Annotated in this window: 47 protein-coding genes, 1 tRNA gene, 2 rRNA genes and 1 riboswitch (1 of these 51 running past the window's edge); of the genes, 38 read left to right on the forward strand and 12 right to left on the reverse strand. The window is 39.9% G+C overall.

Going from position 1 to position 57,671, the window contains the following annotated elements; genetic code table 11:
- The 8 genes from AAGS61_RS17930 to tsaD all read left to right on the forward strand — a co-directional run.
- Nucleotides 1-104, forward strand: a 23S ribosomal RNA gene (locus tag AAGS61_RS17930); the annotation flags it as partial.
- A gap of 67 nt (nt 105-171) precedes the next feature.
- A 5S ribosomal RNA gene (gene rrf, locus AAGS61_RS17935) occupies nt 172-287 on the forward strand.
- Between the two features lie 256 nt (nt 288-543).
- Nucleotides 544-619 (forward strand) — tRNA-Asp (locus AAGS61_RS17940).
- A gap of 408 nt (nt 620-1,027) precedes the next feature.
- A complete protein-coding gene (locus AAGS61_RS17945; protein WP_391375077.1) occupies nt 1,028-1,363 on the forward strand; it encodes a hypothetical protein in 336 nt (111 codons plus the stop codon).
- Between the two features lie 127 nt (nt 1,364-1,490).
- The gene (gene tsaE / locus AAGS61_RS17950) at nt 1,491-1,943 is read left to right on the forward strand and encodes a tRNA (adenosine(37)-N6)-threonylcarbamoyltransferase complex ATPase subunit type 1 TsaE (RefSeq protein ID WP_391375080.1); all 453 of its coding nucleotides are present in this window, start codon (nt 1,491-1,493) and stop codon (nt 1,941-1,943) included.
- Nucleotides 1,940-2,644: a tRNA (adenosine(37)-N6)-threonylcarbamoyltransferase complex dimerization subunit type 1 TsaB gene (tsaB, locus tag AAGS61_RS17955; protein ID WP_391375082.1), complete on the forward strand. Its 705-nt coding sequence runs from the start codon at nt 1,940-1,942 to the stop codon at nt 2,642-2,644. The genes tsaE and tsaB overlap by 4 nt, the downstream gene beginning before the upstream one ends.
- Complete coding sequence (gene rimI / locus AAGS61_RS17960; RefSeq protein WP_391375085.1) at nt 2,641-3,087, forward strand: ribosomal protein S18-alanine N-acetyltransferase; 447 nt, start codon at nt 2,641-2,643, stop codon at nt 3,085-3,087. Before tsaB ends, rimI begins: the two co-directional genes overlap by 4 nt.
- A complete protein-coding gene (gene tsaD, locus AAGS61_RS17965) occupies nt 3,080-4,093 on the forward strand; it encodes a tRNA (adenosine(37)-N6)-threonylcarbamoyltransferase complex transferase subunit TsaD (protein WP_391375088.1) in 1,014 nt (337 codons plus the stop codon). Before rimI ends, tsaD begins: the two co-directional genes overlap by 8 nt.
- A gap of 582 nt (nt 4,094-4,675) precedes the next feature.
- Here tsaD and AAGS61_RS17970 read toward each other — a convergent pair.
- Nucleotides 4,676-6,619 (reverse strand): ABC-F family ATP-binding cassette domain-containing protein, encoded by a 1,944-nt coding sequence (locus AAGS61_RS17970; RefSeq protein ID WP_391375091.1) that lies wholly within the window; start codon nt 6,617-6,619, stop codon nt 4,676-4,678.
- 129 nt (nt 6,620-6,748) lie between these two features.
- Between AAGS61_RS17970 and AAGS61_RS17975 the strand changes: the two genes are divergently transcribed.
- The 8 genes from AAGS61_RS17975 (at nt 6,749) to AAGS61_RS18010 (ending at nt 14,042) form a co-directional block, all read left to right on the forward strand.
- The gene (locus AAGS61_RS17975) at nt 6,749-7,384 is read left to right on the forward strand and encodes a redox-sensing transcriptional repressor Rex (RefSeq protein WP_391375094.1); all 636 of its coding nucleotides are present in this window, start codon (nt 6,749-6,751) and stop codon (nt 7,382-7,384) included.
- Between the two features lie 82 nt (nt 7,385-7,466).
- Nucleotides 7,467-7,691: a twin-arginine translocase TatA/TatE family subunit gene (locus tag AAGS61_RS17980; protein ID WP_391375096.1), complete on the forward strand. Its 225-nt coding sequence runs from the start codon at nt 7,467-7,469 to the stop codon at nt 7,689-7,691.
- Nucleotides 7,692-7,709: 18 nt separating this feature from the next.
- Nucleotides 7,710-8,531 carry a twin-arginine translocase subunit TatC gene (tatC, locus tag AAGS61_RS17985; protein WP_391375098.1) on the forward strand — a complete coding sequence of 274 codons (822 nt, stop codon included), beginning with the start codon at nt 7,710-7,712 and terminating at the stop codon, nt 8,529-8,531.
- A gap of 85 nt (nt 8,532-8,616) precedes the next feature.
- Nucleotides 8,617-9,717 (forward strand): sugar diacid recognition domain-containing protein, encoded by a 1,101-nt coding sequence (locus tag AAGS61_RS17990; RefSeq protein WP_391375101.1) that lies wholly within the window; start codon nt 8,617-8,619, stop codon nt 9,715-9,717.
- Between the two features lie 202 nt (nt 9,718-9,919).
- Nucleotides 9,920-10,948 (forward strand): DctP family TRAP transporter solute-binding subunit, encoded by a 1,029-nt coding sequence (locus AAGS61_RS17995; protein WP_391375104.1) that lies wholly within the window; start codon nt 9,920-9,922, stop codon nt 10,946-10,948.
- Nucleotides 10,949-10,960: 12 nt separating this feature from the next.
- On the forward strand, nt 10,961-11,461 hold the full coding sequence (locus AAGS61_RS18000; protein WP_391375107.1) for a TRAP transporter small permease: 501 nt from the start codon (nt 10,961-10,963) through the stop codon (nt 11,459-11,461).
- A complete protein-coding gene (locus AAGS61_RS18005) occupies nt 11,458-12,783 on the forward strand; it encodes a TRAP transporter large permease (RefSeq protein WP_391375109.1) in 1,326 nt (441 codons plus the stop codon). The genes AAGS61_RS18000 and AAGS61_RS18005 overlap by 4 nt, the downstream gene beginning before the upstream one ends.
- Before the next feature lie 323 nt (nt 12,784-13,106).
- On the forward strand, nt 13,107-14,042 hold the full coding sequence (locus AAGS61_RS18010) for a DMT family transporter (protein ID WP_391375112.1): 936 nt from the start codon (nt 13,107-13,109) through the stop codon (nt 14,040-14,042).
- Nucleotides 14,043-14,225: 183 nt separating this feature from the next.
- Here AAGS61_RS18010 and AAGS61_RS18015 read toward each other — a convergent pair whose 3' ends face one another.
- Nucleotides 14,226-15,254, reverse strand: coding sequence for a class I adenylate-forming enzyme family protein (locus tag AAGS61_RS18015; RefSeq protein WP_391375114.1), 1,029 nt, complete (start codon nt 15,252-15,254; stop codon nt 14,226-14,228).
- Nucleotides 15,255-15,566: 312 nt separating this feature from the next.
- Nucleotides 15,567-16,313, reverse strand: a complete 747-nt coding sequence (locus AAGS61_RS18020) for a CPBP family intramembrane glutamic endopeptidase (protein WP_391375117.1) — start codon at nt 16,311-16,313, stop codon at nt 15,567-15,569.
- A 202-nt stretch (nt 16,314-16,515) separates the two neighbouring features.
- Between AAGS61_RS18020 and groES the strand changes: the two genes are divergently transcribed.
- Entirely contained in the window at nt 16,516-16,800 is a 285-nt protein-coding gene (groES, locus tag AAGS61_RS18025; protein WP_391375120.1) for a co-chaperone GroES, read from the forward strand.
- A gap of 109 nt (nt 16,801-16,909) precedes the next feature.
- Nucleotides 16,910-18,544 (forward strand): chaperonin GroEL, encoded by a 1,635-nt coding sequence (gene groL, locus AAGS61_RS18030; protein WP_391375122.1) that lies wholly within the window; start codon nt 16,910-16,912, stop codon nt 18,542-18,544.
- Nucleotides 18,545-18,899: 355 nt separating this feature from the next.
- On the opposite strand, the gene AAGS61_RS18035 is transcribed toward groL, so the two are convergent.
- The 3 genes from AAGS61_RS18035 to AAGS61_RS18045 form a co-directional block, all read right to left on the reverse strand.
- A complete protein-coding gene (locus tag AAGS61_RS18035) occupies nt 18,900-19,580 on the reverse strand; it encodes a 4'-phosphopantetheinyl transferase family protein (RefSeq protein WP_391375124.1) in 681 nt (226 codons plus the stop codon).
- Nucleotides 19,577-22,744, reverse strand: coding sequence for an amino acid adenylation domain-containing protein (locus AAGS61_RS18040; RefSeq protein WP_391375127.1), 3,168 nt, complete (start codon nt 22,742-22,744; stop codon nt 19,577-19,579). The genes AAGS61_RS18035 and AAGS61_RS18040 overlap by 4 nt, the downstream gene beginning before the upstream one ends.
- Nucleotides 22,745-22,998: 254 nt before the next feature.
- Nucleotides 22,999-24,747, reverse strand: a complete 1,749-nt coding sequence (locus tag AAGS61_RS18045) for a methyl-accepting chemotaxis protein (protein WP_391375130.1) — start codon at nt 24,745-24,747, stop codon at nt 22,999-23,001.
- Between the two features lie 828 nt (nt 24,748-25,575).
- Between AAGS61_RS18045 and AAGS61_RS18050 the strand changes: the two genes are divergently transcribed.
- From AAGS61_RS18050 to AAGS61_RS18085, 8 genes are all read left to right on the forward strand, one after another.
- Nucleotides 25,576-26,013 carry a YndM family protein gene (locus AAGS61_RS18050; protein ID WP_391375290.1) on the forward strand — a complete coding sequence of 146 codons (438 nt, stop codon included), beginning with the start codon at nt 25,576-25,578 and terminating at the stop codon, nt 26,011-26,013.
- 165 nt (nt 26,014-26,178) lie between these two features.
- Nucleotides 26,179-26,949 carry a DUF2935 domain-containing protein gene (locus AAGS61_RS18055; protein ID WP_391375293.1) on the forward strand — a complete coding sequence of 257 codons (771 nt, stop codon included), beginning with the start codon at nt 26,179-26,181 and terminating at the stop codon, nt 26,947-26,949.
- A 301-nt stretch (nt 26,950-27,250) separates the two neighbouring features.
- A complete protein-coding gene (locus tag AAGS61_RS18060; RefSeq protein ID WP_391375133.1) occupies nt 27,251-27,712 on the forward strand; it encodes a DUF2243 domain-containing protein in 462 nt (153 codons plus the stop codon).
- Entirely contained in the window at nt 27,709-28,515 is an 807-nt protein-coding gene (locus AAGS61_RS18065) for a cytochrome c oxidase assembly protein (RefSeq protein WP_391375135.1), read from the forward strand. The genes AAGS61_RS18060 and AAGS61_RS18065 overlap by 4 nt, the downstream gene beginning before the upstream one ends.
- 127 nt (nt 28,516-28,642) lie before the next feature.
- Nucleotides 28,643-29,983: an AAA family ATPase gene (locus tag AAGS61_RS18070; RefSeq protein ID WP_391375138.1), complete on the forward strand. Its 1,341-nt coding sequence runs from the start codon at nt 28,643-28,645 to the stop codon at nt 29,981-29,983.
- Nucleotides 29,980-30,717 carry a hypothetical protein gene (locus tag AAGS61_RS18075; RefSeq protein ID WP_391375141.1) on the forward strand — a complete coding sequence of 246 codons (738 nt, stop codon included), beginning with the start codon at nt 29,980-29,982 and terminating at the stop codon, nt 30,715-30,717. Before AAGS61_RS18070 ends, AAGS61_RS18075 begins: the two co-directional genes overlap by 4 nt.
- A gap of 87 nt (nt 30,718-30,804) precedes the next feature.
- On the forward strand, nt 30,805-32,094 hold the full coding sequence (locus tag AAGS61_RS18080) for a LysM peptidoglycan-binding domain-containing protein (RefSeq protein WP_391375144.1): 1,290 nt from the start codon (nt 30,805-30,807) through the stop codon (nt 32,092-32,094).
- 109 nt (nt 32,095-32,203) lie between these two features.
- Entirely contained in the window at nt 32,204-33,556 is a 1,353-nt protein-coding gene (locus tag AAGS61_RS18085) for an S-layer homology domain-containing protein (RefSeq protein ID WP_391375147.1), read from the forward strand.
- A gap of 115 nt (nt 33,557-33,671) precedes the next feature.
- Here the strand turns inward: AAGS61_RS18085 and AAGS61_RS18090 are convergent, their stop codons facing one another.
- A complete protein-coding gene (locus AAGS61_RS18090; protein WP_391375150.1) occupies nt 33,672-34,418 on the reverse strand; it encodes an alpha/beta hydrolase in 747 nt (248 codons plus the stop codon).
- A gap of 851 nt (nt 34,419-35,269) precedes the next feature.
- Between AAGS61_RS18090 and AAGS61_RS18095 the strand changes: the two genes are divergently transcribed.
- The 12 genes from AAGS61_RS18095 (at nt 35,270) to AAGS61_RS18150 (ending at nt 52,123) form a co-directional block, all read left to right on the forward strand.
- Nucleotides 35,270-36,157 (forward strand): LysR family transcriptional regulator, encoded by an 888-nt coding sequence (locus AAGS61_RS18095; protein ID WP_391375153.1) that lies wholly within the window; start codon nt 35,270-35,272, stop codon nt 36,155-36,157.
- The gene (locus tag AAGS61_RS18100; RefSeq protein ID WP_391375155.1) at nt 36,157-36,999 is read left to right on the forward strand and encodes a tetratricopeptide repeat protein; all 843 of its coding nucleotides are present in this window, start codon (nt 36,157-36,159) and stop codon (nt 36,997-36,999) included. The genes AAGS61_RS18095 and AAGS61_RS18100 overlap by 1 nt, the downstream gene beginning before the upstream one ends.
- 127 nt (nt 37,000-37,126) lie before the next feature.
- The gene (locus AAGS61_RS18105) at nt 37,127-37,609 is read left to right on the forward strand and encodes a hypothetical protein (protein ID WP_391375158.1); all 483 of its coding nucleotides are present in this window, start codon (nt 37,127-37,129) and stop codon (nt 37,607-37,609) included.
- A 269-nt stretch (nt 37,610-37,878) separates the two neighbouring features.
- A complete protein-coding gene (locus tag AAGS61_RS18110) occupies nt 37,879-39,171 on the forward strand; it encodes a protoglobin domain-containing protein (RefSeq protein WP_391375161.1) in 1,293 nt (430 codons plus the stop codon).
- Between the two features lie 119 nt (nt 39,172-39,290).
- The gene (gene hemG / locus AAGS61_RS18115) at nt 39,291-40,673 is read left to right on the forward strand and encodes a protoporphyrinogen oxidase (RefSeq protein WP_391375164.1); all 1,383 of its coding nucleotides are present in this window, start codon (nt 39,291-39,293) and stop codon (nt 40,671-40,673) included.
- A gap of 97 nt (nt 40,674-40,770) precedes the next feature.
- Nucleotides 40,771-40,869, forward strand: a riboswitch (SAM riboswitch).
- Nucleotides 40,870-40,972: 103 nt separating this feature from the next.
- On the forward strand, nt 40,973-42,817 hold the full coding sequence (locus AAGS61_RS18120; RefSeq protein WP_391375167.1) for a bifunctional homocysteine S-methyltransferase/methylenetetrahydrofolate reductase: 1,845 nt from the start codon (nt 40,973-40,975) through the stop codon (nt 42,815-42,817).
- Entirely contained in the window at nt 42,810-46,235 is a 3,426-nt protein-coding gene (gene metH / locus AAGS61_RS18125) for a methionine synthase (protein WP_391375170.1), read from the forward strand. Before AAGS61_RS18120 ends, metH begins: the two co-directional genes overlap by 8 nt.
- A 193-nt stretch (nt 46,236-46,428) precedes the next feature.
- Complete coding sequence (locus AAGS61_RS18130; RefSeq protein WP_391375296.1) at nt 46,429-46,914, forward strand: GNAT family N-acetyltransferase; 486 nt, start codon at nt 46,429-46,431, stop codon at nt 46,912-46,914.
- Nucleotides 46,915-47,001: 87 nt separating this feature from the next.
- Nucleotides 47,002-49,119: a putative bifunctional diguanylate cyclase/phosphodiesterase gene (locus AAGS61_RS18135; protein WP_391375173.1), complete on the forward strand. Its 2,118-nt coding sequence runs from the start codon at nt 47,002-47,004 to the stop codon at nt 49,117-49,119.
- Between the two features lie 139 nt (nt 49,120-49,258).
- The gene (locus AAGS61_RS18140; protein WP_391375176.1) at nt 49,259-50,302 is read left to right on the forward strand and encodes a fatty acid desaturase; all 1,044 of its coding nucleotides are present in this window, start codon (nt 49,259-49,261) and stop codon (nt 50,300-50,302) included.
- An 85-nt stretch (nt 50,303-50,387) separates the two neighbouring features.
- On the forward strand, nt 50,388-51,521 hold the full coding sequence (locus tag AAGS61_RS18145; protein WP_391375178.1) for a sensor histidine kinase: 1,134 nt from the start codon (nt 50,388-50,390) through the stop codon (nt 51,519-51,521).
- Nucleotides 51,518-52,123, forward strand: a complete 606-nt coding sequence (locus AAGS61_RS18150) for a response regulator (RefSeq protein ID WP_391375181.1) — start codon at nt 51,518-51,520, stop codon at nt 52,121-52,123. The genes AAGS61_RS18145 and AAGS61_RS18150 overlap by 4 nt, the downstream gene beginning before the upstream one ends.
- A gap of 239 nt (nt 52,124-52,362) precedes the next feature.
- Here AAGS61_RS18150 and AAGS61_RS18155 read toward each other — a convergent pair whose 3' ends face one another.
- From AAGS61_RS18155 to AAGS61_RS18175, 5 genes are all read right to left on the reverse strand, one after another.
- A complete protein-coding gene (locus tag AAGS61_RS18155; protein WP_391375184.1) occupies nt 52,363-53,808 on the reverse strand; it encodes a tryptophanase in 1,446 nt (481 codons plus the stop codon).
- 166 nt (nt 53,809-53,974) lie between these two features.
- Complete coding sequence (locus AAGS61_RS18160; protein ID WP_391375187.1) at nt 53,975-54,943, reverse strand: proline dehydrogenase family protein; 969 nt, start codon at nt 54,941-54,943, stop codon at nt 53,975-53,977.
- 55 nt (nt 54,944-54,998) lie between these two features.
- Nucleotides 54,999-55,757 carry an ABC transporter permease gene (locus AAGS61_RS18165; protein ID WP_391375190.1) on the reverse strand — a complete coding sequence of 253 codons (759 nt, stop codon included), beginning with the start codon at nt 55,755-55,757 and terminating at the stop codon, nt 54,999-55,001.
- Nucleotides 55,754-56,476: an ABC transporter ATP-binding protein gene (locus AAGS61_RS18170; protein ID WP_391375193.1), complete on the reverse strand. Its 723-nt coding sequence runs from the start codon at nt 56,474-56,476 to the stop codon at nt 55,754-55,756. Before AAGS61_RS18170 ends, AAGS61_RS18165 begins: the two co-directional genes overlap by 4 nt.
- A gap of 151 nt (nt 56,477-56,627) precedes the next feature.
- Nucleotides 56,628-57,671, reverse strand: partial view of an ammonium transporter gene (locus AAGS61_RS18175; protein ID WP_391375196.1) — the 3' portion only. Its footprint extends 255 nt past the window's final position; only the last 1,044 of its 1,299 coding nucleotides appear in the window; the start codon falls outside the window, past its right edge; it ends in the stop codon at nt 56,628-56,630.

Here is a 57,671-nt window from a genome sequence, read left to right on the forward strand (position 1 = left end):
CAAGTAAGTAAGACCCCTGAAAGACGATCAGGTAGATAGGTTCGAGGTGGAAGTGTGGCGACACATGGAGCTGACGAATACTAATCGGTCGAGGACTTAACCACATTTTGTTTGCACAATGTATCGTTTATCCAGTTTTGAAAGAATAATTTCTTTCAATTAAATAATCAGTCTAGTGATGATGGCAAAGAGGTCACACCCGTTCCCATACCGAACACGGAAGTTAAGCTCTTTAGCGCCGATGGTAGTTGGGGGCTTCCCCCTGTGAGAGTAGGACGTCGCTAGGCAAACAAAGACTCGATGATATCGGGTCTTTTTTATCGTTACCCGACAGAAGACGTCTACTTCAAGGAATGAGAAGGAGATAGCCCAATGAGTAAGTGGGGGATGATTGTTTTCTGTCAGATGTTAATATATACAAGATAAAAGTATGGATTGATTTTACAAAAGAAGATATTTTAATCGCTTTTTCAAAAAAGTATTGTTAATAGTATATTCTTTTGCTATAATAACAAAGTCGAAGAAAGATAAATAATAAAAAATGGTCCCGTGGTGTAGCGGTTAACATGCCTGCCTGTCACGCAGGAGATCGCCGGTTCGATCCCGGTCGGGACCGCCATTTTTGTTTTTATAAGAATTATTCTTATAAAGACTTTTTTTTTGCCTAAATTTAGCGTGTACTTCTGTTATGGTAAGTACACGCTTTTTTAAATTTTTAGAAAATCACTTACCTTCTATAGATATGAAAATCACATTTGATGATTCCTTTATCCCGAATAGGTTAGACATTGTCAATGAAGCCTATGAATCCATAATTATAGAGTATCCAAAGGCGATTGGACCGAATGAATATGAAATGACCTTTCAGCTAGTATCGGGGAAGATATTCCTCTAGGTAATGCCAATTTCAAAAATAGAAATAGAACCATCCGCCATTGTCACAATTCCGGTAAAGTAATTATGCTAAATGAGTACTCGTACCACAAGAAATGCATATCTTGAAAGTACATGTATTTTGGAGGTGCGGGTGATCTTATACAAGCCAGTCATACGAATCGTGTTATGGCCTATCATTATGATGAGCTTTGTTTCGTGTTCTTCCATTAAAATAAGTAGTGTGGAAGATTCAAATTCATTTATTTGGCAAAAATATATGAATGAAGACGAGTATAGGCAACTAGAGCCAGGTATGTCCTATATGGAAGCCGTAGAAATTGCACGTGGACGTGGGAAGCAACTAGATGACAATACGTACGTGTGGCCAGACGAACTGTTAATGACCCAAGCTTATGAAGTTTATTTTGAGGAAGATCAGTTAGTATCTAAACGGATTATTGAAAAAAGAGGGCATTCAATGAGATAAGAACTAGAGAAAAGACGTCTCGTTAAGGGATGTCTTTTCATTTTCAGCTATCCTTTTAGGTACAACCCTTTGAACATTTATCTGCCTTACAGTAAACTAGAAGTAATGGATTTTGGAGGAGAACGGCATGGAATTTGAAAAGCATATCTATACAATGGAAGAGACGCAAGCATTGGCACATCGTCTAGCAGAGTTACTGGAAGTACAGTATACCCTTACCCTTGAAGGGGATTTAGGGGCAGGTAAAACAACGTTTACACAGGCATTAGCTAAAGGGTTAGGCATTACACGTACAGTGAATAGTCCAACGTTCACGATTATGAAGCAGTATAATGGGCGTTTACCACTCAATCATTTAGACGTGTATCGTTTGGCAGATAGTGATGAGGATTTAGGATGGGATGAAATTTTTTATGGCGATGCGGTAACGGTTGTTGAATGGGCACACTTAATAGCAAGTGAGCTACCAGAAGAGCGATTAGCCATTGAAATTAAACGTATCAATGATACAGAACGTATATTTACATTTAAACCGATGGGCGAAAAGTACGTCCAGCTTTGTGAGGAGTTATTCAAATGATTTGGTTAGGGATTGATACTGCAAATGCACCGCTTTCTGTCGCTATCGTAGAGGATGGAAAAGTAGTAGCAGAAGTTGTCCAACATATAAAAAGAACACATTCTATCGGGGCCATGCCAGCTGTTGAAGAATTATTTACGAAGGCCAACATGAAGCCAGCACAAATTGATGCCATTGCTGTGTCAGAGGGACCTGGTTCGTATACAGGTGTCCGCATAGGTGTCACGATTGCCAAAACACTCGCATGGACGTTAAAGAAGCCACTTGTGGGTGTATCCAGTCTACAGGCACTCGCAGCGAATGCAAAGCTATTTAATGGTGTGATTTGTCCATTATTTGATGCGCGCCGTCACAATGTTTATGCGGCTGCTTATCGCGGGGAGACATTAGAAGCTGTTATTTCAGATTATCACGATCATATTGATGGTTTAATCGAAAAGCTACAAGCATTACAGGAGCCTGTCTTATTTATTGGTACGGACGTAGCTGTGTTTTGGGATCAATTAAAAGAAGCGCTTGGAGATGCAGCAATTCGTGCATCGTATACACTAGACTTACCACGTGCAGCGGAGCTTGTGACGCTTGCACAAACACGTGAATTACCTGCTGTTGAAGCAGTTCACCATTTTGTACCAGAGTATCGTCGGATTGCCGAAGCGGAGGCAAACTGGATATCGGAACAAAAGAAGGTGGAACGATGATTACGTATCGTCAAATGACACCAGCAGATGTTGAAGCGGTATACGCGATTGAACTCGCAACCTTTCCAGCCCCATGGACGCTTGATTCATTTCATTATGAAATGCGTGAAAATCAGTTCGCCCATTATCTTGTTGCAGAAGATGCATCTGGTATTATCGGCTTTTGTGGCATGTGGTTAGTGATTGATGCGGCACAAATTACAAATGTTGCTGTTGTGGAGCGGATGCGTGGTCAAAAAATTGGGGAAGCCCTTATGCGCGAGGCCATGCGTGTAGCACGGGAGGCCGATATGGATACGATGAGTTTAGAAGTACGCGTCACAAATGAAGTCGCACAAAACCTTTACCGAAAGCTTGGGTTTCAAGATGGAGGCATTCGGAAAGGCTATTATACAGATAACGGGGAAGATGCCCTAGTAATGTGGGTGAATTTAAATGAGTAAATATATATTAGCAATTGAGACAAGCTGTGATGAAACGGCTGCAAGCATTATTAAAGATGGAACAGAAATTGTGTCGAATGTGGTTTCATCACAAATTGACAGTCATAAACGCTTTGGTGGGGTTGTACCTGAAATTGCATCGCGTCATCATGTGGAACAAATGACGATTGTCATCGAGGAATGTTTAGCACAGGCAGGGATGGAACCAGTGGATTTAACAGCCGTTGCTGTGACGGAGGGACCTGGTCTTGTGGGTGCGCTACTGATTGGCATTAATGCAGCAAAAGCATTTGCCTTTGCGCATAGTTTACCACTGATCCCAGTCCATCATATTGCAGGTCATATTTATGCGAATAATTTAGTGCAGCCGATGGAGTTTCCATTGCTCGCACTCGTCGTATCAGGTGGACATACCGAGCTTGTGTATATGAAAGAACACGGTAGCTTTGAGTTAATTGGCGAGACACGTGACGATGCAGCAGGGGAAGCGTATGATAAAGTTGCGCGTGTGTTAAATTTACCTTATCCAGGTGGTCCACATATTGACCGTTTGGCGCATGAAGCAGCGGAGGCAGTACCATTTCCGCGTGTATGGCTAGAGGAAGGCTCGTATGATTTTAGTTTTAGTGGCTTAAAATCAGCGGTTATTAACTATAAGCATAATATGGATCAGCGCGGTGAAGAGATTATTCCGGCCCATGTCGCAAAAGGCTTCCAAGATAGCGTAGTGGAAGTATTAACGGCTAAAACGCTGCGTGCTGCACGTGAATATAATGTCAAGCAAGTCATCGCAGCAGGTGGTGTATCAGCGAATAAAGGATTACGTACGTCGCTTGAAGAGGCATTTGCGAAAGAAGGCATTCCATTTTATGTGCCACCATTAAAGCTTTGTACAGACAATGCAGCGATGATTGGGGCAGCTGCGCATTATATGTATGAAGCAGGTGTACGTGGCGATATGAAAATGAATGGTAAGCCAGGTATGGAATTAGACAGCTGGATATAATTACTATTAGATGTTACGCGTCTGTCGTAGCATCTTTTTATTTTTTAAAACGTCTAAATCTGTTGTTTTTTGCATAGATTAAACTTAGTTATACAACAATTTCTATAATGTTAAATTTTTCTGAAAATTATCCACAGGCTTAGTGGTATTTTGCGAAATGTCAACACGAACATTCGTACTTATGCACAAATTGTGGATAACTTGTGCATAACTTGTGATTTACTGTTGTATTTTGTTGATTTTTTATTTAAAATATGTGGAAAAATAAAATGTGGATTGTGGATAATGTGTATAACTTTGTTGATATGTTGATATAAGTGCATTCTTATTGTGAATAAAATTGTGGAAATTTTTTTTGCAATGTGAATAAATAATGTCGATAATTGGAGAGGTATGTAGGGTATTTGATATATTGAAATAATAGTAGTAAAATCCCCCTGTCGTTTATAAAACGAAGGGGGATTTCATCTTATTATACAATTTCACATTGTCCATCACGATTGATGGAAAAGGCATTTACGTCTAGCCAGCACACTTACTTGGATCCTGCAATGCGTGTGGGGGAGGAGCAGACGCTTTTGCTCATATAGTATCTAATTCTTCATTAAGCTCAAGCCATTCCATTTCAAGTGTTTCATGCGCTTCTTTTGCTGTATCTAGCTTCGTTTGAATATCGAGCGCTTTTTCATGGTTGGAGAAGATAGCGGAATCGCATAATGCTTCTTCCAAGCTGGTGATGTCACTATCGAGCGCACTCATCTTTGTTTCGATATCTTCAATCGCGCGGCGAATTTGACGCTCGCGTTTTTTCGCCTCTTTGTCAATCGTAGAAGTTGATGTTTTCGCAGGTGTCGCAACGACATTTGTTTTCGTCGCTTGTGCTGCGGCTTTCATGGCAGCTAGCTCTTCTAATTCTTGCTTTTTCTCTACGTAATAATCATAGTCACCTAAATATTCAAATGCACCATCACCTGATAATTCGACTACTTTCGTTGCGATGCGGTTAATAAAGTAACGGTCATGCGATACGAATAGTAACGTACCTGGATAATCAATGAGCGCGTTTTCCAATATTTCTTTGCTATCTAAGTCTAAATGGTTCGTCGGCTCATCTAGTACAAGGAAATTACATTTCTGCATCATGAGCTTCGCTAATGCAAGACGTGCCTTCTCCCCACCTGATAATGAATTGACAGGTTTTGTGACATCATCGCCGCTAAATAAGAAGTTGCCAAGCACTGTCCGAATATCTTTTTCATTCATCAGTGGCCATTCATCCCATAACTCAGCCAGTACAGTTTTCTTGCTATGTAGCTTTGCCTGTTCTTGATCGTAGTAGCCGATCTGGACATTTGTACCATAGCGAATATCGCCCGTAATCGTTTCTAAATCTTGGACAATCGTTTTGAGTAATGTTGATTTTCCGACACCATTTGGCCCAACGAGTGCGATGCGGTCTTCACGGAAAATACGCATAGTAATGCCAGATGATACGGGTTTTCCTGGATAGCCGACAGAAAGGTGATCGACAGATAGTACATCATTTCCACTTTGGCGTTCAATGTCGAAGCCGAAGCTTGCGCTTTTTTCATCGCTATCTGGAGAGTCCATCCATTCTGTTCGCTCTAACATTTTCCGACGTGACTGTGCCATTTTTGTTGTCGAAGCGCGGGCAATATTTTTTTGGATAAATGCCTCTAGCTTTGCTTTTTCATCTTGTTGGCGCTCATACATTTTCATGTCGCGTTCGTAATTTTTGGCTTTGTCCTCTAAGTAAGCACTATAGTTACCGACATATTTTGTAACACGTGTGCGTGATACTTCATATACAATCGATACGACTTGATCTAAAAAGTAACGGTCATGAGAAACAATTAAAATGGCGCCATCGTAGCCTTTTAAGTAATTTTCAAGCCATGATAATGTTTCGATATCTAAATGGTTTGTCGGCTCATCGAGAATAAGTAAAGTTGGTTTCGATAATAAGAGCTTCGCGAGTGCAAGGCGTGTACGCTGCCCACCAGATAATGAGCGAATGGGTTTCTCATAGTCCGCTGGGAAAAACTGCATACCGTGTAGCACTGCACGTGTATCGGCCTCATATTGATAACCACCTGCCTCTTTAAAATCATGCTGTAACTGGTCATATTCTGCCATCACACGCGCATACATTTCGCTATCTTCATACACAGTAGGGTCTGCCATTTTTTGCTCTAAACCGCGTAGCGTGCTCTCCATTTTACGCAGTTCCCCAAAGATTGTCATCATTTCGTCCCAAATAGAAAGGTCCGAATCAATCCCTGCATGTTGCTCTAAATACCCTACCTTCACATCTTTTGGAACAATAATTTCGCCGCTGTCATACGACATTTGGCCAGCAATTATTTTTAAGAGCGTTGATTTGCCAGCACCATTTCGACCGACGAGTGCGACGCGGTCACGGTATTGTACTTCAAGCTTTACTCCGCTTAACACCTCATCTGTTGCAAATGATTTATATAATTGATTTACTTGTAACACAATCATTTTTTACACCTCAGTTCATGTTTTAAGTTTAAATGATGGGGTAGTTGCATGCAATGATAGGTGCTTTACTAATAGGTAGTTGTTTAGTAAGATTATAACGATTTCCATTTGATTGTAGGAGGAACATGTGTGAACAAAGAGAATAAAATTCCACAGGCAACTACGAAAAGACTTCCTCTTTATTATCGTTTTATTCAAAACTTTGCGCAGGAAGGGAAGAAGCGTATTTCATCTCGAGAGCTGAGTGATGCAATGAAGATTGATTCAGCAACCATTCGCCGAGATTTTTCATATTTCGGTGCACTTGGGAAGAAGGGGTACGGTTATGATGTACAGCATTTATTGTCGTTTTTCCGAGAAACATTGGATCAAGACGAGGCAACAAATGTAGCATTAATCGGAGTTGGTAATTTAGGCAATGCATTTTTGAAATATAATTTCCAAAAAAATCATAATACGAGAATTGTTGTAGCATTCGATTCGAAAGCACCATATGAGGGAACGGAAATTAGTGACATTCCAGTTTTTCATCCAGATCGACTAGAAGAAATGTATGAAGAATATGAGGCGGAGTTAGCGATACTCACTGTATCATCACGCTCTGCACAAACGATGGCAGATCGGCTAGCGAAAATGAATGCAAAAGGCATTTTAAATTTTACGCCGGTTCGACTAACGGTACCAGAATCGATGAAACTAATGAATATCGATTTATCAGTAGAGTTGCAAGCGCTTATTTATTTAATTCGTAATAGTGACAATTGACGTAAATTTTTCACATTTAATCTATTAGCAAAAAGCGACTTATTACGGTAAAATGGTACATATACTAGAGGAGGTGGCTGTAGTGGTTGTGCATTTAAGTGCGATTACACCTGTAAGCCTAATTATCATCGGTGTTGTAGCTTTATTAATCTTCGGACCAAAAAAACTACCAGAGTTAGGACGAGCGATGGGTTCGACATTACGCGAATTCCGTCATGCAACAAAGGGGTTAACTGAAGACGATGATGATGTAAAAAAGACGGTTATTGAGCATAAAGATAACGATAAAGATAACGTAACTAAGTAATTTAAGGATGTCTGTTATATGAATCCGAAAGAACTCACTGTCGTAGAACATATGGAAGAACTGAGAAGTCGCCTCTTTGTTACAGCGATTTTCTTCGTACTTGCTTTATTTATTGGCTTTTTTACAGCTGAACCAATTATTAAATTTATTCAGTACAGTGAAGAAGCAGAAAATTTAACACTGAATGCTTTTAACGTAACCGATCCGTTAACGGTGTATTTACAAGTAACTGTTGCGGTGGCGGCTATATTAACGTCGCCTATTTTGCTGTATCAACTATGGTCTTTTATTACACCTGGTCTACATGAAACAGAGCGTAAAGCAACGTTAAAATATATTCCGTATTCGTTTTTCCTATTTATCGGTGGTATTGTATTCTCCTATTTTGTGTTATTACCATACATCATTAAATTTATGAATGGGTTATCACAAGATTTGGAGATTAAACAAACAATCGGTATTAACGCATACTTCTCGTTTTTATTTAAGCTACTCATTCCATTTGGATTCTTGTTCCAATTGCCTGTTGTCACAATGTTTTTATCGCGTATCGGTCTTGTAAGTCCGATATTAATGGTGAAATTCCGCAAGTATTCGTATTTCGTATTAATTGTGATTTCTGTTCTATTAGCACCACCGGACCTTGTGTCCAACGTAATTATTGCGATTCCATTATTTGTATTGTACGAAATTAGTATTTTGATTTCGCGTATCGGCTATAGAAAATACGAAATAGCGGAAGCAAAACGAATAAAAGAGCAAGAAGAACGCGAACGCGAGTTAAAAGTAGACGAGCTTTTAGCCGAGCAAAGAAGACAAATTGAAGAGATGCAAAAATAATAAGGATACCTACTTAGTTAGGTATTCCTTATTTTTTTTCAAATAATAATTGTTAGAAAATTGAAATTTTGAGCAGGTGAGATAGATGATAGATATTCAAATAATTGCCAATCGGCTACTAAAAGAGCTCAGTCCACTCATGGAGGCACCGCTGATCATTAGTGACCATAATGGATTTATTGTTGCAGCAACAGATGAAAGTAGAATGAATCAGTTTCATGAAGGGGTACTGACCGTCATTCGTGATCGTACGACACTGTATATTTCCAATACACAGGCCCATTCTTTCCAGGGGGCGCGGGGAGAAGTATTAACGCTTTTGTCGATCGATGAAATCCCGCTTGGTGTGCTTGGGATAGAAGGACCAATCGTACAAGTGGAACCTTATATTAAGATGGCAACAAAAGTGGCAGAAATGTTGATTGAACGGGCATTAATGAGTGAGGATTATGACCCTGAAGCACAGTTATTAGAGCTATTTCTAACAGAATTGCTCGGTGGACAGTTGACGAAGGAAGCCATACAGCAACAACTGAAAAAATTACATGTAGAAGCTATTTATGATCGCGTAGCCCTCATTGAATTAGATGTAAAGACAGAAGCGGTCGTCATTCGCCATTTAGTACATATTCAAATCATTCATCCTCAATTAATTATAGCACGGTGGAATGTGAATCAAATTGTATTGCTGATTCCAAAAGTATCCCGTGGCCCATTGCAAGATGCATTGCAATTGATCCATCAAAAGCTTGCGAAGTTAACACAATCTCATGTGAAAATGGGCATTGGAAATCGTCATCCATTTCATTTATTGGCGCTGTCATATCAAGAGGCGAATAGCGCATTGACGATTTGTACGAAGGAAAGAGCAATTGTATTTGAAGAAGATTTAAAGCTGGAGTTATTGTTGGTCGAAAGTACAAAAAAACACCGAGAAGAATATATAGAGCGTGTGTTGGGCCCCATCATGCATGAGCCAGAGCTAATGATGAACTTAGACATATGGATGAGTAATGATCAATCACTAAAAGAAGTGGCAGAACAACTACATATTCATAAAAACACTTTAAAGTATCGAATCAAGAAAATTGAACATTTACTTAACGTGAATTTGCGTAATACAGCAGACCAAGCTGCTTTATATATCGCGCTTTTACTTTATAAGCATCAATACATAACAAAGTAAATGGTTTGTCTAAAAGAACAAATAAATATGTATCTCCCCTAAAAAGTATGTCCTTTAAAACATATAATTTAATTTTTCTGAATAATAAAATAATCTTTGTTTGAAAGTCCAGTGTTATGGTACAGATGGAATAATATGACTTTCAACTTCAGAATTTAAAAAATTGTTTTATAACAGAAATGGGTTTAGGGGGATATAAACGATGAAACTTAAAAAGAGAAAATGGGCTTTAATTCCGACGTTAGCATTATCCGTATTACTAGCAGCTTGTGGAGGCGACGAAAAGGAAAAGAGCGCAACAGACACTGGTGAAGAAGAATATAACTTAAAGATGTCCGTAACAGTAGCCGATACAACAGCTTGGTTTGCTGGGGCGCAAAAATTAGCAGATGATATCGAAGCGGAAACAGATGGTCGTATTACAATCGATGTTTTTGCCAATGAACAATTATCAGGTGGGGATTCGGCAAAAGCGGTAGAAGGCTTAGCAAAAGGCTCGATTGACTTAACGTTTAATTCAACAATCATTTACTCTATTTTAGATGAGCGCTTTGGTGTAGTGAGTGCACCATTCTTATTTAATTCATTAGACGATGTAGATGCTGCATTTGCTGGAGACGGTGGAGAGTTACTATCTGATATTTTATTAGAGAAAAATGTTGTCGCTTTAGGTTTTGGGGAAAATGGATTCCGTCAAGTCACGAATAATAAAGGCCCAATTGCATCGCCAGCAGATTTTAAAGGCATGAAAATGCGTATTCCTGGTATTACGATGTATACAGATTTATTCCGTGGATATGGTGCGGATCCAGCCACAATGACTTGGTCTGAAGTATTTACAGCACTGCAACAAGGGACAATTGATGGACAAGAAAACCCAATCGATGTTATCTATTCATCAAAAATTGATGAAGTACAAGATTATTTAACATTATGGAACTATTCTTATGATCCACTTGTATTAGGGATTAACAAAGATTTATATGAGTCTATGAGTAAAGAAGACCAAGAATTATTTGATCGTTTAGGGAAAGAAGCAGCGGCTTACCAAGTACAACTGAATCGTGAGCGTTCAGCAGAACAACTGGAAGAGTTAAAAGAAAAAGGTATGGAAGTCAATGAATTAACAGACGAGCAATTACAAGCATTTAAGGATGCTTCGCAAGCAGTTTATGATAAATATACAGCTATTTGGGGTGAAGACTTACTTAAAGCGTTTCAAGCTGAGTAAGGAGTTAAAAATATGAAAGTGCTAGATTATTTTGAGGAAATTATTTTGTTTATTGCCTTTGCAGCGATGACAGTCATTACGTTCTTAAACGTCGTATCAAGAAATCTAGCAGGGATTTCCATTTCTTTTACAGAGGAAATTACGATTAACTTGCTAGTACTAATTACATTCCTTGGAGCAGCGGTTGGGGTGCGCAAATATGCGCACCTCGGCTTTACACTTTTGTTCGATAAAGGGAACAAAGCCATTCGCTTATTCATCGTCTTCTTTACAGGTATGATGGGCTTCATCTTATTTGGTATTCTTTTCTGGTACGGAGTGGAAATGGTTCAATTCCAAATCAAGATGAATCAAAAAACACCAGCACTTGGCATGCCACAATGGATTTTATCGTTAGCGCTACCGTTTGGGGCATTTATGTGTGTCGTGCGTACCGTACAAGTCGTAATGGAGGAAGCTAAAAACGTATCTCGTGGTGAAAAAACGGTAGAAGGAGATGACCAAACAGTATGACTGCTTTAATTTTGTTTGGAGTATTTATTCTCCTTGTAATGTTGCGTACACCGATAGCGATTGCGCTTGGTATCTCTTCCATGGTTATTCTTTTTATGAATAATGGCATGAGTAGCTTTGAGGTATTAACCGATTTAATGTACACGAGTGTTGCCAAATTCACGTTACTTGCGATCCCATTCTTCATTTTAGCTGGGGTAATTATGGAGCATATCGGGATTTCGAAACGTCTCATCGACTTTGCTCAAGCTTTAGTCGGGCATCGTAAAAGTGGAATTGCCTTAGTTACAGTCATCGTGGCTGTTTTCTTTGCTGCCATTTCAGGTTCAGGTCCTGCTACAGTTGCTGCAATTGGCGGTATTTTAATTCCGGCGATGGTGAAAAACGGTTACCGTAAAGAAACAGCAGGCGGTTTAGTCGCTTCTGCTGGTGCGATTGGGATTGTCATTCCGCCATCGATTGCCTTTATTATTTTTGCGTTAGTCGCGGGGAGTCAAATGCCCATTACGATTAACCGTCTGTTTATGGCAGGGATTATCCCAGGGATTTTAATAGGGGTTGCGCTGTATATCGCCGCAGTCTATGTACGTGCTCGCGATATGAAAAAGGGCTTATTTGTGCCTAGCGAAACAGAAGTTGTACATAAGCCTACAGGGAAAGAGCGTTGGCACGCATTTTTAAAAGCACTACCAGGTTTAATGATTCCGATCATTATTTTAGGTGGGATTTACGGTGGTATTTTTACACCAACAGAATCCGCCGTCGTCGCCGTTGTGTATAGTTTAATCGTTGGTTTATTTATTTCACCAAAGGGTTATGGCCAGCAGTTATTTATTATCTTTAAAGAAGCGTCCATTCAAACCGCGGTTGTAATGTTAATCGTCAGTGCGGCATCTGTTTTTGCGTATATTGTGACGACAGAGCAAATTGCCCAAACGCTATCAGATACATTACTAGGCTTTACAGATAATAAGATTATGATTTTACTATTAGTAAATGTTATCTTATTAATCGCGGGGGCATTTATTGATGCGATTTCCGCGTACTATATTTTCGTGCCGATTTTATTGCCGATTATGACGATGCTCGAAGTAGATCCAACTGTATTTGGTGTGTTTATGACGATCAACTTAGCGATTGGTTTATTTACACCACCAGTAGGATTAAACTTGTATGTCGCAGCGGGTTACTCTAAGTCGAATATAATCGAGATTTCGAAAGGGGTTATCCCATTTATCGTTGCGGCCATTTTCGTCCTTTTATTAGTAACGTATGTCCCAGTAATTTCGACATTCTTACCAGATTTACTCGGTGTGAAATAGTGTTATTGAATGAAAAAGTAGACAAGGTCTTTTAGGCTTTGTCTACTTTTTTAACGACATGTAAGCTGTCTGAAAAAGTAATCTATACTGTATATTTTTGGTGATTATCTACTATTGGTAGGTGTTCTGGCAACTCGCTTTCCGTGGGCTTGGCTTCAGTCTCCTCATCGCTTCGCTCTTGCGGGGCCTTCAGCTCAAGCTATTCCCACAGGAGTCTCGTCGCCGCCACACCTTTTTCATTTCTAAAAAATACAGACATAAAAATAGGAGTTATTTTACTTCTGGATAGCTCCTGTCTTTCTAACTAGGTGAGGAGAATGCTTTTGAGAAATATACAGGTGTATGCCATTTTATTATTCGTCATGATTTGGTGGGGATTAAATGTCACGATGTTAAAGGTGTTAACGACGCATTTGGATCCTTTAATTATGCAAAGTGTGCGTATTCTGCTAGCCGGCATGACGATCTTTGTGTTGTTGCTTTTATTTCGACAGAAGCTTTACGAGCGGATGATGCCATGGAAGTTTATTTTCATTGCGACTTTTTTTGGTGTAGTATGTCACCATTCGCTTTTAGCAATCGGTGTTGCGCAAACGACGGCCACAAAGACGACACTCATTTGTGGGTTAAGTCCTTTACTAACAGCATTGCTCGCTATTCTGTTTCGTGCCTCCACCTTTACGACATTGAAAACAGTCGGTTTTTTATTAGGTTTTACGGGAATCGGTATAGCGGTTGTAGAAGACCCGACTAATTTGACCTCGTTATCATGGGGGGACTTTTATGTATTCCTATCGATTTTTTTGCAGGCATTCAGCTTTTTTGCCATTCGAAAAGGCGCCCAAAGCATTTCACCTATTTTAATGACAGCTTATATGTTAGTCATTGGTGGTGTGGCTCTGATTGGCATGGGGGTTGTGTACGATGCAGGGGCTTACTTCGCCTTTTTACAAATCGATGCCACCGTATGGGCGATTTTTATTGCTTCTGCGGTGCTAGCAACAGCTGTCGGGCATAGCTTATATAATATGGCGATCAAGCATATTGGGGCAGCGGAAAGTGCCATCTTCACGAACTTTAATACGCTTTTTGCGCTAATTGGAGCTTATATTTTCTTAGGAGAGAAAATGCACCTACAACAGTATGTTGGCTGTGTATTCATTATTATGGCCGTAATTATTGGAACAGGCGGGTTAGATGCAAAATTAAAAGAATGGATTAAACGGAGAAGAGAGAAGGGGCCTTCAGAAGCATGTTGATATGACTGCCGCAGGAGCAATAGTTTTTCATGGATGATGATGAAAGAGTGAAGGGGTGTACTTGGAAGTTTTTACTTTCTGGACACCCTTACTTTTTTTAGTTAAAGAGTGACAGTCTTTCACCTTTCCCAAAGTGAGTGTAACTGTCGATAAAATGTAAAATACATTTTATCTAGTAGCTTGTCACTGCTGTTGTGTTTTTTGATAGATAGAAATTTTTTCTGTTGCATTGTGTGGTAATGCAGCAACTTGTTCGTAAAGTGTGGGGATTTTAAATCTTGTAAGCTGGGAGGATAAAAAGGTTTTGAATGCCTCAATATCAACTTTCTCAGAGCTTGCAAAAACGGATTTTACCGTTTCGCCCCATTCGATGTGTGAAGCACCTCCGTATAGCCACCATTGCATGGAAGAAAGGTCTACCTGTGCTATGCGTGGATGAGAGGCTGTTAATAAGTAGGCAATATGTGGCCCAAAGAAATGCGTCGTTTTTTCATTGACTACCGTATCGATCAGTGAATTAGGTGTAAATGTCGGTGTTAACACGCTTGTACCCCCGACAACAAATGCCACCATTAAAAATAGATGAAGCGGTGTAGAGTGGCTTAATGGCATCATAAGCAACAGACGACTTTCTGGCTTGATGTCCATTTCTGCTGCCATCAGATGTGCAACGGTTAAAATATGTCGATAAGTAAACAACACACCTTTTGGGTTACCAGTTGTACTAGAAGTGTAGAAAATCGTCGATAAATGATCTTCCTTTAAAAAGCATTCTATTTCAGTACTATCGCCATTACTTATCAAGTGCTCGAAGCTATCCCAGTCATGTATGGCTTCCCCCGTTTTAATTTTTATGTCGCCAACTGTTAAATTTGCCACATTTGCAAAGAGCCGCTCATGTATGATAATTGCTTTTGCATCAGCATGATTCATCACAAATTTGACTTCTTTTAAGGTGAATTTAGCATTAATCGGTACAACAATGGCACCAATACGTTGTACAGCAAAATAGCTAATGACAAACTCTAATACGTTCGGCATAAAGAGGATTACTTTATCACCTGGAAACACGCCTTTTTCGATCAGGGCGTCTGCCAATTGATTCACTAGTTTATTCAATTCACTGTAGGTCGTGCGTTTCCCCATACTCACAATCGCTTCAGCCTGTGGATATTTCCGTGCATTTCTTGCTAATACATTTGAACTGTTCATGTTACTTCCTCCCTCAATCGGTTTCACGTTTCTTGAAGTACTCAGATTTCCTAACTGTCTTACAGCAATACACTCTTTTTTGCTTAAGTTCTTCGTAATAGCATAATGTTCGAGAAGAAATATGAAATCGTTTAGCTACATATTAAACCGTATGTTGCACACAGATGACCTCCCTTTCTTGAATATTATTTTGAATTTTCTTACTATTATACCATTGATGTTCATGTAAATTTAAAGAGGAAAATCGAATAAAAGAGAAGAATATTAATTTAAAGAGAAAAACACCTACTGTGACAGTAAGTGTCTGATGGATTACTTCGGTACAGTGTCATACAACTGCAGGATTTTTTCGCCATACAATTGGACTACACAAACGAAGCTGTTTAATAAAATGTGCGCCACAATGGATGTGAGCAAACGCTTTGTTTTGTAATAGAGGAAGGCAAAGATTAAGCCGCAAATTGTATACAGAATAATGTGTGTAAAGTCAAAGTGAATCGCTGCAAATACAACCGCGCTAATGACAGCTGAAAATAAGAAATTTTGTACTTGGATTAACGAGCCAAATACAACGCGGCGGAAGACGAATTCTTCTAAGATAGGGCCGATCAGCGCAATAACAATAATCATGACGGGTGACAGTTTCGCAATTTCTACAAGCGTTGCTGTATTTTCAGAGCCTGCTTCAATACCGAGTAACATTTCGATATAGGCGCCGACGATTTGTCCGACAAACACCATGAAGAACCCGATAATGCCCCAGCCAATCGCTTGCGAGGTAGACGCTTTTTCTCCTTCGTATATGTTGAAAAAGCCTTTATCACGTAAGACAAGCAACCAAATAATCACAATGGAGATGATACCGAAAATAAAGGACCACCAGGCAGTAAGAATTACGCCCTTATCTTCTACTGGGGCATCAATTAAACTAAAGACAAAGTCGAGAGCTCCTGGTAAACGTAAAACCAATGCAGATAATTGAAAGACAAAAATATACGTTAACAAGATGAATAAAGCGGTTTTTAGAGACTTGCGTTTTTCTATAATTGTTGAATTCAAAACGAATAACTCCTTCTTTCTAAGACTATTATATATAAGTGTTAATTTCATTTTAGAGGATTATAGAAAGAAAACAAAATTTTTTAGTGTTCTGACTTGCAAAAAAAAATGGAATTTATTAATATAAGAATTGTGTTAGCACTCTAAGTTGATGAGTGCTAATAATGACACATAGACATTAATTTGTAGGAGGTTGTTTCACTTGTTAAGACCATTAGGTGATCGTATCATTATCGAACTAGTTGAGGTGGAAGAAAAAACAGCATTTGGTATCGTGCTTCCAGATTCAGCGAAAGAAAAACCACAAACAGGTAAAGTTGTGGCAGTAGGAACAGGTCGTGTTTTAGATAACGGCACTCGTGTCGAGCTTGACGTCAAAGAGGGCGATGAAATTATCTTCTCTAAATTCGCAGGCACAGAAGTGAAATACGACGGTCAAGAATACTTAATTTTACGCGAAAGCGACATCTTAGCAGTTATTGCTTAATTTCAAATTTAACTCGTAAATATCAAGCGCCCGTGACTTTCGCCGGCGCTTCGATGCTCAACAGATTCAGTATAAAAATAGTTTTATCATTTTAGGAGGGTATTTTCACATGGCAAAAGACATTAAGTTCTCAGAAGAAGCACGCTCATTAATGGCGGCTGGTGTTGATAAATTAGCGAATGCGGTAAAGGTAACGCTTGGACCAAAAGGCCGCAACGTTGTATTAGAGAAAAAATTCGGTTCTCCATTAATCACAAATGACGGTGTATCGATTGCCAAAGAAATCGAGCTTGAAAACCCATACGAAAACATGGGCGCAAAATTAGTAGCAGAAGTTGCTTCTAAAACAAACGAAATCGCTGGTGACGGGACAACAACAGCAACGGTTCTTGCACAAGCTATGATTCGTGAAGGCCTTAAAAACGTAACAGCTGGTGCAAACCCAGTAGGTATCCGTAAAGGGATCGACAAAGCAGTAGCAGCTGCTTTAACAGAATTACAACACATTTCTCGTCCAGTCGAAAACAAAGAAGCGATCGCGCAAGTAGCAGCAATCTCTTCAGCTGACGAAGAAATCGGTCAATATATTGCGGATGCAATGGAAAAAGTGGGTAACGACGGGGTTATTACAATCGAAGAGTCAAAAGGCTTCACAACGGAGCTTGACGTTGTAGAAGGTATGCAATTTGACCGCGGTTACTTATCTCACTATATGGTGACAGATACAGATAAAATGGAAGCGGTATTAGACAATCCATATATTTTAATTACGGATAAAAAGATTGCTAACATTCAAGAAGTACTGCCGGTATTAGAGCAAGTGGTACAACAAGGTCGTCCACTACTTATGATTGCTGAAGATGTTGAGGGTGAAGCATTAGCAACATTAGTAGTCAACAAATTACGTGGTACATTCCATGCTGTCGCAGTGAAAGCACCTGGCTTCGGTGATCGCCGTAAAGCAATGCTTGAAGATATCGCGATTTTAACAGGTGGTCAAGTCATTACACAAGACCTTGGCTTAGACTTAAAAACAGCGGATATTACGTCATTAGGCCGCGCTGCAAAAGTAGTCGTATCAAAAGACAATACAACAATCGTTGAAGGTGCTGGTAACGCAGCGGATATCGAATCACGTATTGGTCAAATCCGTACACAACTTGTGGAAACGACTTCAGAGTTCGATAAAGAAAAATTACAAGAGCGCCTAGCGAAATTAGCTGGCGGTGTAGCGGTGATCAAAGTAGGTGCTGCAACGGAAACAGAATTAAAAGAACGCAAACTTCGTATCGAGGATGCATTAAACTCTACACGGGCAGCAGTAGAAGAAGGAATCGTATCAGGTGGTGGTACGGCACTTCTAAACGTATACGGCGCAGTAGAAAAAGTGCTTGAAGGGGTAGAAGGCGACGTAGCAACAGGTGTACGCATTATCCTACGTGCTTTAGAAGAGCCAGTACGTCAAATTTCTGAAAATGCGGGCCTTGAAGGTTCAATCATCGTGGACCGCTTAAAACGCGAAGAAGTGGGCATTGGCTTCAACGCAGCAACAGGCGAATGGGTAAACATGATCGAAGCAGGTGTAGTAGACCCAGCAAAAGTTACGCGTTCAGCACTTCAAAACGCAGCTTCTGTAGCCGCTCTATTCTTAACGACAGAAGCAGTTGTAGCAGACATCCCAGAACCAGCTGGCGCAGGTATGCCTGACATGGGCGCAATGGGCGGCATGCCAGGGATGATGTAGGCCCGCACGATGCGGGTCAGTCAGGTGTTGCCACAGGACGTGGCGCTTTTAACCTGACTTCATCTCGTAGCAAGGGTTTACACAGTTTTTAACGGTCGAATTACTAGCTATTAAAAAGCCATTGAATACGTTTCAACACTTCTTTTTGTGAAGTAGTGTGATTCACAATTAAAGTATAAAACAACGAACACTTCTCATTAAAAATTATGAGAAGTGTTTTTATATGTTTTTCAGAGGGCATATTTTTCTATTAATAACAAAGGGTCGTCTCAAAAGGCATTTTGATGTGATCACCGCAGGAGCAATATTTCTTAATGGATAATTATTAAGAAGTAAAGGGGTATCCAGAAAGTTTTTACTTTCTGGACACCCCTTGTTGTTCTAGCTGCAGAAGCTGCTCTTTATTTAACATTGTGATTATTACATTAGAACATACATTGTTCCAGCAGAGCGATACAGGATGTTGCTGATCGAGATAGAGTAACTGGGTTGAAAGGTCTTTCCTTGTTCTTTTAATGGCGATTGTATCAAGCAAATGAGGTGATCGAATTGGCAATAAACCTGTTTTAAAAAGAGCTTCTTTTAATGTCCAAAACTCATAAAAAACAGGTAGAGGCTGATGAGAGACGAGTTGAAGCTCCGCCTCGGAAAGCGCATAGGCCATCATCTCTTCATTCACAGGCTTTATTTCTTCAACATCAATGCCAACTCGCCCGTTAGTTGTTATTGCTAATACAATCCAATTACCAGAATGAGAAAGATTAAAATCGCCTTGCCAATGAGGATGTCCTGCAATATATGGGCGACCATGTTCATCATGCGCCAGGTGTAACAGAACTTCATCAATGTATGGAAAGAGCGCCCATCTGATGAGGGCACTACCTAGTAAGGCTCTTTGACGATCCTGCCAATGTTTGTATTGTGTAATTTTTCTTTGAACATCAAAAGGGAGTACTTTGAGAAAAGACTCCCATTCTGATGGTGTTAACTGTGCTCCTAGAGGGAGTGCAAATAGCTGTATATTTTGTCTGATCATCGTATACTGACTTGTTTTGGTTTAGGGAAGTAGCCTGTATGGATACCGTATTGAATCATTTTGTGAATAAAGGCTGTGTTTGGTACCGCACATTCCATCTTTGTATTAGCTAAAAATTCGATAGTTTTTTTGCAGTTGAAGATAAATGGGGAGTCGCTAGCTCCATCACCTTCAAGTTGAGCAATCGCTAACGATAAATACTCCTGTGCCTCTTGTGAATGGTCCCCATTTAATAGCCAATCTGTATATTCTTGTGTTGATACAATGGTTAGGTCATAACCAAGTTCCTTCATCATGTCGATTAATTCTAAATAAGTAAGTGATACAGGGTTACATAAATGGAAGACATGGCCGTTGGTTGCTGGCTGTTTTGCCAGAGAAACGAGTGCCTGGCTAGCGTAATTTATTGGTGTAAAGTCAACATGCCATTGAGCAGTAGGTGTTTTCCCTAAATAAAGCATCGATTTCATCATACGGTAAAAGGCATTATCATCGATATTACGTTGGAATTTACCTGTTTCGGAATGACAGCTTAAATTTCCCACACGATAAATGGAAACAGGGATTGCATCATGCACAGCATTTCGAACAAGATTCTCTGCTTCTAGCTTACTTTGCGTATAAACATTATCAAGCTTTACATCATAATTAAAGTTGCCCTTTGCTTCATCTGGCCCCCATTGGATGGCAGCTAACCCCTCTGGAATTCCCATTGTCGATACATAATGGAAATGCACACCTGGTTTCCGTTTGGCTATTTCAAGCAAATAGCGCGTACTATCAACATTGACATGATTAAAATGATCAGCCGCACCGAAATGACGTACATCTGCTCCGCAATGAATGATGGTACTGATTTCTTTCATAAGTAGTTGTTCATCTTCATCACATAAATGAAGTCGTTGTTTGCCTAAGTCGCCTTGGATAACAGTGACACGATCTTGCATCTGCAGAGCAATATGATTGCCAAAATAAAATTGCATACTTTCTATTAGCTTGGCTTCAATCGTAGTATGGGCACTTGGTCGAATAAGGCAGTAAATGTGTGCATTTGTTGTCGCTAATAGCTCATATAAAATATGGCTACCCAAATAACCTGTAGCCCCTGTTAATAATATCGATGTCATTGGCAAAGGTTTCACGGTTTGTGAAACTTGTAGCGGACTAGGCTCCATTAAATCCTTGAAAACAATGTTAGCTGGTTGTTCTTGGATCTCAATAGTTTCCGGCTGATAATGACGAATATATTGATCAAGCGCTGCAATCGTTTGATGTTGGAAGAAATCCTGGATCTTTAAGAATGGTATATGCTTTTTCACTTGTACAAGAATTTCAAGCACTTTTAGCGAATGGCCTCCAATATGGAAGAAATTATCGTGAATGCCTATAGGCTCGATACCGAGTACGTTTTCCCATGCGGCAGCAAGCATACGCTGTGTATCATTTTCTGGCGCAATATATGTATTGCTACGAGATACAGTTAATTCCAATGAGGCTAAGTGGTTTCGATCGATTTTTCCTGTAGGAGATAATGGCATTTCTTGCAATTCAATAAATTGCTCAGGCACCATATAATCTGGTAACAGATTTGCCAAGTAGTCTCTTAAAAGTTGTTCCTCAAGCTGTATACCACTTGCCACCGTATAGTAGGCAAATAAATGATTATTGCCATCAGCCATTTTCTTCGCAATGATCACGGCTTCCTGAATGCTCGTATGATGGCTTAACGCTGTTTCAATTTCTCCAAGTTCAATACGGAAGCCTCTTACTTTGATTTGAGAATCTTGACGTCCCACAAATTCAATGACACCCGTTGGCAATAGACGAACTAAATCACCTGTTCGATACATTTTTTGTTCTGGCTTTAAGAGATGGGGGACGAAGACATCAGCTGTTTTTTCTGGCTGATGTAAATAGCCTGCTGCTAAACCAGCACCTGCAATATATAATTCTCCGATTACATTCACGGGACAAAGCTGTTCATCCGCATTGATCACATACATTTCATAATTGGCGATAGGTCTGCCGATAGGGATGCTAGATTGCATATCTGTTATGTGACTGTTCACCTTAAAATAAGAGGATAATACGGTACATTCAGTTGGTCCATATACGTTAATAATTTCTGTAGAAAGTCCGAATTTCTCTTGCCATTTTTGAACAATGGCAGGCAATAAGGCTTCACCGCCAACAGATAAATAATTGAGTGTCGAGAGTTTTTCACGGTAGCTTACTGGTAAATGTGTAGCTAGCTGTGTAAAGAAAGCATTTGGCACAGTGGCAGTAGTTACTTGCTCACGACCAATCATATCAGCAAATGCTTCAACCGATAGACGCTCTATACTTGTCAGCATATGAAGTCTTGCCCCTGAAAAGAAAGCAGTAAAAGTTTCTGTGACAGAAGGATCAAAACTATAAGAAATAAACTGAGAATAAACATCTTCTTTAGTTGAGTGGTAGATTCTTTGATTATCTGTTATCAAGTTAATGACAGCTCCATGCTGAAGCATAACGCCCTTTGGTTTACCTGTTGATCCAGATGTATAAATAATATAGGCTAAGTCAGATGGAAGCAGTTCACAGTATATATTTTCTTGTGAATAGCCTTGCTCCGTTTGGTTGATTGTGAATACTGTACGTGTTTTAGAATCATTATGTATGAAATCATTCAGTAGTGCTGTATGTTCATTTTGGGTGATGATAAATGGCGCACCTGTGTCGTTTAATAGATACTGACAACGTTCTTTTGGATAGCTCGGATCAATGGGAACATAGACTCCACCAGCTTTCAGGATACCTAACAGACTAATGACGGTTTCTTTACTACGTTCCATAACAATCGCTACATAGTTTCCTTTTTGCAAACCGTTCGCAATTAACATATGGGCAACTTGGTTGGATTGTTCATTTAGCTGACGGTAGGTCATCTGGCCATCTTCATAGGATAAGGCAATCCGTTCAGCAAACTGTTGCGCTACCTGATAAAATACGTCGGGTATTGTGGTGTCTTTGTCGTAGTCAGCCATTGTTCGATTTAAAGTTTGATACGCGATGAAGTCTTCTTCGTTCAATAGTTGTGTTCGATTGGATGGTAGAATTTGTTGCTCAAAAGAATGGGTATTGTTCTGTGATGGGTGTACATCCAATGCTCGTTTATTTTTCAATCATGACAACTCCTATTTTAGAAAAGGGCAGACACTTATGAAGGAGCGATGATAGTCATTAGGTCCACAGCAGTGAAGCAATCTGTGCGTGACTAACGGACATAAATCTCCTTATAAGGGCAGCCCTTTCACTTTTTAAAAGATAAGAAAGTATAAAATTTTTCAAATTGAAAGCGTGTCTAGCACAAGCGGACTAGCCCCTGTGAGCCTATCTCCAACGCATGTTGGGGCTAGAGAGGGCGCTTGCACTTTTCTTATTTCACTACAAAAGTATTGACAACATTCATTAATTCATCAGATAACTCAGATAATACTTGAGCTTCTTCAGAAACTCTTTGTACCGTATTTAATTGAGAGGCAGAAGTGGCTGCTACTGCGCTTGTATTGTCTTTTGAATTGACTGAGAAATCTTCCATATCTTTAACAGCAGACGTTACTTCTTCCATACCAGCTGCCATTTCTTCAATCGTTGCAGAAAGCTCTTGAATTTGTCCTGTCACATGGTGAATGGAAGTTAAAATCTGGCTAAACGATTTTTCTGAATCATTGATCATAACAATTCCGTGATCTACCTCTTCTACAGCGTGAACCATGATATTGACAGATTCGTTTGTATCATGCTGTATATGAGAAATAAGTGTAGAAATCTCTCTTGCAGATGCCTCAGATTGTTCAGCAAGTTTACGTACTTCATCAGCAACCACTGCGAAACCACTACCAGCTTCTCCAGCACGTGCAGCTTCGATAGCTGCATTCAATGCAAGTAAATTCGTTTGGGAGGCAATTCCTGTAATAATCCCTACGATTTCTTCGATTTTGTTGGAATGTTCGCCAAGTAATTTAACAGAAGCTGCAGATTGATTAACAGCTTTACTAATAGCATTCATTTGTGCGACAGATTTATTTGTCGATTCATTACCTCTTTCAGCTTCCTCTGATGCTAAAAGAGAGGATTCTGAAATTTGATTGGACGTCATGGCAATTCGTTGGATACCCATATTCATTTCTTCAATGGTAATTGTACTTTCTTTTGCTTTTTGTACTTGAAGATCAGCGCCACTTGCAATTTCTTGCATGGAAGAAGCTACGTTATTATATGAATCAGAAGCTTCCTGCATATTTACAGATAAAACATGAGCAGTGCGTGAAACACGTGCAGAAACATGCGTTGTACTTTTAATAACAGTTTTTAAGTTTTCAATCATTGCATTAAAGTTTTGTGTGAGCATTCCGACTTCATCTGTTGAAGTAACGGGTAAAGGTTCAAGCTCTAAATTACCTTCTGCGACTTTTTTAGATTGCAAGGAAAGCTGTTGAATAGGTGTTAATTTTTTTCTCAAAAGAGTATACACCGCAATAGATGAACCAATTAAGAAAATAACGGTTATTAATAATATCCATAGGGCTTCAGACATTGCTTTTTTTGTTACCATCGATACATCATAATCAATGGCATAAGCGGCTAGCATTTTACCATTTTCATCTAAGATTGGTGTAAGTCCTGTTTTAAAACTACCAAATTCATCGCTATAAATCGCTGTTGCTGTTGCTTGTTTTGTATCAAAAACTTCTTTAATTCTTCCCAAGAAATCAGGGGATACACCCATAGCAATCATATCTTGGTTATACTCAGCTCCGAGTGCAAGGATACTAGATGAGAGAACAGGTGCATTAATATTTTCCCCATTAACTGTAATTAAAAATAGATTGACAATGCTATCAGAATTATCATTGATCGCATCCATTTCATTTGTTAATCGTAGAGCATTAGGGTTACTATTTGTTGGATTCTCTAATATTGAGTTCAACGTAGTACTATCAATGGTTTTAGCTAGGATCATGCCTTTGTCAGATAGCGATTGATCCATGTCTGTCAGATTACTGTTTCTGACTATATAATAAGAAAGACCTGAGGTAACTAATCCAAATAATAATAAAATACTTACTACTATTGCAGTTAATTTTTTACTAATGGACATTTGCTGCTTCTTGCGTTTTTTCATGCTTTTCCTCCTCATATGATATACCGAATATTTCAAGCTAAGGATAAGAAATGGATAATTTAGTCAATGTACTACACCTTGAAGCTGTTGCTGTTATTCGTAGAAGTCCAGGTGCGTTCTAAATAGTTATAAATGAAGAAATCTAGTTTTTTAGTCTATATATTTTTTAGAATAGGTTAAATATTTACGAAAAATTTACAATAAATAGTATAAAAAAGAGGTATACTTAAATTTTACTTAATTTAAATTGATTAAAAATTTGGGTAAAATGCAAATTTCCAAACTACTGTTAAGTATTTTTACTTATTTTGTCGTGTCTTGTGTGTTAGGGGATATGATAATTTTTATTATGGTAATAAAATGAAAAAAATTTTATATCTTTATTTGAGAATAAAGATATAACTTTTTCTAGTTTGTGTTTATGTCGTGGTTTTCGTTTTTGTTCCTTAAAGGGGGCTCGTAAATTTCACTAGCTATTACAAAGCCGTAAAAATTACGTCTCAACACTTCTTTTTGTAAAGTTGAGTTACTTACAATGAACATACAAAGCAATAACCACTTCTCATCAATATAAAAAAGATGGGAAGTGGTTTTTTGTATGCTAAAACTTAAGGGGATAAATCATCTTAAAATGTTCGACTGTGACTGGTTAAAAAGCTATAGTATTCGAGCAAAAAGTCGCTGCATTCAGTCAATCATTGTGCTGGAACATTAAAATGCACATATAAGGATGTCCTATTTACGCAGTAATACTAAAGCGTATGAAGCACTTAGAATGGGAGAGTCTATACATAAAGAACAATCGAAGGGAAGAGACTCGTGAAGTATATGACAGCTTTTTTCGTGAAATTTGTGATGACTATGGCGGTATTATGGATAGTGTTAGGCTTGTTTTTTAGTATTTCGTTTCGTGATATTTTGATTACAAGTATTGTATTAACTGCTATTGGATTTGTTGGAGACGTCTATTTATTACCACGAACAACGAATACATTAACAGCAATTGCCGACTTTGGTCTTGCTTTTTTTGTAGTATGGATTATGGGGATGTACTTATTCAATGAAACCTATTTAGAAGGCACTGTCATTGCTGCTTTTATGGTATCACTTGTTGTTGTTGTTGGTGAGGCCTTTTATCATAATTATTTTAGAAACCAAGTCATTAAAAATGACGAGAAGCACCAGGACTATGCAAGAAATCACAATCTCCAAACGGAATTTGCTGAGGAATTTGATCGTGATTTAGATAAGGATATAAAAAAGTGAAACGTCAAGCAGTGGGAGATGGCGCTCTTCGTTGGCGTCACCAGTCCCTTGTTTTCCTTGAACGAATCAGGCGCATCAATAGGTCAAACGGAAAAATAACTAATAAAATGATTCGGTATAACATACAGTGTTAGGGAGTATATGGATAAGGAGATGTGTATATAGCTGGATAATTACTTGAGTAGTGCCATTTTCGAACATCGATTTTGGCTCCATATATTAGCTGATCATTCTCGGTTTATTCATGATTCACTCTATCCTTCTGAACAGGAGGATATTGCAAAAGCTACTCATTTTATTCAGCAATTCGATCAACTATTAAATCAAGTAAAGGCACTTAACGAAACAAATAGTATTGCTTTTGCACATACTGTGGAGGAAGCAGTCAAACAATTAAAAGCATTCAAACTATCCATTATTAAACGCCATCTAGCTGGGAACATGAAAATCCACCTTCCGCCTTCTTTCATCAACCATATGGTCAATGAATTAGAAGAATATGAACGCCTATTAACCTATTTAAAGCAAGGGAAAATTCCTCCGCTATTTCATGAATTACATCATCATTTGCTTTGGCTTTTGGATGCTTCGGGTCATGCAGGTGCCATTAATGACCGGATGGATGCTGTGGAAAAAAGGTTAAAGGAGAAAAGCGCTACCTTTACGAAACACTTTAATCAATTTTACTTGAAAGCTGTTGAGTTAACAGGTTTTTTGCGTACAAATGTAAGTAAATTCCCCGCATTACACAGATTCAATCAGGATGTGGAGATTGAAGTTAAATTATTTAAAACCTTTTTGAAAGAGCTAGAAGAGATGGAGCTAAGCGCAGAAGTTTTAGGAACATTTACTGTCTCAATGGCGGATCATATGGCAAGGGAAGAGCAATATTATTTAACTAAAGTTGCACAGTCGACTAGTAAAGGGAGTAAGTAATTGATTCAAAATGTTATTCATAACCCATCGTAATCCACATCTCTCAAGGGAAATCTTGAGAGGTGTTTTTTTATTGCGGATTATTCGCTTTATAGTGTCTATTAATCAAAAAAGGTATGGAACTTAATAGAATTAGAAATAATGAATTTATCACCAAAATTAGGTTGTAGATGGGCGAGTAAAAAACGACAATCACTGAACTTTTTATAAAGACGTTAAGTATGAAAGTGAAACATCGCTCAACATATAAAAACCATTTGCGGTAGATAGACAACATAAAGATTGTGAGGAAGATGGGCAATTGGAACAGATAAAAAAGATTGAATCACTGAACTTTTGGTCGGGTATTTTATTTGGCTTAGGTTTAGTGGCATTTATTGATGAAACAGTATTTCACCAGCTTTTACATTGGCATCATTTTTATGATAAATCAACAAAATCCATAGGGCTTATATCAGATGGTTTGTTTCATGCGTTTAGTTGGTTTGCGACAGTAGCTTCACTTTTTATGGTGGCACATTTACGCAGGAGTAGTGCTTGGCAGAGAAAGCGGTGGTTCGGTGCCTCGCAGCTTGGTGCGGGCACATTTCAGCTGTATGACGGCATTATTCAGCACAAAATATTTAGGTTACATCAAATCCGTTATCATGTAGAGATTTTTTATTATGACCTTGTATGGAATATACTTGCAGTCATCATGATTATCGTTGGTCTCGTCATATTAAAACAAGTGAAAAATCAAAAGGTGGTGCATGGAATATGATGTTTTTACATATACACCACACACCGTATCAGTCGGTCAGCATAGTAGGCGGTGCATTCATCTTTTTAGTGTTAGCTACTTTATATATCGGCACTGTTTTTTTAAACTATTCGAAAAAGCGCCCCTGGTCACTTTATCGCATCCTATTTTGGGTAGGCGGTGTATTGGCTATTACGTTTTCCATTGCTGGACCATTGGCAGAAAAAGCGCATCATAGCTTTGTAGCGCATATGTATACACATTTACTATTAGGGATGATAGGTCCATTATTCATCGTACTAGCAAAGCCAATGCTCCTCGTATTAAGGACATTACCTGTATCACTTGCACGGGTATTGACGCAATTTTTAAAGAGTGCCCCTGCCCGCTTTATTAGCCATCCAGTGACAGCTACGATTTTAAATATTGGCGGTCTGTGGGTGCTGTATACAACGGATCTATATGTATGGATGCATACGTCGTTACTTGTTTTTATCGTTGTACATGTGCACATTTTCTTAGCGGGCTATGTATTTACGACAACGCTTATTTCTGTGGATTTCTCCCCACATAAAGCACCTTTTCACCTACGTGCTGTTGTACTTATAGTAGCGATTGCCGGACATAATATTTTAGCGAAATGGATTTATGCGAATCCACCGTCTTCAGTAGAGCGATTACAAGCGGAGGAAGGTGGCGTATTCATGTATTACGCTGGGGGAATAGTTGAAATCATCTTAATTATTCTTTTATGTTATGAGTACTATAAGACGGTTAAACCTATTCATCTACAAAAAAGTAAACTATCACATACGTCCCTATAAAATAAATGAACGTATGTATGTCTATATCTGCTAAGTAGACAGTGTAAGGAACAATTAAACAAGGAAAAGTTAATTTTTCTATATAAATTGACTATAATAAGCAAAAAAAAGTTGATTGGGTGTTTGTATGGAGACAATTGTCAAAGTAGAGCGTATTGTAATCGAAAACTTAAAAAATGTCGCGTTTGGGGAAATCCAATTGCATGTCGATTTTAAACATATGAGAAAAGCGAACGTAATGGGATTGTACGGACAAAATGGTTCTGGCAAGACAACGGTTGTCAATGCGTTTGAGCTGCTTAAAATATTACTGTCGAGTGCGGTAACCGAAGAAAAGTTACCGCCTATAGCGAAGCATTTGATTCATATTGAAGCAGAGCGAGCGAAATTAACATTCGATTTTCTTGTGCGCAATCAATGCGGGGAATTTTTTGTTCAATATCATGTGGAGTTAGTGCGCGGAGTGAGCAGACTGTACCCGGTTGTGGAGGAGTTACATTACCGTGAAAATGCGCCGCGAAAGCGCATGAAACTGCTCGCGAAGAAAGATGGGCAACATATTCAAATTCGTACGCAAACAGTAGAAGAAATGAAACAACAAGATAAAATAGCGGTCATGGTAACGAACCAATTGTCTGAGAGAGAAAGTACTTCTTTTCTTTTCCATAAAGAGCTACAGCCGATGTTGGAAAGCTATTTAAAGGAAGTGGAGTGGCAACTCATTCAAAGCTTAACACAGGATTTTAATCGTGATTTGTATGTCATTAATAATGAAAATATCGGTTTTGTTATGACGAAATATTTGATGCCATTTAGTGTTTACTTAGAACAGTCACGCGGCATGATTCCATACAATTTATCGGAGCCTGCGCTATTACCGAAGCCATTGTATGACACACTCTGTCAGGTCATTGAACAAATTAACTATGTGCTGTCGGCTGTTATTCCAGGATTAAAAGTGGAAGTGCGCGAAATAGCAACCCAGCTGTTAGATAATGGCGAACAAGGGGTACGATTCGAATTTTTATCGAATCGAAACGGGCGTGTGTTGCCGTTGCGAACAGAGTCAGAAGGTATTTTGAAAATTATTGCTGTACTAAGTGCTCTTGCGGCTGCTTATAATAAGCCAAATGCTTGTATTGTTATCGATGAGCTAGATTCGGGTGTATTCGAGTATTTATTAGGTGAATTATTGAAAATCATTGCAGAAGCCGGGCAAGGACAGTTATTTTTCACATCCCATAATTTACGCTTACTGGAAGTGTTAACGACTAAAGATTTATGGTTCACAACGTCCAATGAGCAGAGACGATACATTCAGCTAAAAGGGGTGAAAACACTTCATAATACACGTGATGTGTATTTACGTGCGATTCAGCTAGGGGGACAAGACGAGTCCGTTTATGAAGACACGAAATCATTCCATATTAAGAAAGCTTTTTGGAAAGCGAGGAGGGGTGAAGAGTGAAAAAAGTCATTTTAGTCATTGTGGAAGGACAGACAGAGGAAGCGATTTTTTACGATTATTTGCAAGAGCGCTTTAAGGATATAGAAGTGAGAATTCATGTACAAGCGGGAGATGTGTTGTCGGATTTACGAAATAAGAAAAATATTAAAAAAGTAGTCGGACAGTTAATCAGAAATTACTTGGAGAAATATCGTTTTTTACCGCATGATGTATTAGCGGTGCTTCATTTTACCGATACAGATGGTTGCTTTGTGGTAGATGATCAAGTCGTCGTGGATAGCACGGCGGAAAAGAATTTGTTTTATGATGAGGAAAGCATTGTTGTACCGGATGACAATAAAAAGCAGATGATTCAACAGCGAAATGAACAAAAGGCGCAAAACATTCGTATTTTGTTTGCAGATCATCATTTTTCCATTAGATCCATTAAAATTCCGTATCAGCTGTATTATTTTTCAACGAACTTAGATCATGTATTGTGGGACGAGCGCAATACGAAGGGCTATGAAAAACTTGAAAAAGTAGACCAATTTTTAGAGCAGTTCCATGCGAATATTGATCAGTTTTTATGGCAATTTGTAGAGGGAAAGCAAGAAGGCGTATACACAGATAAATATAAGCACTCCTGGGAGTATATTATGAAAAGTAATCACTCCTTAAGCCGCAAAACGAATATGCCGTTCCTTTTAGAAATGATTGATTCCCTATCATCCGAACCCTTTTCCTCAAATTGAGCGGAGAGGGTTTTTGTGATTTAAAATCCAAGAACATGGAATGTACATGTTCAGGATGGCATATGGTAGTCGAAGAGGGGGAAGTGTATGCAAATTCATGTTGTACAACCGGGGCAGTCACTCTATGGTATCGCTCAGGCATATCGTACGACAGCCCAGGCGATTGCACAGGCAAATGAATTGCGGAATCCGAATCAACTTGTTGTGGGACAGGCACTTGTCATACCGATATATGGCAGCTTTTATTGGGTGCAACCGGGAGATAGTCTATATCGCATTGCGCAACGTTTCGGCTTAGAAGTCAATACGTTAGCGCAAATTAATCGGCTTAATGTAAATGCGCCTTTAGCGATTGGCATACAATTATATATTCCACCACGTCCTAAAACAGAAATAGAGGCACTCGCATTTTTAGAACCACGTGGCGATGAAATCAGTGCGCTATTACTCCAACAAGCAATGGATGCCAGCAGAAATCTCACGTATTTAAGTTTATTTAGCTTAGAAGCAAAGCGAGATGGCAGTCTTCGTACACCACCGAGCAACGGAATAGAAAATATTGTGGAAACGACAGGTGCTGCTGTGATGTTAGTCGTGACCAATTTAGAGGCAGGACAGTTTAGTGGGGAATTAATGCGTGATATTTTACAAAGTATCGCTGTTCAAGAGTTAATGTTAGAAAACATTATTTCATATGCAGAGCAGCTAGGTGGGGTAAAGGCTGTCATGTTTGATTTGGAGCATATACCAGGCGATCAAAAAACGGCGTATAATCAATTTTTACAACGGGCAGTCGAGCGCCTGCATGAGGTAAACCTTGTTGTGTGTGTTGCACTAGCACCGAAAACACGTGCAGACCAACCAGGTGAATGGTTTGTTGCGCATGATTACAAAGCAGTTGGGCAAATAGTCGATTTTGTGATGCTCATGACGTATGAATGGGGTTATTCGGCTGGTCCGCCGCTCCCTGTATCACCTATTAAAGAAGTAGAGCGTGTATTAAATTATGCCGTGACGGAAATGCCACCAAATAAAATTATTATGGGCCAAAATTTATACGGCTATGATTGGACATTGCCATTTGTGCCAGGAGGGGCTTATGCACGCGCCGTTAGCCCACAAGCCGCGATTCAACTTGCGGTCCGCTATAATGCAAGTATTCAATATGATACGACAGCCCAGGCGCCGTTTATTGAATATGTAGATGATGAAGGAAAAGAGCATATCGTCTGGTTTGAAGATGCTCGATCAATCCAGGCAAAATTTCTGCTTTTAAAAGAGTTCAAACTGCGCGGGATTGGTTACTGGAAGCTCGGCTTATCATTCCCACAAAATTGGCTACTGCTTGAGGAGTATTTTACTATCAAGAAGGTTTAAAAATGAAAAGGCTGACCGAATGAGTTAGCCTTTATTTTTTATTCATGCAGGAAAAATTTATGCTTTTATATAATACTAGATTAGTAATCTTATAAAAGGAGGCGTTAGTTTGCGCGTAGTAAAATGGGTAGCAATCTTACTATTAACATTTCAACTAGTAGTGAGTCCAGCAGCAGCTATGACGGGCAATAAAGGGGAGCCAGCACATTATGTGGCATTGGGTGACTCACTTGCAGCAGGGATAATTGAAACAGGTGAAATTGGACAAGGGTATGCGGATTATTTAGCACAAATGTTAGAGGAAGAAAACTTACTGGCATCGTATAATAAAGGATTTGCTTTTCCTCGTTATACGACAGATGATGTGTTAAAAGAGCTAAAATCAGATGTGGTCAAACCTTCTTCTGAAACAGCCGAGCAAGTATCGCTGTTAGATGAAGTGAAAAAAGCGGATGTAATTACGATTAGTATTGGTGCAAATGATGTGTTAAAAAATTTAACACGTAATGAAGCCGGCGAAATGCAATTTGATGTACAACAAGTGACGCAAGCCATTGAGCGAGTAGTGGCTAATTATGACGCGATTTTAAAGCGGATTGGCCAATTAAATCCGACAGCAGATGTATTTGTGATGGGGTATTATAATCCATTCCCGTATGTAGAAGATGCGACGAAGCAATTAAACCTACTTGTGATGATGATGGATACAGCGATTCAGCAAGTAGCCGAAGTAAACGACATGTATTTTGTCAAAGTGGCAGATGTGGTAGCATCGAATGTTAAAGCGTATTTACCGAATCCACAAAATATCCATTTAAGCGAGGCAGGATATGAGGCAGTGGCGGAACAATTTGCCGAGCCGGTACTTGAATATATTAGGCTAATGCCGCTACCAGAAGTATTACCTGATTTTACGGATATTCCACAAGATAATTGGGCATATCCTTATGCGGTGGATGTAGCGAAATACGGCTTAATGAAAGGGTATAGCGATGGTGCATTTAAGCCGAATGATTCGTTAACACGTGTGCAAATTACATCAATTTTAGCTCGTGGGTTACAACTAGAAGCGACAATTGCAGCGCCATTTAAAGACATGACAACATATGCAATCGAGACACAAGCGGAAGTAGCGGCAGCATATGAAGCAGGAATTGTCAAAGGAGTAGAGCCATTATTTAAGCCGAGTGAAAAAATTACACGTGCTGAGGTTGCGATGATGATGCACCGAGCATATATTCATATCACAGGGGAACAATATGAGCCAACACAAGTAGCGCCATTTACAGATATTGAGACATATAACGATGAATACAAACAGGCGATTACGTTCTTATATGATTTTGACATTGCGACGGGTGTAGGGAACACAGGGAAATTTAATCCGACCGGTTATTTAACACGCGCGCAAGCAGCAAAAATCATGGTGAACTTCTACGAAACAGTTGTGTTAGAAGATTAAAATAAGCGGCGAGGAAAGATGGGGAATCTTCCTCGTCGCTTCTTTTCACGGATAGAAATCCGCTCAATATATATAGCAGAAGGGGTATTCTGCTGGGGATAATGAAGTTATATACTTATTCCTTCCATTTTAAACCTTCAAAGAAGCGATAAACTTCTTCAAATACTAAATCGCGTTCTTGACCTAATGTTAAAATGTGACCAGAATTGATAAATGTTTTAACCGATTTAATACGTGATTTGACAGAGCTGTAAATCAAATCTGCACTTTCACAATAGTAGTCATCATCTTGTAAACCGCGTAAAATATGCACCGGTATTTGGATAGTATCTAATTTGCTACTCGTATCATTAATCATTCCTTGTAAATAGTCAAGTGAAGGCATTCGAACTAAATCCGCAACGCGTTCTGGTTGATCTTCGGTTGGGTTATAAGTACCTGCTAGCTTTTTGTAATTAATAGCATACTCTACGATGCGCTGTTGTAAGCTTTCAGGACTTTTAGCGATTGCTGGTGCAGACATTGTGACAATGGCTTTTGTTGGACGTTCAACACCAAGTTTTAATGAGAAAATACCACCAAGTGATACACCGGCAACGGCAATTTCTTCATAGCCTAAGTTACGTAAAGTATCGTAACCTTCAATTACGCTATCCCACCATTCAGTTGGGTTTGTTTGAATTAATGTTTTTGGATCGACGCCATGCCCTTTATAAAGTGGTGCATGTACTGTATAGTTGCGATCTGTTAAATATCGACCAAGACGCTTTACATCGTTTGTATTGCCAGTAAAGCCATGTAATAGTAGTACGGCGCGCTTACCAGCCTCAAATGTAAATGGTTTCGGTGGAATGATTTTCATTTTAATACAGACTCCTTTTAAATACGTGATAAAATGTGTTTGTTTGATGTAAGGAAATGTGACAATCAATCGAAAATTCAGAAAAAATGGTTGTAATTTTTAAAAAAATTTGATATGAATTCATTTCTTTATTGCTATTATAGTAGTATAAATACATAAGTACAATTTATTATTTCTATTATTTCAATAACATTTAGTTATCATTCTTAATGAGCAAAAATGCACCCTAAAAACACCATTTAAATAGTGAAAGGTATGTATCATAGCCTCCGCGCTTTGCCACAGCCTACACAGGAGCTAAAACAGGCGTGGCCTGTTTGGATCTCCTGTTACGGCTCCTGTGGCTATGGCGCGCTACGGCAAAAGTCAATGCTTCTCGATGTGCTAGAAAAATAGTTCTCTTATCTAAAAGAATTCATTTTCTTTTTATTTGCAATTGTAATTATCCAACCTCTACCGTCATGAATGAGTATCTTTTTTATTTTTAGCTAGATGTATTGATTAACAAAATATTTCCTTTATAGAAGCGTGTTTTTTAGCAAAAAGTGATCAAAAATGACTTGCCAGTTGATTGCAGCGGAATCGGCGAGACTCCTACGGGAATAGCAATAAAGGAACGAAGGCTAAAACCGTCACGTCCTGTGACAACGCCTTCGTGACCAACATCGTGTTGGCCTGAAGACCCCGCAGGAAATTTATTTGCGACGAAAGCGTAGCGACAGGAGCACCGAGGAGGCTGAAGCCATGCCCGTGGAAAGCGAGCCGAATGGAGCGGAAATCAACGGTTAACACAATGGTAATATATGTTTCAGGAGTTGCTCATTCTAAGTTATAAATAAAAGGAGCCCTTTATGGAGATTCAGCAGTTGCAATATTTTAAAACAGTGGCGCAGTTACAGCATATGACACGTGCTGCCGAGAAGCTAAGTATTTCACAGCCTGCACTAAGTAAATCGATTTCAAATATAGAACAAGAACTTGGTGTGCCGCTGTTTGATCGGCAAGGGCGTTCGATTTATTTAAATCGTTACGGCGAATTGTTTTTAGAAAGCGTGGAAGTTATTTTAGCGGAATATGCAAAAGTAATGCAGGAATTTGGCGATATTACAAAACCAGGACATGGTGAAGTAGCTTTTGGTTTTATTCATACACTAGGAATGGAAGTTGTGCCAGAGTTAATGGCTGTTGTAGCGGACGTATACCCGAATATGGAATTTTCATTAACACAAGCAACGTCATTGAATTTATTGAAGCGTCTGGAAGAAGGCGCAATTGATTTGTGCTTATCGCAAGAAATTGAGTCGAAGTTGATTGACATTGAGTGGGTGGAATTATGGAGTGAGGAATTGTATGTCATCGTTCCTGCTGGGCATCCACTAGCGAGTAAAGATAGGATTGCATTGCACGAAATTAAAGATGAGCCTTTCATTTCTATTAAAAGAGGAAACTCCCTTCGCCAATTTATTGATAAGCGCTTAAAAGAAGCCGGAGTTGTGGCAAAGACGACGTTTTCGGGGGAGGAAATGCACACATTGGCTGGATTTGTAGGAGCCGGGTTAGGTGTATCCATTATTCCGAATATTAAAGGGCTTGAGAATTACAACATTAAGAAAATTTCGGTCAGTTATCCGAGTTGTGTACGGAAAATTGGACTTGCTTGGGCAAAAGGACGTTATTTGTCACCGGCAGCGAATGAATTTAAAGAGTTTTTAATTGAGTACTTTAGAGGAGAATCGTAATGGATGAGCAATCAATATTTCAATTAGCTGGCAAGGAATTATATGAAACGTTTTTAAAGGCATTAGCAGAAGATGTGCCATCAATGTATGCTGTGGCGATGGTGCTGAAAGAGAAAGAATGGGCGAAAGAAGCGGTTTCTTGGCTGACAAAGGCTGCGAATCAGCACTATGCACCTGCACAATATGAATTAGCGAACTGCTATTACGCAGGCCATGGGGTACAAGTCAATGAGCAGAGGGCGTTTGAGCTGTATACGTGTGCCGCAACGCAAGGTCATGCCGATGCGGCAAATAATTTAGCGGATATGTATTTCAATGGTGAATCCGTTGAGGTGAACGAAGAACAAGCATTTTACTGGTTTACGTATGCAGCAGAAAAAGGCATAGTAGAAGCGATGTTTACATTAGGTATCATGCATGAGCAAGGGCTTGGTACACAAGTAGATGAAGAACGCGCCTATTATTATTATGAGAAATCAGCAACAGCAGGCTATGATGATGCACAGTACCGCATGGGCTGTATTTATTTAGACGGTTTACTTGGAAAAGCGCAAGACGGACAACAAGCGTTGACATGGTTTGAAGCGGCAGCCGAGCAGTTTCATATTGATGCCATTTATAATTTAGGGTATTTATATGAAAAGGGAATCGCTGTTACACAAGACGGCACTAAGGCAATCGCCTATTATAAGCAGGCAGCACTACTCGGGGATTACCAAGCAAAGGTAAACTTAGCGTATATGTACGAAACAGGCGAGTGTGTACCAGTTAGTGTCGAAGAGGCGACTAAATGGCACGAAGCAGCCCAAGACCAACTAGAAGAAGGATGTCAGGAATGGTAGGAGAATAGACAAAGCAGTGCAACAAAGACTCAGGTTGAATGGATAAAGAAGCGTCTCATATAACACATAAAAAAACTTTTCAGGTAGAATGATAAGTATGAAATTATAGCAAAGAGGTGATGTTGTAATGGCAAATGCATCCTCAGAAACGACTATCCATCATATAGAGCATATTAGCGCATTACGTGGGATTTTACAGGAACAACAACAAGATGTAGCAGAGTTAAGGGCAATGATGAAGCGATTTGAATCGTATAAAGATGTCGGTATGGATTTGATTGGGGCAAAGAAATATACAGAAAAAGTAGTAGAAATTCAAGATGCTCAAAATAATCGGTTTCGCAAGCTAGATGAAATCATCTTCCATAATCGAAAAGAACTAAAAAGCGGAGAAACGGCGTATAGTACGCTGTTGACTTATGGAAAGGAAGTACGGAAGTTAGAGGCTGGTTTACGCACATTGCGATTATTTACACAGGATGTGATTGATATGCTCGTGCAAAATAGTACGGTCATGAATCGAGCAGACGATCGAATCGCTTATTTTGAAAAACGTGTAGCTACTTTAGAAGTTGAGATACAGCAATGGATAGAGAAATTGGCACCTTAAGATTTAAGGTGCCAATTTTTGTTCTTTCGTCTATTTGTGTCGCATATACAGTATTGTTTATGTCGTTAGGTATAGGTCTAAAGTATTTATATAGCACTTTTTGGAAATTAAAAATGAATAATAGTTCTTTCTGTAGATTTATATAGGACAAATTGATGGGAGACTAATTCCTTAATTTGGAGTATAAATAAAATTTCCGCTTGTATCAGCGCATAAACATAGTAATCTTTAAAAGGGGTAATTTAAAAAAGTGAAAGAAGCGTGATTCAATGTTTTTTAAAAAGACATTACATCAAGAACGCATCAACATCGATTTATTTCAAGTAAAAATTCAAATAGACAAACATCCAAAACTAAAACAACAGCTAACTATGTTAAATTTAACGGACGTGGATTTAAAATATTTATGTGCCTTTCAACCGTATGTTGAAAAAAATATTAATGAAATTGTGAATCGTTTTTATGATGTGCTCGGAATGAATCCTGGTCTCATTAAAATTATTGATGATCATAGTACAGTTGAACGGTTAAAAATAACGTTGAAAAAGCACATATATGAAATGTTTTGTGGTGTCATCGATGAATCGTTTTTCCACAAGCGTGAGCGTATTGCACGTGTACATGTGCATATCGGCTTACCGACACAAAGTTATATTGCAGCTTTTCAAACGTTGAATCTTTCTTTTATGGAATATATAAAACAATATATCCCGCATACGGAAGATCAGTTTCAAACGTTATTAGCTGTTTCAAAAATCTTGAATTTGGAGCAACAGCTTGTATTAGAAGCATTTGAAGCGTACGTAGAAGAATCGAAAAATGCGGTAAATAACCAAAAAGCAGCAGTAGGTCATGCGATTGTGGAATCAGCAGAAAGTTTAGCGGACATTGCGCAACAAACGAATGCCTCCTATCAACAGTTAAATGTGCAAACAGAAGAACTCGTAGCCTATGCAAAGCGCACAAATGAAATTTCATGTGCAACAGAACGGCAAGCCATTGAAGGGAAAGACCAAATGCATGCTCAATCCGCGAATATGATGACGATTGCTTCTTCTGTCGATGAAGTAGCACGTGATGTGCATCGTTTAACGGATATGACAAAGCAAATGGAAAACATCATGGCGATTGTTACAAATATCGCTAATCAGACGAATCTGTTAGCGCTGAATGCCTCGATTGAAGCGGCGCGTGCAGGCGAGGCTGGCAAAGGATTTGCTGTCGTGGCCAATGAAGTGCGAAAACTGGCAGAGCAAACGAAATCTTCTATTGATACAGTAGGGAATTTATTGAACGATACAAATGAACGGACGGAAAAATTGGAGCGTTCTCTAGCACGAATTCAGCAAGACGTTCAATTTGGTGAAGAAGACATGCGACAAACAGAGCAAAAATTTGCGCATATTTTATGTTCCATGAGTGAAACGAAAACCCAAAATGGTTTAATTGAGCGAAAAATTCAAGACCTTTGCAGTGTCATTAGTCAACTTTCAATTGCTTTTGATGCAGTTACGAACTCGGCAGATAAACTAGTTTGTATTTCACAAGAATTGAACGAATAAAGTATTCTCCGCTATTTGGGGAATACTTTTCTTTATTTTGTAATACAAAGCGCCGTTATTTGCTCTTAAAAAGGTTTATACTGTATGTAGGATATTTCTACCGTATAGGAGAGGTCAATATGAAGACGATAGTAGTTGTTGGAGGCGGCATTACAGGGTTATGCACGATGCATTATGTGAAACGCCAAATGAAAGAAAAGAACATAGAAGCGAAGTTAGTTTTGATTGAGCGCAATGAATACTTAGGTGGTAAAATTCATTCTACGCACGAGGACGGCTTCATTATGGAAACAGGCGCCGATTCGATTGTTGCGCGTCATCCAGGTGTGTTGGAGTTGGTTCGTGAGTTAGGGTTTGAATCAGAGCTTGTCTACAATGAGACAGGCATTTCCTATATTCATACAAATAATGAACTGCACGCAATTCCTGCAGGTTCTACGTTCGGCATTCCAATGAGTATCGAGTCCTTACAAGCAAGTACGTTGATTTCGGATGAAGCGAAGCAGCGTGTGTTACAAGATGCAACGATGCCAAATACAACGTTTACGAAGGAAAGCTCGATTGGGGCGTTTCTTGAACACTTCTTAGGAGAGGAAATTGTACGGAAGCAAATTGCTCCTGTACTTGCCGGTGTGTATTCAGGGGACTTATATCAACTTTCCCTTGCTTCGACATTACCGTATTTAGTCGACTATAAAAATGAGTACGGCAGTATTATGAAAGGCTTTGAAGCAAACCGTGAGCAGTTTGAAAAGGCGGCCAATAAAAAATTCATTTCATTCCGCAATGGGCTATCGGCCATCATCGATCGGTTAGAAGAAAGTTTACCTGACGTAACATTTATGAAAAAGGCAGAAGTGCATAGCGTAACAAAAATGGGCGATCAATATGAAATGGTCGTAGGAGACGAAACGATTGTAGCCGATATTGTGGTATTAGCTGTGCCGAACGAAACGGTACGTGAAGTGCTGAAGGATGAAGGGTTGCAAGTGAGCTTAAATAAATTCACAACCGCTTCGGCCATTACACTGTATGTCGGTTTTGATGTACCAGATAGCGTATTACCAGCGGACGGAACAGGCTTTATCGTCTCACATAATAGCGATTTAGTATGTGATGCTTCTACTTGGACGAGCCGTAAATGGAAGCATACATCGGCTGACGGGAATTTGCTCGTACGCCTATTTTATAAAAATGTAAATCCACGCTATGCAGAACTCGCAGCAATGACCGATGAGGAACTTGTAGCGGTAGCACGGAAGGATATTGCACTTAGTCTCGGTATTCAGGATGAGCCAACTGTTGTCAAGGTAACAAAGTGGATCGATCAAATGCCACGCTATGACTTAGCACATCATGACGCCTTATCGGTTGTCGTGTCAGATTTAGCGCAGCGCTACCCAAATGTACTACTTGCGGGTTGTTCTTATTTTGGTGTGGGGATTGGTGCGTGCATTCAAAATGGGAAGCATACAGCCGAGCAGATTGTCGCGATTCTATAAGAAATAATGCATGAAAACGTTTACTATCGCAAAACGTCTTGACGTTCGTTGCATATAACGTTATGATTCTTTTAATTATTGACAAAATTCATATATTTTCTTATCGAGAGAAGCGGAGGGACTGGCCCAGTGAAGCTTCAGCAACCAACAGTAGTCAGGTGCTAAATCCAGTCGGCAAATGCCGTAAAGATGAGAAGGAATGACGATTTTATAGCCTTCTTATACAAAGAAGGCTTTTTATTTTATGGAAAAATAACTGAAAAATTGTGCAATTCAGTATAGAGAAAAGAGGGGCATAGATGGGGTTACTTGAAGCTTTACAGACGCGTGTATTAACGGCAGATGGTGCGATTGGGACACTGCTTTATTCATATGGGTTAGATTATTGCCATGAGGAAATGAATGTCACAAGACCAGAAATAGTAGAGAAAATTCATGAGCAATACATTGAAGCAGGCGCAGATATTATTCAAACGAATACGTACGGCGCTAATGCCATTAAATTAGCACGTTATGGCTATGAAGGTCGTGTGCAAGAGTTTAATGAAGCAGCGGTGGCAATCGCTAAAAAAGCAGCTGAAGGTAAAGCCGTCTTTGTACTCGGAACAATTGGTGGTATTCGTGGCATTCGTAAAAGTGATGCGACGTTAGCCGAAATTGTGACGGCCATTGAAGAGCAGGCCAAGGTGTTACTCGCTGGTGGGATCGATGGCATTTTACTAGAGACATTTTATGATTATGAAGAAATCCAAGCCGTTGTGCAGACAGTTCGTGCATTAACAGATTTGCCGATTATTGCCCAAGTATCGATGCATGAACCAGGTATTTTACAGGGGGGCATTGCACTTGGGGATGCACTGAGTCAGCTTGAAGCACTAGGCGCAGATATTGTTGGTAGTAATTGTCGCTTAGGACCATTCCATACGATTCAAGCATTTGAAAAGGTGAATTTACCGGAAAGAGCTTATTTGTCTGCTTATCCAAATGCCTCGCTACTAGATGTTGAAGATGGCCGTGTCGTGTATGAATCAGAGGCCGATTATTTCGCACGGGCAGCAGAAGAGCTAGTGAAGCAAGGGGTACGTTTAATCGGTGGTTGTTGTGGCACAACGCCAAAGCATATCGAGGCAACGAAAAAACGTTTAGCCAATAGCCAGCCAATTACAGAAAAAGCGAAAAAGCCTGGGACAGTTGAATTTGTTCGTTCACCAGAGCCACGTCAGTATGAACCGCTTCATATGAAAGCAAAACGTGAACGTTCTGTGATTGTAGAGCTAGATACACCACGTCACCTTGAAATCGAAGGGTTTATGAAAGGGGCAAAAGCGCTTTATGAAAACGGAGCAGATGTTATTATGATGGCGGATAACTCACTCGCTTCACCCCGTATTAGTAACATCGCGATGTCGGCTATTTTGCAAAATGAAGGGGTACGTGTTCTTCCGCATTTAACGTGCCGTGATCGTAACTTAATTGGCTTACAGTCGCATTTAATGGGGCTTGATGCACTGCAGCTACATGATCTTTTAGTCATTACGGGCGACCCGACAAAGGTAGGGGATTTCCCAGGAGCAACAAGTGTATATGATGTGTCATCGATGGAGCTAATGTCACTCATTAAACAGTTAAATGAAGGGATTTCATTTTCAGGGAAGCCACTTCGTAAAAAAGCCAACTTCTCGGTTGCGGGTGCCTTTAATCCGAATGTGCGTGTCGTAGCACGTGCTGTAGACCGCTTGGAGAAAAAGCTGGAGCATGGCTGTGATTACTTTATTTCGCAACCCGTGTATTCAAAGGAAAAAATAATTGAAACTTATGAGGCGACGAAGCATTTAGAGGCACCCATTTATATTGGCATTATGCCAGTGACAAGCTTTAGAAGTGCAGAATTTTTACATCATGAAGTGCCGGGCATTAAGTTATCAGACGACGTTCTAGCGCGTATGGAAGCGTGCGGTGAAGATAAAGAAAAGGCGACGGCAGAAGGTGTAGCCATCGCAAAAGAACTATTAGATACAGCATGTCAATATTTCAATGGTATTTATTTAATTACACCATTTTTACGATACGATATGACACTTCAATTGTTGGATTATGTCAAAGAGCTAGATGCAAAAAGAGAAGGAGTACAAGTAAATGCGTAACCACCCGATTTATGAACAACTAGAAAAGCGAATCCTCATTATTGATGGTGCGATGGGGACGATGCTACAAAATGAAAACTTAACACCGGAAGATTTTGGCGGCGAAGAATTAGATGGCTGTAATGAAAACTTAGTCATTACACGTCCGGATGTGTTAAAAAAGATTCACCGTGCTTATTTAGAAGCCGGTTCAGATATTATTTGTACAAATACATTTGGTGCGACACCACTTGTATTAAATGAATATGATTTAGGCGATAAAGCGGATGAAATTAATACACGTGCGGTCGAATTAGCGAAGGAAGCGGTAGCGGAGTTTTCCACACCAGAGTGGCCACGTTTTGTGGCGGGGGCAATGGGACCAACGACGAAAACCTTATCGGTTACAGGCGGGATTACATTTGAAGAGCTAGAAGAAAACTTTTATCAGCAGGCGCGAGCACTTGTCCAAGCAGGATCTGATTTAATTTTACTGGAGACGAGTCAGGATATGTTGAACGTAAAAGCGGCAACGATTGCGATGCAGCGCGCGTTTGATGAGCTTGGTGTCGAGCTACCCGTGATGATTTCTGGCACGATTGAGCCAATGGGGACAACGCTTGCGGGTCAGTCGATTGAGGCGTTTTACATTTCGATTGAGCATATTAAGCCATTATCAGTTGGTTTAAACTGTGCGACAGGTCCAGAATTTATGACGGATCATATTCGTTCCTTATCAGATTTAGCGACAAGTTATGTCAGCTGTTATCCGAATGCAGGGCTTCCAGACGAGGAAGGGTGCTATCATGAAACGCCAGATTCGTTATCGAAAAAGCTACGCGGCTTTGCGGAAAAAGGCTGGCTCAATATTGTAGGTGGTTGCTGTGGTACGACACCAGCACATATTGCTGCGATTCGCGAGGCAGTCGAAGGGTATGTCCCGCGTCAGCTACCTGAAAAGACGCATGGTCATGCTGTCTCAGGCATTGAGCCATTACAATATGATGATTCGATGCGCCCGTTATTTATTGGGGAACGTACAAACGTAATTGGCTCACGTAAATTTAAGCAATTAATCATTGATGGCAAATTCGAGGAAGCAGCAGAAATTGCCCGTGCACAAGTGAAAAACGGAGCACATGTAGTCGATATTTGTTTAGCGAACCCAGACCGTGATGAAGCAGAGGATATGAAAAACTTCATGCCGGAAGTTGTCAAAAAGGTAAAAGTACCGATCGTGATTGACTCAACAGATGAAAAAGTCATGGAAGAGGCGCTCAAATTCTGCCAAGGGAAAGCGATTATTAACTCGATTAACTTAGAAGATGGCGAAGAACGTTTTGATGCCGTGATGCCACTTGTTAAAAAGTACGGGGCTTCGGTCGTTGTCGGTACAATTGATGAGATCGGTATGGCCGTAACACGGGAGAAAAAGTTAGAGGTAGCGAAACGTTCACATGATTTATTGACACAAAAGTGGGGCATTTCACCAGAGGATATTATTTTTGACCCATTAATGTTCCCAGTCGGTACAGGGGATGAACAATATATCGGTGCTGCGGAAGAGACAATCGAAGGAATTCGTCTCATTAAGGAGCAGCTACCGGGCGTATTAACGGTGCTAGGTGTAAGTAATATTTCATTTGGTTTACCGCCAGTTGGTCGTGAAGTATTAAATGCGGTGTATTTATACCACTGTACACAAGCGGGATTAGACTATGCCATCGTGAATACAGAAAAGCTAGAGCGTTATGCATCGATTCCAGAAGATGAAATCAAGCTAGCGAATGATTTAATCTTCCGTACTAATGATGAAACATTAGCTGCCTTTACAGACTTTTATCGTGATAAGAAGAAGGAAAAAACAGCAGCGAGCCTACCTGAAACAGTGGAAGGTCGTTTAGCTTACTATATTTTAGAAGGTACAAAAGAAGGGTTAATTGATGATTTAAATCAAGCACTGGAGTTGTTTGATACACCGCTTGATATTATTAATGGACCTTTAATGGACGGAATGGCGGAAGTCGGGCGCTTATTTAATACGAACCAACTTATCGTTGCCGAAGTATTGCAATCAGCAGGGGTGATGAAAGCGGCTGTTGCACATCTGGAGCAATTTATGGAGAAAAACGATGAATCCGCAAGCAAAGGGAAAATGGTCCTAGCGACAGTTAAAGGGGACGTACATGATATCGGCAAAAACTTAGTGGATATCATTTTATCGAACAACGGCTTTAAAGTAGTGGACTTAGGCATTAAAGTGACGCCTGCCGAACTCATTGAAGCCATTCGTCGTGAGGAACCAGACTTTGTCGGATTATCCGGCTTGCTTGTAAAATCTGCGCAGCAAATGGTGTTAACAGCGCAAGACTTTAAAGAAGCGGGGATTGATGTACCGATTATGGTCGGTGGTGCGGCGCTTTCACGTCGCTTTACGGAAACAAAAATTGCGCCAAACTATGATGGTCCTGTCATTTATTCGAAAGATGCGATGGAAGGTTTAGATGTGGCGAATCGTTTAATGAATCCGCAAGAGCGTCCAAAGCTAGAACAGGAGCTAAGAGCATCGATTGAAAAACGGGCGGAAGCCGATAGTAAGCGAGCAGAGCGTCCAGTGGCAGTGGCAGAAAAACCAGTGCGCACAATCGCGGATGCACCTGTATTTACACCGAAAGATTTAGTACGTCACGTAAAGCGTGATTATGCGGTATCACATTTATATCCGTATGTGAATATGCGTACATTAATCGGGCATCATCTTGGCTTTAAGGCAAATGTTGAAAAGGCGATTGCGGAAGGCGAAGAGCGTGCGGTTCAATTAAAAGAGCTTGTCGATAGTTACTTAAACGACGAAACATTAAAGCCATCAGGAATGTATCAATTCTTTAAAGCACAAGCAGACGGGGATGATGTTGTTGTTTATGCGGAAGACGGCGTCACGGAAATCGAACGCTTTACATTCCCACGCCAATCTAAAGCACCGTTCCTATGTTTAGCGGACTTCCTAAAAACGAAAGAATCGGGCGAGATGGACTATATTGCTTTAATGGTCGTCACAGCAGGGCACGGCGTATCAGCGGCTGCACGTGAGTTGAAAGAGGCGGGGAAATTCCTAGAAAGTCATGCGCTACAAGCGACAGCATTAGAGTTAGCGGAAGGCTTTGCAGAACGTATTCACCAAGAAATTCGTGACCAATGGGGCTTCCCGGACCACGTGGATTTCACAATGCGCGATCGTTTTGCAGCGAAATATCAAGGGCAACGTTTCAGCTTCGGTTACCCGGCATGTCCAAACTTAGAAGACCAAGAAAAATTATTTAAAGTATTAAAACCAGAAGATATCGGTGTCCACTTAACAGAAGGCTTTATGATGGAACCAGAAGCGAGCGTATCTGCCATCGTCTTCGCCCATCCAGATGCACGATATTTTAATGTATAATGAAATGATTAGAGGGGGTGTCCAGAAAATGAATATTTTCTGGACACCCTTTCACTTCTTGAGCACTATTTACTAAGAAATATTGCTCCTGTGGTGGTCGCATCACGATACCACCATCCTCGTCGCAAGAGCACTTTTTTAGATAAATGTTATATGCTTACACAACTAAGTGAAATATAAGGAGAGAAACATGATGATTCGTAACGCAACAAGAGAAGATGTAGCGCAAATTTTAGCAATTTTTAATTACAATATTGTACATAGTACGGCGATTTACTTATACGAGGAACAAACGTTGGAGGCGCGGCTTGCATGGTTTGAAGCGAAAGTGCAAGCGGGTGAGCCAGTGCTTGTTTATGAAGTAGACGGGCGTGTTGCAGGCTATGCCACATATGGAAAATTCCGTCCGCAAGCAGCTTATCAATATACAATTGAACATTCCATCTATGTTCATGAAGATTTTCAACGAATGGGTATCGCTAAACAATTAATGCACCGTTTAATTGAACAAGCGAAAGCAGATAACTACCGCACGATGATTGCCTGTATCGATGCGGACAATGAAGGTAGTATTCGCATGCATGAAAAGTTTGGATTTACACATGTTGGCACGTTGAAAGAGGTGGGCTACAAGTTTGGTAAATGGTTGGATTTATGCTTAATGCAGTTAAAATTGTGAAAAAAATAGAAAAATGTGTGCTTCCTTTTATTTCCGATGATATGATAAACATAGAATGAAAACGGAAATAGAGAGGAGGGGTGCAAATTGAATCGAGCAGAAGAAAAAGCATTTATGTGGCGACATATACGAAATTTTTTGATTGTGAGTGTCGTATGTTTATTCCTGTTTTTGAACTATCCCATCATCTATCCGATAGTAGGGGAAAGCAATTTAGCCTCCTTAACGATCACGATTCAAATGTTTATGCTTGTCGCCATTGTGTCAGTAGGAATCCAAATTTGGTTCTCAACACGTTTTAATTTAGACAATAAAAATGTGCATATGGGTGCTTTATTTTTTACGATTGGCTTATTTCAAGTCGTGCATATTATTTCATTTGCAGGCATGCCCAATTATCTTTATTACGATTATGGTGAATTTTCTCTAGTATTCGATTTAATTATTCGTAATTTATTGCCTCTTGGCATGATTGTCATTTCTTTTATGCGTGCTAAGGATATTACAATGCGCTATAGAAGAATGGTGTTTGCAGCTTCCATTACGATTGCACTTGTTTTTATTGTCGGTTGCTTTTCGTATGTAGGGAGCATTCATACATTATTTGAGCAGTTTAATTTAAAGTTGATTTTACAAACAACAGCGCTAACGCTTCAAGTCATATTGCTATGCCTTTTAATAAAGGATGTTAGAATGTTGCATAGAAAAAGCTTCTTTTTTTCTATTGGGACATTGTATTTTATGATGGGGAACATATTATTTACGTTATCGACTTCACATGCGGACGCTTATTATGTCGTAGGCGAGCTCATGCAAGTGTGTTCCTTTATCACGTTATTTTATGCGATTTATTATTCATCGGTAGAACGGCCATATAAAGATTTAGCACTGTCTGAAATGCGTATGCAAAAAATGGCGTATTACGATGAGGTAGTAGGTTTACCTAACCAGCGCTATTTAGAAGAGAAATTAGAAAAAGAATTACCTAGAGCAAAAAAACAGCAGGCGATTTTACTCATTGAAGTAGAACGGCTCGATGCGATTAAAATTTCATTAGGGCAAAAGTCTACAAACGAACTAATGTGTTCCTTAGCAGATCGTTTTCAACGAGCTTTAACAGCACAACAAGAGCTGATGAAATTCGGCAAAAATCAGTTCGTCATTTATGTGGAACATTTTCAGCAAGAAGAGGTAGACCGCATTTGTGAACGCGTGCGTCGAAGTTTAGAACCGCCTATTCAAATTAAGCATTATTCATTGCGCATGAAATTCCATGTAGGAGTAGCCATCTATCCAAATGATGCCAATCATCCGGAAGGCCTGATTCAGTGTGCACATTTAGCCTTAAATAAGGCGAAGTACTCTATGGCGGGCTATCCGCAGTTTTATACAGCTGATATGGAGATGAAAAATCGGGAGCAAATCCAGTTAGAACATGATTTAGAGAAAGCATTATTCAACGAGGAGTTATTTTTAGAATACCAGCCACAATTGGATGTGAGGACACGAGAGATTTGTTCTGTTGAAGCACTTGTTCGTTGGCAACATCCAACGATGGGCAGAATCCCACCGAATCGCTTTATTCCAATAGCTGAAGAGAGTGGGCTCATCATTCCGATGGGATTAGCTATTTTGAAAATGGCTTGTAATGAAATGAAGCGTTGGCAGCAGCTCCATGATCGACCGATTAAGTTAGCCGTGAATTTATCGCTCAGTCAGCTATACCAAGAAAATTTTATCGATGAGATACGGAAAGTCTTGGCGGAAACCCAATTTAATCCGCACGATTTACAGCTAGAGATTACAGAAAGTATGACATTTGAAGCTACACAACTTATTTCAATTTTAAGTGAATTGAAAAAAATGGGTATTGGGATTGCGATTGATGATTTTGGGACAGGCTATTCATCGCTTGCGTATTTAACCGATTTTCCATTCGATTGCTTAAAGATTGACCGGTCATTTGTCAATAAAATTGGGATTTCTGCTAAAGGAGAGGCCATTGTTACAACGATTTTAACGATGGCGGAGCATTTGCATGTAGAGGTTGTGGCAGAAGGAATCGAAACAGTGGAGCAGTTTAAGTATTTAGAGAAGGTCGGCTGTAATAAGATTCAAGGATACTATGTCGGTAAACCAATCCCATTTCATCAATTTATGAATGATTATAAAAGCATCGTCACGCGTGGTTATTCTATTATTTAACAGTTTACCCGCTATGTGGATTAAAAATCCTATGAATATGACATTTGTCATATAAAAATTATGATGTTTGCGTCTAGTGGTCATACCAGTTTCTTTTTATGCTAGTATTAGCGAATGCAATGAAAGAAGGGAAATTAATATGACTACTACAATGACAGACGCAGAAAAAACGAAAAAGCTGCGCAAAGATGTAGCGCCTTTTGCAAAGTCTGAAACGAATAAAAGTATTTTTCAAATAATTAATACACTAACACCATTATTAGTCGCATGGATACTAGGGTTTTATTTACTACAATATTCCCCTTGGTTAACAGTGGCATGTAGTGTGGTAGCAGCCGGTTTTGTCGTGCGTACATTCATCATTTTCCATGATTGTACACATGGTTCATTTTTCAAAAGTAAAAAAGCAAATGATTCGATTGGATTTATCACAGGGGTATTAACTTCTTTCCCGTATGAAAAATGGAAACGTGAGCATACAATCCACCATGCGACAAGCTCGAACTTAGATAAGCGTGGCATTGGTGATATCGATATGTTAACGGTTGAAGAATATATGGAAAAATCAAAATTAGGACGTCTAGGATATCGTTTATACCGTAATCCACTTGTGATGTTTGGCTTAGGGCCACTTTTAATGGTACTAGTTTTAAATCGTATTAACCGTAGCGATGCAAAGAAAAAGGAGCGTATCAATACACATTTAACGACGTTAACAATGGTTGTGATTTTAGGCACACTTGCTTGGTTAACAAGCTTACAAGCTGTACTACTTGTATACGGTGTGACATTATTTATCGCCGGTTCATTAGGGATTTGGTTATTCTATATTCAGCATACGTACGAAGATTCATATTTCGAGTATGATACAGAATGGGATTATGTAAAAGCGGCTGTAGAAGGAAGCTCTTATTATAAATTACCAAAATTACTACAATGGATTACAGGAAATATCGGTTTCCACCACGTGCACCACTTAGCGCCACGTGTACCAAACTATCATTTAGAGGAAGCGCATAAATCAATTCCGCCATTACAAAAGGCGACGACAATTACGCTTTCGACAAGCTTAGAGTCGGTTCGTTACAAATTATATGACCCTGAAAACAAAAAGTTTGTGACATTTAAAGAGGCGGAAGCGATTATTCAATCGCGCCAAAAATCATCATCAAAAGCTGCATAAGTTTCTCTTTACCAAAATGGTATGTCCGAAAAGACTTTCAGACATGCCATTTTGCTATAATAGAACAAAAAGAAATGAGGATTTTATGCAAACTTGGTATAGTATCATTCCGAAAAGTCCTTGGCTTAGTATTTACATATGGATTATTTTTTGTATCATGCCGTTCTTCTTCATCGTACGAGCGTTCAGTCCGCTCTATGTAGGGCTCGGCATTGTGCTCATTTTGCTTTATTTTTTATGTCATAAGTTTTCCTTTCAGTCGAAAAATGGGCTTGTGTACATGTGGCTTAGTTTTCAAATGGTGCTAAACATCGTGATGACATTGCTGTTCGGTTATATTTATTTATCGTTATTTACAGCGCTTTTCATTGGAAATATCCGTCAAACAGTCGGCTTTTATATTATGTATGGGCTTCATATTGGCTTTACGGTGTTGTCGATTGTAGCGGGGTATTTTATTTTTCTTGAACTGTTTTTATCGCAGACACCGTTCATCATTATTGCGGTCATCGGGGTTGTGTTACTGCCATTTACATTATATACACGCAATAAGCAGGAAAATTTAGAAAGCGAGCTCGAAACAGCGAAGGATCGTATTTCAGAGTTAATCATTCACGAGGAACGACAACGAATTGCGCGAGATTTACATGATACACTCGGTCAAAAATTATCGATGATTGGGTTAAAAAGTGACTTAGCGGCTCGGCTCGTTGAAAAGAATCCGCAACAAGCAATTAGTGAAATAAAAGATATTCGTCAAACTGCGAGTATTGCGCTAAAAGAGGTACGTGAATTAGTCGCGGATATGCGAGCAGTTAGACTAGAAGAAGAGCTATTTCGTGTGGAACAAATTTTACGAGCAGCAGAAATTGAGTTCGAGCTCATTGGCGATCCGCAAGCGATTCAAATGCCGGTGCTAGCAGAAAACGTGATCAGTATGTGCTTAAAAGAAGCGGTGACGAATGTCGTTAAGCATAGTCGCGCGAGTAAATGCATTGTTGAACTTGTGCGAAATGAAAATGTATTTATGCTGGTTGTCAAGGACAATGGCGTAGGGTATGAGGAAACATTCGCGTTAAATGGCAGTGGATTGAAGGGGATGCGTGAGCGAATTGAGTTTTTAAACGGATCGGTAGACATAAAAAAGGCTCAAGGTACAGAGCTCATGATTTGTATACCTGTTACGATTACACATCAAAAGGGAAGTGAAGAAGTATGATTCGAATTGTCATAGCAGAAGATCAAGGTATGCTACTCGGGGCTATGAAATCACTACTTAGTTTGGAAGAGGATATGGAAGTTGTGGGCCTGGCGAGAAACGGTGAAGAGGCGATCGAACAAGTACGTACATTGCGCCCTGATATTTGTATTATGGATATCGAAATGCCAGTTAAAACAGGGTTAGATGCAGCGGAAGCGTTAAAAGATGAAACATGCAAAATTATTATTTTAACAACATTTGCCCGTCCAGGTTATTTTGAACGTGCACGAAAAGCAGGTGTGCGCGGCTATTTATTAAAGGATAGCCCAATTGAAGAGTTGGTGAATGCCATTCGCATTATTATGGATGGGCGTCGTATTTATGCACCGGAGCTAGTGGATTTTGTGTATGAAGATGATAGCGAAAACCCGTTAACAGAACGAGAGAGCCAAGTATTAGAGCTTGTCGCAGAAGGCAAGACGACGAAGGAAATCGCAGCGGAATTGTTTTTATCAGCAGGGACCGTACGCAATTACATTTCCACAATTTTAGATAAACTCGGTGTAGGGAATCGAATTGAAGCCATTCAACGTTTTAAAGATAAAGGGTGGAATAAATAGTACAGCAGAGGATAATGCCCCTGCTGTTTTTTTCATTTGGGTTTGTGTTGTGTGAAGGGGAACGAGCAAAACGAGTGCGTATGCGGTCAAAAAGGGGATGTAAGCGAGCAAAAGGTACCCGTATCCGAGCAAAAGCAAAACAGGCGTGTATGCGGTCAAAACGAGGGTGAGCGAGCAAAACAAGGTATCCGAGCAAAACAAAAAACGGTAGAGAAACCCCTCTACCGTTGACTGTTCAATTATAGGCTATCGCCGAAATCTTCGCGGAATTTTGCGGCTAATTGTTCTGGCCAATCTGTGACAGCATCTAATTTACCGAAGAAGAAGCGTAACACAGATGGTTCTTCTACGAATGCCATCCCGCCGATTAACTCGCGGTTGTCATATAACCAAGCGATGCGGTCTACAGCGTATTTTACTTGCGATAATGTGAATACGCGGCGTGGCATTGCCATACGTACTAATTCCATATGAGATAATGTTTCGTTACCGTTTTCATCGCGTTGCTCAGACATCGTCCCGCGCTCCATCCCGCGTGCGCCACTTGCGATATAAATAGCAGCCGCTAAAGCACCAGCTGGATACGCTGTTTGTGGCACGTGTGGTAAGAATCTAGAAGCGTCGATATGACAGCCTAAACCACCCGCAGGCGTGACGACTGGTACACCTTTTTTCTGTAATTCTTCGGACATGTAGGCGATGAATTGAGGACCTTGTGAAATGTATTGCTCATCCATTGTTTCTTCAAGACCTACTGCGATCGCTTCCATTTCACGTACAGACATCCCACCGTATGTTAAGAAGCCTTCGTATAATGTGATGTACTCGCGCATTAATAAGTAATCTTCTTCGCTATTTGTACAAATACCGCCACCACGAGCAAACCCTAATTTACGTGCAGAGAAATACAGGATATCTGCTTGATCAGCTAGTTCACGTGTAATTTCACGGATGGATTTGTCCTTGCAAGATTCTTCACGCTCTTTAATGAAGTGTAAGTTATCTGCTAATAAACTAATATCGTATACAAGTTTCAGATTATACTTATTACATACCGCGCGTACTTGCTTTAAGTTTTCAAGTGAGTGTGGTTGCCCCCCGATTAAGTTCGTGCCTGACTCCACACGGATAAAGGCGATTTTATCTGCCCCGCGCTCTTCGATTAACGTTGTTAACTTCTCAATATCCATATCTCCTTTGAACGGATCTTCGGATACTAAGTTTAATGCTTCATCTTTAAATACTTCTTCTACCGCCCCGCCGTTTAATGTCACGTGTACTTTTGATGTTGTGAAGTGGTAGTTCATCGGGACTGTTGTGTCAGGTTTGACATACACTTGTGAAATAATGTTTTCACAAGCACGACCTTGGTGTGTTGGTAAAAAATATTTTGTACCGAAAATTTCTTGGACTTTGCTTTCTAATTTTGTGAATGTCGCTGAACCAGCATAGCTATCGTCTGCCTCTAGCATTGCGGCTTGTTGACGGTCAGACATCGCATTGACACCGCTATCTGTTAGCATATCCATGTAAACGTCTTCATTTTTTAATAAAAACGTATTGTAACCCGCTTCTTTCATCGCTTTTACGCGCTCTTCGACAGGTGGTAAGTTTAATTTTTGTACGATGCGTACTTTGTGCATTTCTAATGGAATCGTTTCGCCAGAATAAAATTTAATTGTCATCGTTTCTTTTCTCCTTTAACGCTTCAATGCTTCTATGCGTCGATGTAATGAATTACCAACTATTGTACACTAAGAAAGAACTTTGTTGTTCGAAAATTCAGTTTTCTAAAAATAACAAAAAATGAAGGCTTCCGAAATTTTCGGATAGCCTTCATTGATTTCGTTGTTATTTACGTTTGGATAAGCGGCCTAAAAGGAAGGCGCCTGCTGCCACTGCGAGTAATGTGTTTGTTTTTTTGTTAAACACTTGTTTTGTGACAAGGTTGATATTTTGCGGACGCTCTGCAAGACGGCGCATAAAGTAGCCGTACCAATCTTCACCAAATGGTACATACGTACAGAAACGATAGTGGTTAGCAAGTTCTTTTTGCATATCTGTACGGAAACCGTAGAGCATTTGGAATTCGAACTGATCGTTTGAAATGTTGTGGTCAGCGACGAATCGTTTCACATGGTGAATAATATTATGGTCATGTGTCGCAATGGAAGTGAACTTACCATGTAATAAGTGGTATTCGATTAACTCTAAGAAATTGATATCGATATCTAGTTTATCTTGGTACGCCACTTCTTCGGATTCCTGATAAGCGCCTTTGACGATGCGAAGACGACAGTCTTTCAACTGCTCAATGTCTTCTTTGGAACGGAACAAATACGCTTGAATGACCGTTCCGACATTATCGAATATTTTGTGTAATTCTTTTAACATATCGAGTGTTGGTTGGAGTCGCTCGTAATTTTCCATATCTAAATTGACGAAAATATGATACTGCTCGGCATACTCCACGATTTCGCGTAAATTGTCATAGCAAAAATCGATGTCGATATCTAAGCCTACTTGAGACGGTTTTACTGAAATATGTGCATGTAATCCGTATGTGTGAATGGCGTCAATGACGTCTAAAATTTCATCCTTTGCTTTGATTGCAACGGTTTCATCAACAACAAATTCCCCGAGCCGATCAATCGTTGCTTCAATGCCACTTGCGTTTAATTTTTTGACGCTATCAATCATTTCTTGTACGTTTGTCCCTGCTACAATACTTTGCGCGCCTAGCTTTAAGCCGTATTTTTGAGCCGCTGTGTTGAGCAGTTCGTTTTTCGATAAGTTCATCAATACATCCCGTAATACCATCTAGAACCCCTCGCTTTCTTTCCCTAAATTATAACATATTAGGGTGTAGCCCCTGCTATTTTTTCAACACATCGATTCGCTGCATACGCTCGTTAAATAATGTCGGATAGACGAGGAAGCCTAAAATCACACTCGCTAACGTTGCACATGTTAATAGGGCAAAGATAATTAAAATTTGAAATTGTACCGCTTGTACGGGATCGGCACCCCCGATAATTTGGCCACTCATCATGCCAGGGAGCTGAACAAGCCCAATCGTTTTTTGTGCTTCAATCGTTGGAATCATACTCGCCTTAATCGCGCCCATTACATGACGATGTACCGCCTGCTTAGGTGTACCACCAAGCGATAAAATGAGTTCGATTTCATCTTCATTTGATTCAAGCTCTGCACGAAAGCGGTTTAAAAATAATACCGAAAGCACCATGGCGTTACCGATCATCATCCCGCTAATCGGGATAATGTACTGCGGTGTAGCGGGAACAATATTCAGTCCAAGTAGTACACCTTGTGTGACAAGTTCGACCGTAATTAATGTGATGGCGATTTTCCACGTAATGCCGGGAATGCCGACACCTTTTTTTCGGGCGTTTAACGTAGCGACGACAATCATCACCGTAATCATCAGCAAAATATAAATTGGGCTATCTGTTGCAAAAATAAAATGCAATACATAACCGATGGCGAGTAGCTGAATAATAGAGCGCACGGTGGCAACTGTAATATCTTTTTCGAGACCGAGCTTTAATGTTTTCGATAAGATAAATGGAATGAGGACAAAAATCAACGTCAGAGAAAGCGTACTGTACGTCATCGTACACCTCCACGTAAAAACTGCTGAATTGCAGGAATATTTGAGTGCTCGAGAATGGACACATCCCCACTTGCGATGAGTTTGCCGTCCTGCATAATCCAAGTGAAATCGCTAAGTGTCCGAGCTTGTTCAAGATTATGTGTAATCCAAATAATCGTGACGCCGTATTTACGGTTAATGTTTAAAATGAGCTCTTCAACTTCTCTTGTAGAAGTGGGATCGAGCGCAGATGTAATTTCATCGAGCAATAAAATATCAGATTGATTCACCAGTGTGCGCGCGATGGAGAGACGTTGCTTCTGTCCACCTGATAGTTCGGTTGCCTCGCGTGTTAAAAAAGAGGCATCTAAATAGACGTCCTCTAAAAAAGAGATGGCTTCCTCTTGTGGCAACGTCTTTTGTTGTAATTTTCGCGGTAGTGCTAAATTTTCATAGACGCTCGCTCGAATAATAGGGGAGCTTTGCAGTACGATGCCCGCTTTTCGTCGTAAATGTGTCGGTTCGTATGTATGAATAGCTTGCCCTTCGATGATAATTTCTCCGGCTGTAGGCGCAAGAAGACCGTTACACATTTTGAGTAAGGTTGTTTTGCCAGCACCGGAAGGCCCGACAAGTGTTGTAATGCGTCCTTTATTAAAGGTACCGGTAATGTTTTGCAAAATCAGCCGGTCTTTCACCGAAAAAGAAAGATTCTTTAGTTCGATTGCTTGTTCTGTCATTCCAATGAAGTCTCCCTTAATCTTTTTTTTTTATTATAACCCAAAAAAAGTACAGACGAAGCTTAGAGGAACTTCGCCTGCACTTGAAAACTTGATGAGGGGATCAAGCTTTCGAGCAATTATGTTTGAAAGATTTGGAGCAATGAGAAAGCTACACTTGTTTTTCTTTTACGTGTGTCCCGAGTGTTGTTAAGCGCTGTGCAAATGTATCGCTTTTACCACTCAAACCGCGGAATACATCTTGTTGGAATTCGTAGGCGTGTGAGCCGTGTTCAGCTATATCTAGGCCTTCAATTTCCTCTTCTCGTGTGACGCGTAATGGGACGAATAATTTAATCATGCTTAAGCTCACGGCTACTGTAACAGCCGTCCATGCGCTCACAGCTAAAACACCGATTGCTTGCACGCCTAACAATGTGGCACCGCCGCCGTATAGTAAGCCACCGCCACCCGCTACGTCGAATAAACCGACAGCTAACGTACCCCAAATACCGCACAGCCCGTGAACGGCTACTGCACCAACTGGATCGTCCACTTTTAGCTTCCATTCAATGAAGCGTACACCTTCTACTAAAATGACACCCGCTAATAAACCAGTAATGATAGCGCCTACTAAGCTTAAGTTCGCGGCACCTGCTGTAATGCCAACGAGGCCCGCTAATGCGCCGTTTAATGTGAGGGAGCCATCCATTTGACCGTAACGGAATTTTGTATAAAAAGCTGTTGCAACAATGCCAGCTGAAGCAGATAAAAATGTGTTAGCAATAACGCTAGGAACGAGTTCTGGATCGGCTGCTAATGTGGAAGCGCCATTAAATCCAAACCACCCTAACCAAAGAATAAAAACGCCTAATGCACCGAGAGGAATGGAATGACCGGGAATCACATTGATTTGTTTGCCTGCATATTTCCCTAAACGTGGACCGATCATCGCGGCTGCTACTAATGCCCCGACAGCCCCCGTTAAGTGAACGACCGTTGAACCGGCAAAATCGATAAAGCCTAAAGCTGTCAGCCAGCCGTCACCTTGCCACACCCAGTGACCAATAACAGGATAGATAAATAAAGTCATAATAACAACGATAGCGATATAAGCGGAGATATTTGCGCGTTCTGCAACAGCACCAGAAATAATGGTTGCACATGTTGCGGCAAACATGGCTTGGAAGACGAAGAGGGCGATGTCGTCTACACC

It is taken from the genome of Lysinibacillus sp. KU-BSD001 (genome assembly GCF_042920265.1).
GTDB lineage: Bacteria > Bacillota > Bacilli > Bacillales_A > Planococcaceae > Lysinibacillus_B.

Bases quoted from the DNA above. Each gene is read 5' to 3' on its own strand.
- tsaE (WP_391375080.1), top strand. From the start codon at position 1,491: ATGGAATTTGAAAAGCATATCTATACAATGGAAGAGACGCAAGCATTG.
- tsaB (WP_391375082.1), top strand. From the start codon at position 1,940: ATGATTTGGTTAGGGATTGATACTGCAAATGCACCGCTTTCTGTCGCT.
- rimI (WP_391375085.1), top strand. From the start codon at position 2,641: ATGATTACGTATCGTCAAATGACACCAGCAGATGTTGAAGCGGTATAC.
- tsaD (WP_391375088.1), top strand. From the start codon at position 3,080: ATGAGTAAATATATATTAGCAATTGAGACAAGCTGTGATGAAACGGCT.
- AAGS61_RS17970 (WP_391375091.1), bottom strand. From the start codon at position 6,619: ATGATTGTGTTACAAGTAAATCAATTATATAAATCATTTGCAACAGAT.
- tatC (WP_391375098.1), top strand. From the start codon at position 7,710: ATGAATCCGAAAGAACTCACTGTCGTAGAACATATGGAAGAACTGAGA.
- AAGS61_RS17990 (WP_391375101.1), top strand. From the start codon at position 8,617: ATGATAGATATTCAAATAATTGCCAATCGGCTACTAAAAGAGCTCAGT.
- AAGS61_RS17995 (WP_391375104.1), top strand. From the start codon at position 9,920: ATGAAACTTAAAAAGAGAAAATGGGCTTTAATTCCGACGTTAGCATTA.
- AAGS61_RS18000 (WP_391375107.1), top strand. From the start codon at position 10,961: ATGAAAGTGCTAGATTATTTTGAGGAAATTATTTTGTTTATTGCCTTT.
- AAGS61_RS18005 (WP_391375109.1), top strand. From the start codon at position 11,458: ATGACTGCTTTAATTTTGTTTGGAGTATTTATTCTCCTTGTAATGTTG.
- AAGS61_RS18015 (WP_391375114.1), bottom strand. From the start codon at position 15,254: ATGAACAGTTCAAATGTATTAGCAAGAAATGCACGGAAATATCCACAG.
- groL (WP_391375122.1), top strand. From the start codon at position 16,910: ATGGCAAAAGACATTAAGTTCTCAGAAGAAGCACGCTCATTAATGGCG.
- AAGS61_RS18035 (WP_391375124.1), bottom strand. From the start codon at position 19,580: ATGATCAGACAAAATATACAGCTATTTGCACTCCCTCTAGGAGCACAG.
- AAGS61_RS18045 (WP_391375130.1), bottom strand. From the start codon at position 24,747: ATGAAAAAACGCAAGAAGCAGCAAATGTCCATTAGTAAAAAATTAACT.
- AAGS61_RS18050 (WP_391375290.1), top strand. From the start codon at position 25,576: ATGACAGCTTTTTTCGTGAAATTTGTGATGACTATGGCGGTATTATGG.
- AAGS61_RS18065 (WP_391375135.1), top strand. From the start codon at position 27,709: ATGATGTTTTTACATATACACCACACACCGTATCAGTCGGTCAGCATA.
- AAGS61_RS18070 (WP_391375138.1), top strand. From the start codon at position 28,643: ATGGAGACAATTGTCAAAGTAGAGCGTATTGTAATCGAAAACTTAAAA.
- AAGS61_RS18080 (WP_391375144.1), top strand. From the start codon at position 30,805: ATGCAAATTCATGTTGTACAACCGGGGCAGTCACTCTATGGTATCGCT.
- AAGS61_RS18090 (WP_391375150.1), bottom strand. From the start codon at position 34,418: ATGAAAATCATTCCACCGAAACCATTTACATTTGAGGCTGGTAAGCGC.
- AAGS61_RS18095 (WP_391375153.1), top strand. From the start codon at position 35,270: ATGGAGATTCAGCAGTTGCAATATTTTAAAACAGTGGCGCAGTTACAG.
- AAGS61_RS18100 (WP_391375155.1), top strand. From the start codon at position 36,157: ATGGATGAGCAATCAATATTTCAATTAGCTGGCAAGGAATTATATGAA.
- AAGS61_RS18105 (WP_391375158.1), top strand. From the start codon at position 37,127: ATGGCAAATGCATCCTCAGAAACGACTATCCATCATATAGAGCATATT.
- AAGS61_RS18110 (WP_391375161.1), top strand. From the start codon at position 37,879: ATGTTTTTTAAAAAGACATTACATCAAGAACGCATCAACATCGATTTA.
- hemG (WP_391375164.1), top strand. From the start codon at position 39,291: ATGAAGACGATAGTAGTTGTTGGAGGCGGCATTACAGGGTTATGCACG.
- AAGS61_RS18120 (WP_391375167.1), top strand. From the start codon at position 40,973: ATGGGGTTACTTGAAGCTTTACAGACGCGTGTATTAACGGCAGATGGT.
- metH (WP_391375170.1), top strand. From the start codon at position 42,810: ATGCGTAACCACCCGATTTATGAACAACTAGAAAAGCGAATCCTCATT.
- AAGS61_RS18130 (WP_391375296.1), top strand. From the start codon at position 46,429: ATGATTCGTAACGCAACAAGAGAAGATGTAGCGCAAATTTTAGCAATT.
- AAGS61_RS18140 (WP_391375176.1), top strand. From the start codon at position 49,259: ATGACTACTACAATGACAGACGCAGAAAAAACGAAAAAGCTGCGCAAA.
- AAGS61_RS18145 (WP_391375178.1), top strand. From the start codon at position 50,388: ATGCAAACTTGGTATAGTATCATTCCGAAAAGTCCTTGGCTTAGTATT.
- AAGS61_RS18150 (WP_391375181.1), top strand. From the start codon at position 51,518: ATGATTCGAATTGTCATAGCAGAAGATCAAGGTATGCTACTCGGGGCT.
- AAGS61_RS18155 (WP_391375184.1), bottom strand. From the start codon at position 53,808: ATGACAATTAAATTTTATTCTGGCGAAACGATTCCATTAGAAATGCAC.
- AAGS61_RS18160 (WP_391375187.1), bottom strand. From the start codon at position 54,943: ATGGTATTACGGGATGTATTGATGAACTTATCGAAAAACGAACTGCTC.
- AAGS61_RS18165 (WP_391375190.1), bottom strand. From the start codon at position 55,757: ATGACGTACAGTACGCTTTCTCTGACGTTGATTTTTGTCCTCATTCCA.
- AAGS61_RS18170 (WP_391375193.1), bottom strand. From the start codon at position 56,476: ATGACAGAACAAGCAATCGAACTAAAGAATCTTTCTTTTTCGGTGAAA.